General features: G+C 71.5%; 57 protein-coding genes and 1 pseudogene (1 of these 58 only partly in view). 25 read left to right on the forward strand and 33 right to left on the reverse strand.

Annotated features, from left to right (window positions below):
* The 3 genes from I4J89_RS08490 to I4J89_RS08500 form a co-directional block, all read left to right on the forward strand.
* Positions 1–162: the end of a discoidin domain-containing protein gene (locus I4J89_RS08490; RefSeq protein WP_196413284.1), read on the forward strand. It extends 1,575 nt beyond the left edge of the window; the window shows 162 of its 1,737 coding nt (coding positions 1,576–1,737); its start codon lies off the left edge, out of view; its stop codon occupies positions 160–162.
* Positions 159–1,421: a DUF1996 domain-containing protein gene (locus I4J89_RS51430; RefSeq protein ID WP_196413285.1), complete on the forward strand. Its 1,263-nt coding sequence runs from the start codon at positions 159–161 to the stop codon at positions 1,419–1,421. The genes I4J89_RS08490 and I4J89_RS51430 overlap by 4 nt, the downstream gene beginning before the upstream one ends.
* Positions 1,422–1,559: 138 nt before the next feature.
* Positions 1,560–2,567, forward strand: a complete 1,008-nt coding sequence (locus I4J89_RS08500; protein WP_196413286.1) for a LacI family DNA-binding transcriptional regulator — start codon at positions 1,560–1,562, stop codon at positions 2,565–2,567.
* Positions 2,568–2,719: 152 nt separating this feature from the next.
* Here the strand turns inward: I4J89_RS08500 and I4J89_RS08505 are convergent, their stop codons facing one another.
* The 4 genes from I4J89_RS08505 to I4J89_RS51925 form a co-directional block, all read right to left on the reverse strand.
* Positions 2,720–3,565 (reverse strand): formate/nitrite transporter family protein, encoded by an 846-nt coding sequence (locus I4J89_RS08505; RefSeq protein ID WP_196413287.1) that lies wholly within the window; start codon positions 3,563–3,565, stop codon positions 2,720–2,722.
* Between the two features lie 49 nt (positions 3,566–3,614).
* Positions 3,615–4,718: a PheS-related mystery ligase SrmL gene (srmL, locus tag I4J89_RS08510; protein ID WP_196413288.1), complete on the reverse strand. Its 1,104-nt coding sequence runs from the start codon at positions 4,716–4,718 to the stop codon at positions 3,615–3,617.
* Between the two features lie 364 nt (positions 4,719–5,082).
* On the reverse strand, positions 5,083–5,223 hold the full coding sequence (locus I4J89_RS49400; protein ID WP_230858505.1) for a hypothetical protein: 141 nt from the start codon (positions 5,221–5,223) through the stop codon (positions 5,083–5,085).
* Positions 5,192–5,440 carry a phosphotransferase gene (locus I4J89_RS51925; RefSeq protein ID WP_373688107.1) on the reverse strand — a complete coding sequence of 83 codons (249 nt, stop codon included), beginning with the start codon at positions 5,438–5,440 and terminating at the stop codon, positions 5,192–5,194. Before I4J89_RS51925 ends, I4J89_RS49400 begins: the two co-directional genes overlap by 32 nt.
* A 338-nt stretch (positions 5,441–5,778) precedes the next feature.
* On the opposite strand from I4J89_RS51925, the gene I4J89_RS08520 reads away from it, so the two are divergent.
* Together I4J89_RS08520 and I4J89_RS08525 are read left to right on the forward strand one after the other, a co-directional pair.
* Complete coding sequence (locus tag I4J89_RS08520) at positions 5,779–6,096, forward strand: LapA family protein (protein ID WP_196413289.1); 318 nt, start codon at positions 5,779–5,781, stop codon at positions 6,094–6,096.
* Positions 6,097–6,141: 45 nt separating this feature from the next.
* Complete coding sequence (locus I4J89_RS08525) at positions 6,142–6,630, forward strand: GNAT family N-acetyltransferase (RefSeq protein WP_196413290.1); 489 nt, start codon at positions 6,142–6,144, stop codon at positions 6,628–6,630.
* A gap of 12 nt (positions 6,631–6,642) precedes the next feature.
* On the opposite strand, the gene I4J89_RS08530 is transcribed toward I4J89_RS08525, so the two are convergent.
* From I4J89_RS08530 to I4J89_RS08555, 6 genes are all read right to left on the reverse strand, one after another.
* Entirely contained in the window at positions 6,643–7,890 is a 1,248-nt protein-coding gene (locus tag I4J89_RS08530) for a serine/threonine-protein kinase (RefSeq protein WP_196413291.1), read from the reverse strand.
* A gap of 27 nt (positions 7,891–7,917) precedes the next feature.
* Complete coding sequence (locus I4J89_RS08535) at positions 7,918–10,092, reverse strand: bifunctional polysaccharide deacetylase/glycosyltransferase family 2 protein (RefSeq protein ID WP_196413292.1); 2,175 nt, start codon at positions 10,090–10,092, stop codon at positions 7,918–7,920.
* On the reverse strand, positions 10,089–10,379 hold the full coding sequence (locus I4J89_RS08540; protein WP_196413293.1) for a hypothetical protein: 291 nt from the start codon (positions 10,377–10,379) through the stop codon (positions 10,089–10,091). Before I4J89_RS08540 ends, I4J89_RS08535 begins: the two co-directional genes overlap by 4 nt.
* Before the next feature lie 120 nt (positions 10,380–10,499).
* A complete protein-coding gene (locus I4J89_RS08545; RefSeq protein ID WP_196413294.1) occupies positions 10,500–11,252 on the reverse strand; it encodes an alpha/beta fold hydrolase in 753 nt (250 codons plus the stop codon).
* A gap of 525 nt (positions 11,253–11,777) precedes the next feature.
* The gene (locus tag I4J89_RS08550; RefSeq protein WP_196413295.1) at positions 11,778–12,176 is read right to left on the reverse strand and encodes a hypothetical protein; all 399 of its coding nucleotides are present in this window, start codon (positions 12,174–12,176) and stop codon (positions 11,778–11,780) included.
* A gap of 36 nt (positions 12,177–12,212) precedes the next feature.
* Entirely contained in the window at positions 12,213–13,334 is a 1,122-nt protein-coding gene (locus I4J89_RS08555; protein WP_196413296.1) for a hypothetical protein, read from the reverse strand.
* 109 nt (positions 13,335–13,443) lie between these two features.
* Here I4J89_RS08555 and I4J89_RS08560 point away from each other — a divergent pair, with 109 nt between their 5' ends.
* Entirely contained in the window at positions 13,444–14,049 is a 606-nt protein-coding gene (locus tag I4J89_RS08560) for a hypothetical protein (RefSeq protein WP_196413297.1), read from the forward strand.
* A 125-nt stretch (positions 14,050–14,174) separates the two neighbouring features.
* Here the strand turns inward: I4J89_RS08560 and I4J89_RS08565 are convergent, their stop codons facing one another.
* Positions 14,175–14,726, reverse strand: a complete 552-nt coding sequence (locus I4J89_RS08565) for an AMIN-like domain-containing (lipo)protein (RefSeq protein WP_196413298.1) — start codon at positions 14,724–14,726, stop codon at positions 14,175–14,177.
* Between the two features lie 196 nt (positions 14,727–14,922).
* Between I4J89_RS08565 and I4J89_RS08570 the strand changes: the two genes are divergently transcribed.
* Positions 14,923–15,807 (forward strand): MEDS and STAS domain-containing protein, encoded by an 885-nt coding sequence (locus I4J89_RS08570; RefSeq protein ID WP_196413299.1) that lies wholly within the window; start codon positions 14,923–14,925, stop codon positions 15,805–15,807.
* A gap of 4 nt (positions 15,808–15,811) precedes the next feature.
* On the opposite strand, the gene I4J89_RS08575 is transcribed toward I4J89_RS08570, so the two are convergent.
* Positions 15,812–16,360 carry a hypothetical protein gene (locus I4J89_RS08575; protein ID WP_309238233.1) on the reverse strand — a complete coding sequence of 183 codons (549 nt, stop codon included), beginning with the start codon at positions 16,358–16,360 and terminating at the stop codon, positions 15,812–15,814.
* 129 nt (positions 16,361–16,489) lie between these two features.
* On the reverse strand, positions 16,490–17,644 hold the full coding sequence (locus I4J89_RS08580; RefSeq protein WP_196413300.1) for an epoxide hydrolase family protein: 1,155 nt from the start codon (positions 17,642–17,644) through the stop codon (positions 16,490–16,492).
* A 62-nt stretch (positions 17,645–17,706) separates the two neighbouring features.
* Between I4J89_RS08580 and I4J89_RS08585 the strand changes: the two genes are divergently transcribed.
* The 3 genes from I4J89_RS08585 to I4J89_RS08595 are packed head-to-tail and all read left to right on the forward strand — an operon-like array spanning position 17,707 to position 19,606.
* Positions 17,707–18,660 (forward strand): helix-turn-helix transcriptional regulator, encoded by a 954-nt coding sequence (locus I4J89_RS08585; protein WP_196413301.1) that lies wholly within the window; start codon positions 17,707–17,709, stop codon positions 18,658–18,660.
* Positions 18,661–18,678: 18 nt separating this feature from the next.
* Positions 18,679–19,071 carry a DUF3224 domain-containing protein gene (locus I4J89_RS08590; RefSeq protein ID WP_196413302.1) on the forward strand — a complete coding sequence of 131 codons (393 nt, stop codon included), beginning with the start codon at positions 18,679–18,681 and terminating at the stop codon, positions 19,069–19,071.
* The gene (locus tag I4J89_RS08595; RefSeq protein WP_196413303.1) at positions 19,064–19,606 is read left to right on the forward strand and encodes a MarR family winged helix-turn-helix transcriptional regulator; all 543 of its coding nucleotides are present in this window, start codon (positions 19,064–19,066) and stop codon (positions 19,604–19,606) included. Before I4J89_RS08590 ends, I4J89_RS08595 begins: the two co-directional genes overlap by 8 nt.
* A 12-nt stretch (positions 19,607–19,618) precedes the next feature.
* Here the strand turns inward: I4J89_RS08595 and I4J89_RS08600 are convergent, their stop codons facing one another.
* Complete coding sequence (locus I4J89_RS08600) at positions 19,619–21,574, reverse strand: MFS transporter (protein ID WP_196413304.1); 1,956 nt, start codon at positions 21,572–21,574, stop codon at positions 19,619–19,621.
* Positions 21,575–21,754: 180 nt separating this feature from the next.
* On the opposite strand from I4J89_RS08600, the gene I4J89_RS08605 reads away from it, so the two are divergent.
* Positions 21,755–22,186, forward strand: coding sequence for a universal stress protein (locus I4J89_RS08605; protein ID WP_196413305.1), 432 nt, complete (start codon positions 21,755–21,757; stop codon positions 22,184–22,186).
* On the opposite strand, the gene I4J89_RS08610 is transcribed toward I4J89_RS08605, so the two are convergent.
* Complete coding sequence (locus tag I4J89_RS08610) at positions 22,170–23,177, reverse strand: hypothetical protein (RefSeq protein ID WP_196413306.1); 1,008 nt, start codon at positions 23,175–23,177, stop codon at positions 22,170–22,172. The genes I4J89_RS08605 and I4J89_RS08610 overlap by 17 nt on opposite strands.
* Before the next feature lie 52 nt (positions 23,178–23,229).
* On the opposite strand from I4J89_RS08610, the gene I4J89_RS08615 reads away from it, so the two are divergent.
* Positions 23,230–23,979, forward strand: coding sequence for an enoyl-CoA hydratase/isomerase family protein (locus I4J89_RS08615; RefSeq protein ID WP_196413307.1), 750 nt, complete (start codon positions 23,230–23,232; stop codon positions 23,977–23,979).
* On the opposite strand, the pseudogene I4J89_RS51930 reads toward I4J89_RS08615, so the two are convergent.
* Positions 23,977–24,121, reverse strand: a pseudogene (locus I4J89_RS51930) (dihydrofolate reductase family protein); the annotation flags it as partial. The gene I4J89_RS08615 and the pseudogene I4J89_RS51930 sit on opposite strands and share 3 nt — an antisense overlap.
* A gap of 141 nt (positions 24,122–24,262) precedes the next feature.
* Between I4J89_RS51930 and I4J89_RS08625 the strand changes: the two are divergent.
* On the forward strand, positions 24,263–24,562 hold the full coding sequence (locus tag I4J89_RS08625) for a hypothetical protein (protein WP_196413308.1): 300 nt from the start codon (positions 24,263–24,265) through the stop codon (positions 24,560–24,562).
* Between the two features lie 23 nt (positions 24,563–24,585).
* Here I4J89_RS08625 and I4J89_RS49405 read toward each other — a convergent pair whose 3' ends face one another.
* From I4J89_RS49405 to I4J89_RS08655, 6 genes are read right to left on the reverse strand one after another with little or no spacing between them, the layout of a single operon-like run.
* The gene (locus I4J89_RS49405; RefSeq protein ID WP_230858507.1) at positions 24,586–24,786 is read right to left on the reverse strand and encodes a hypothetical protein; all 201 of its coding nucleotides are present in this window, start codon (positions 24,784–24,786) and stop codon (positions 24,586–24,588) included.
* Positions 24,783–25,067: a hypothetical protein gene (locus tag I4J89_RS08635; protein ID WP_196413309.1), complete on the reverse strand. Its 285-nt coding sequence runs from the start codon at positions 25,065–25,067 to the stop codon at positions 24,783–24,785. The genes I4J89_RS49405 and I4J89_RS08635 overlap by 4 nt, the downstream gene beginning before the upstream one ends.
* Positions 25,068–25,076: 9 nt before the next feature.
* Positions 25,077–25,844 carry a DUF899 domain-containing protein gene (locus I4J89_RS08640; protein WP_196413310.1) on the reverse strand — a complete coding sequence of 256 codons (768 nt, stop codon included), beginning with the start codon at positions 25,842–25,844 and terminating at the stop codon, positions 25,077–25,079.
* Entirely contained in the window at positions 25,841–26,170 is a 330-nt protein-coding gene (locus I4J89_RS08645) for an ArsR/SmtB family transcription factor (RefSeq protein ID WP_196413311.1), read from the reverse strand. The genes I4J89_RS08640 and I4J89_RS08645 overlap by 4 nt, the downstream gene beginning before the upstream one ends.
* A complete protein-coding gene (locus I4J89_RS08650) occupies positions 26,157–26,591 on the reverse strand; it encodes an SRPBCC domain-containing protein (RefSeq protein ID WP_196413312.1) in 435 nt (144 codons plus the stop codon). Before I4J89_RS08650 ends, I4J89_RS08645 begins: the two co-directional genes overlap by 14 nt.
* 49 nt (positions 26,592–26,640) lie before the next feature.
* Positions 26,641–27,696 (reverse strand): nucleoside hydrolase, encoded by a 1,056-nt coding sequence (locus I4J89_RS08655; protein WP_196413313.1) that lies wholly within the window; start codon positions 27,694–27,696, stop codon positions 26,641–26,643.
* A gap of 70 nt (positions 27,697–27,766) precedes the next feature.
* Here I4J89_RS08655 and I4J89_RS08660 point away from each other — a divergent pair, with 70 nt between their 5' ends.
* The 6 genes from I4J89_RS08660 to I4J89_RS08685 all read left to right on the forward strand — a co-directional run bounded on the left by I4J89_RS08660 (position 27,767) and on the right by I4J89_RS08685 (position 35,755).
* Positions 27,767–28,696: a UbiA prenyltransferase family protein gene (locus I4J89_RS08660; protein ID WP_196413314.1), complete on the forward strand. Its 930-nt coding sequence runs from the start codon at positions 27,767–27,769 to the stop codon at positions 28,694–28,696.
* Positions 28,697–28,781: 85 nt separating this feature from the next.
* Positions 28,782–30,071, forward strand: coding sequence for a glycosyltransferase (locus tag I4J89_RS08665; RefSeq protein WP_196413315.1), 1,290 nt, complete (start codon positions 28,782–28,784; stop codon positions 30,069–30,071).
* Positions 30,026–31,750 carry a TlrC/CarA/OleB/SrmB family ABC-F type ribosomal protection protein gene (locus I4J89_RS08670; RefSeq protein WP_196413316.1) on the forward strand — a complete coding sequence of 575 codons (1,725 nt, stop codon included), beginning with the start codon at positions 30,026–30,028 and terminating at the stop codon, positions 31,748–31,750. The genes I4J89_RS08665 and I4J89_RS08670 overlap by 46 nt, the downstream gene beginning before the upstream one ends.
* 63 nt (positions 31,751–31,813) lie before the next feature.
* Positions 31,814–33,247, forward strand: coding sequence for a type III PLP-dependent enzyme domain-containing protein (locus tag I4J89_RS08675; RefSeq protein ID WP_196413317.1), 1,434 nt, complete (start codon positions 31,814–31,816; stop codon positions 33,245–33,247).
* Positions 33,244–34,563: a pyridoxal-phosphate dependent enzyme gene (locus tag I4J89_RS08680; RefSeq protein ID WP_196413318.1), complete on the forward strand. Its 1,320-nt coding sequence runs from the start codon at positions 33,244–33,246 to the stop codon at positions 34,561–34,563. Before I4J89_RS08675 ends, I4J89_RS08680 begins: the two co-directional genes overlap by 4 nt.
* The gene (locus tag I4J89_RS08685) at positions 34,550–35,755 is read left to right on the forward strand and encodes an aminotransferase class V-fold PLP-dependent enzyme (protein ID WP_196413319.1); all 1,206 of its coding nucleotides are present in this window, start codon (positions 34,550–34,552) and stop codon (positions 35,753–35,755) included. Before I4J89_RS08680 ends, I4J89_RS08685 begins: the two co-directional genes overlap by 14 nt.
* Before the next feature lie 23 nt (positions 35,756–35,778).
* Here the strand turns inward: I4J89_RS08685 and I4J89_RS08690 are convergent, their stop codons facing one another.
* Genes I4J89_RS08690 through I4J89_RS08720 form a run of 7 tightly spaced genes read right to left on the reverse strand, consistent with a single transcriptional unit; the run spans position 35,779 to position 43,837 of the window.
* Positions 35,779–36,555 (reverse strand): class I SAM-dependent methyltransferase, encoded by a 777-nt coding sequence (locus I4J89_RS08690; protein WP_196413320.1) that lies wholly within the window; start codon positions 36,553–36,555, stop codon positions 35,779–35,781.
* Positions 36,545–37,219: an alpha/beta fold hydrolase gene (locus I4J89_RS08695; protein WP_196413321.1), complete on the reverse strand. Its 675-nt coding sequence runs from the start codon at positions 37,217–37,219 to the stop codon at positions 36,545–36,547. Before I4J89_RS08695 ends, I4J89_RS08690 begins: the two co-directional genes overlap by 11 nt.
* A 55-nt stretch (positions 37,220–37,274) precedes the next feature.
* On the reverse strand, positions 37,275–38,708 hold the full coding sequence (locus tag I4J89_RS08700) for an SMI1/KNR4 family protein (RefSeq protein ID WP_196413322.1): 1,434 nt from the start codon (positions 38,706–38,708) through the stop codon (positions 37,275–37,277).
* A gap of 21 nt (positions 38,709–38,729) precedes the next feature.
* Positions 38,730–39,206, reverse strand: a complete 477-nt coding sequence (locus tag I4J89_RS51435) for a (2Fe-2S)-binding protein (protein WP_196413323.1) — start codon at positions 39,204–39,206, stop codon at positions 38,730–38,732.
* Positions 39,199–41,439: a molybdopterin cofactor-binding domain-containing protein gene (locus I4J89_RS08710; protein WP_196413324.1), complete on the reverse strand. Its 2,241-nt coding sequence runs from the start codon at positions 41,437–41,439 to the stop codon at positions 39,199–39,201. The genes I4J89_RS51435 and I4J89_RS08710 overlap by 8 nt, the downstream gene beginning before the upstream one ends.
* Positions 41,436–42,593: an oxygenase MpaB family protein gene (locus I4J89_RS08715; protein WP_230858508.1), complete on the reverse strand. Its 1,158-nt coding sequence runs from the start codon at positions 42,591–42,593 to the stop codon at positions 41,436–41,438. The genes I4J89_RS08710 and I4J89_RS08715 overlap by 4 nt, the downstream gene beginning before the upstream one ends.
* A gap of 23 nt (positions 42,594–42,616) precedes the next feature.
* Positions 42,617–43,837 carry an oxygenase MpaB family protein gene (locus I4J89_RS08720; RefSeq protein ID WP_196413326.1) on the reverse strand — a complete coding sequence of 407 codons (1,221 nt, stop codon included), beginning with the start codon at positions 43,835–43,837 and terminating at the stop codon, positions 42,617–42,619.
* Between the two features lie 183 nt (positions 43,838–44,020).
* Between I4J89_RS08720 and I4J89_RS08725 the strand changes: the two genes are divergently transcribed.
* Together I4J89_RS08725 and I4J89_RS08730 are read left to right on the forward strand one after the other, a co-directional pair.
* On the forward strand, positions 44,021–44,695 hold the full coding sequence (locus I4J89_RS08725; protein WP_196413327.1) for a TetR/AcrR family transcriptional regulator: 675 nt from the start codon (positions 44,021–44,023) through the stop codon (positions 44,693–44,695).
* A gap of 73 nt (positions 44,696–44,768) precedes the next feature.
* On the forward strand, positions 44,769–45,953 hold the full coding sequence (locus tag I4J89_RS08730; protein ID WP_196413328.1) for an erythromycin esterase family protein: 1,185 nt from the start codon (positions 44,769–44,771) through the stop codon (positions 45,951–45,953).
* Between the two features lie 93 nt (positions 45,954–46,046).
* Here the strand turns inward: I4J89_RS08730 and I4J89_RS08735 are convergent, their stop codons facing one another.
* From I4J89_RS08735 to I4J89_RS08750, 4 genes are all read right to left on the reverse strand, one after another.
* Positions 46,047–47,000 (reverse strand): threo-3-hydroxy-L-aspartate ammonia-lyase, encoded by a 954-nt coding sequence (locus tag I4J89_RS08735; RefSeq protein ID WP_309238234.1) that lies wholly within the window; start codon positions 46,998–47,000, stop codon positions 46,047–46,049.
* A gap of 54 nt (positions 47,001–47,054) precedes the next feature.
* Positions 47,055–47,714 (reverse strand): response regulator, encoded by a 660-nt coding sequence (locus I4J89_RS08740; RefSeq protein ID WP_309238235.1) that lies wholly within the window; start codon positions 47,712–47,714, stop codon positions 47,055–47,057.
* Positions 47,699–48,949, reverse strand: a complete 1,251-nt coding sequence (locus I4J89_RS08745; protein WP_196413330.1) for a sensor histidine kinase — start codon at positions 48,947–48,949, stop codon at positions 47,699–47,701. Before I4J89_RS08745 ends, I4J89_RS08740 begins: the two co-directional genes overlap by 16 nt.
* 192 nt (positions 48,950–49,141) lie before the next feature.
* Positions 49,142–49,681 carry a CGNR zinc finger domain-containing protein gene (locus I4J89_RS08750; RefSeq protein ID WP_196413331.1) on the reverse strand — a complete coding sequence of 180 codons (540 nt, stop codon included), beginning with the start codon at positions 49,679–49,681 and terminating at the stop codon, positions 49,142–49,144.
* Positions 49,682–49,763: 82 nt separating this feature from the next.
* Between I4J89_RS08750 and I4J89_RS08755 the strand changes: the two genes are divergently transcribed.
* The 4 genes from I4J89_RS08755 (at position 49,764) to I4J89_RS08770 (ending at position 52,905) form a co-directional block, all read left to right on the forward strand.
* Positions 49,764–50,981: an MFS transporter gene (locus I4J89_RS08755; RefSeq protein WP_196413332.1), complete on the forward strand. Its 1,218-nt coding sequence runs from the start codon at positions 49,764–49,766 to the stop codon at positions 50,979–50,981.
* Positions 50,982–51,045: 64 nt separating this feature from the next.
* On the forward strand, positions 51,046–51,462 hold the full coding sequence (locus tag I4J89_RS08760; protein ID WP_196413333.1) for a PRC-barrel domain-containing protein: 417 nt from the start codon (positions 51,046–51,048) through the stop codon (positions 51,460–51,462).
* A gap of 58 nt (positions 51,463–51,520) precedes the next feature.
* Positions 51,521–51,841 carry an STAS domain-containing protein gene (locus tag I4J89_RS08765; RefSeq protein WP_196413334.1) on the forward strand — a complete coding sequence of 107 codons (321 nt, stop codon included), beginning with the start codon at positions 51,521–51,523 and terminating at the stop codon, positions 51,839–51,841.
* Positions 51,842–51,924: 83 nt separating this feature from the next.
* Positions 51,925–52,905: a Gfo/Idh/MocA family protein gene (locus tag I4J89_RS08770; RefSeq protein WP_196413335.1), complete on the forward strand. Its 981-nt coding sequence runs from the start codon at positions 51,925–51,927 to the stop codon at positions 52,903–52,905.
* Positions 52,906–53,734 lie beyond the last annotated feature (829 nt).

The raw sequence follows: 53,734 nt of genomic DNA on the forward strand, positions 1-53,734 counted from the left end.
AACAAGGAGACCGTGGAGAACACCCGCGGCCCGTGGATCTTCGACCACAAGTTCTATCTGATCCTGAACCTGGCCGTCGGCGGCGACTTCCCCGGCCCGATCGACGCCACCACCCCGTTCCCGAGCCGGATGCTCGTCGACTACGTGAGGGTGTACCAATGAGGCGCCTGTTCGCCGGCGCAGCGGCCGCCGTCCTCGCCGCCTACCTGCTGGTGAACGCCTCGGGCGCGAGTGCCGCCGACACCCTGCTGTCACAGGGCCGGACGGCCACCGCCTCGTCGGTGGAGAACGCCGCCTTCCCGGCGTCCAACGCCGTGGACGGCAACACCGGCACCCGCTGGTCCAGCGCGTTCAGCGACCCGCAATGGCTGCAGGTCGACCTCGGCGCGAGCGCCACGATCACCTCGGTCGTGCTGGACTGGGAGTCCGCGTACGCCCGCTCCTTCAGCCTGCGGACCTCGGCCAACGGGCAAAGCTGGACCACGATCCACAACACCACGACGGGTACGGGCGGACGGCAGACGATCAATGTCAGCGGCACCGGCCGTTACGTGCGACTGGAAACCACCGTCCGCGCCACGCAGTGGGGTGTGTCGCTCAAGGAGTTCCAGGTGTTCGGCAGCGGGGGAGGCGGCGGCGGTACGCCGACCATCCCGCCGGGCGCGGTACGGGTGGCCGAGTTCCTCGCCGACTGCCCGTTCAGCCACCGGCTCCCGGACGACCCGATCATCTTCCCGAACCTGCCGGGCGCCTCGCACATGCACAGCTTCTTCGGCGCCACCAACACCAACGCCTACAGCACGGTCGACACGCTGCTCAACGCGAACAGCAACTGCAACCCGTCGATCGACAAGTCCTCGTACTGGATCCCCACCATGTACCAGGACAACGTGCCGGTCGAGCCGGTCACCGGCATCTTCTACTACCTCGGTGAGGGTGTCCGGGACGACCTGATCGCACAGACCCAGCCGCTGCCGCTGGGCCTGCGCATCGTCGCCGGCAACGCGAAGGCGACCGGTCCGGCCGACAACACCATCTCGCGCTGGTCGTGCCTGCACGCCGGGCACGTCGGCTCCTCGTCCGACTTCGTCAACTGCCCGGCCGGCACGATGCTGGAGTCGTACCTGGACTTCCCGCACTGCTGGAACGGCCGTGACCTGGACTCGGCCGACCACAAGAGCCACATGGCGTACCCGGTGGGCAACGCCTGCCCGGCCAGCCACCCGGTGGTCGTGCCGAAACTGCGGCAGGTCATGCGGTACCCGGTCAACGGGAACCCGGCCCGGCTGCGGCTGGCCTCCGGCGGCGGGTACACGATGCACGGCGACTTCTTCAACGCCTGGCCGGTGGAGGAGATGGCGCGCCGGGTGAACGACTGCATCCGCCCGATCATCAAGTGCGGTGTCGACGGACGGCCCTGATACAACAGTGGGCGTGATCTCGAAACCGGGCCGCGGGGGGCGCCCCCCCCCCCCGGGGAAGGTGGGCGCCCCCGCCGGGGGGGGCCCGGGCCCCCAGGGGTTATCTCTAAACCGGGCCGCGGCGCCCACCATCCGACCATGGATCTGGTGGCCGCCGCGGCGGGCGTCTCCCGGGCCACCGTGTCCCGCGTGATCAACGGCGCGGCCAACGTGGCACCCGAGATCCGCGACGCGGTCCAGCGTGCGATCACCAGGACGGGGTACGTGCCGAACGTCGCCGCCCGCAGCCTGGTGACCCGGCGCTCCAACTCGGTGGCCCTGGTGATCAGCGAGCCGGACCGGCCGGACGACCACTCATTCCTGAACCGGATCTTCACCGACCCGTACTTCGGCCGGGTCACCGCGGGCGCGACCGGCGCGCTGCGCCCGCACGACGTGCACCTGGTGGTGGTGCCCACCGACTCGGCCGACCACCACCAGGTGGTCCGCTACCTGCGGCAGGGCCACGTCGACGGGGTGCTGCTGATCAGCAGCCACGGCGACGACCCGCTGCCCGGCCAGGTCCTGGCGCTCGGCATCCCGGCGGTGCTGTCGGCCCGGCCGCCGGGCCCGCTGTCGGTCAGCTACGTCGACGTGGACCAGCGGCTTGGCGCCCAGCTCGCCGCCCAGCACCTGCTCGATCGCGGCTGCCGCCGGCTGGCCACGATCAGCGGCCCGCTCGACATCCCGGCGGGCGCCGAACGCCTCGACGGCTTCCGCTCCTACCTGGCCGGCCACGGCCTGCCCGAGGTGCCGGCCGTCGTCGGCGACTTCACCCGGGCCGGCGGCGAGGCGGCCGCCCACCGGCTACTCGCCGAGCACCCCGACCTGGACGGCCTCTTCGTGGCAAGCGACCTGATGGCCGAGGGCGCGCTGCGCGCCGTGCAGGACCTGGGCCGGCGGGTGCCGGATCAGGTGGCGGTGGTCGGCTTCGACGACAGCAGCGCCGCCCTCGAATGCCGGCCGCCACTCACCACGGTCCGCCAGCCGGTCGAGGAGATGGCCGCGGAGATGGCCGAGCTGCTCATCGCCCACATCGACGAGCCCGGCCGCCTGCCCCGCTCAGTGATCTTCCAGCCGACCGTGGTGGTCCGCGAATCCGCCTGACCAGCTCAGGCAAGCTCCGTGCTGTTTCCCGGCGGCCGCGCTGGGGCCGTGTGCGGCTGCTTGCCGGCGCTGGGAGAGCGGGGACGGGACGGCTTCGGCGGGACGGGCGGTTACCGTACCCCGAAGAAGCGAGACCGGGAAGCGGACCTCCGTCAGTCATGGTCCTTTGAAGGTGTCGCCTGGTTCGGCTGGTCGTCGCGCAGATACATGTACCAGTACGTGGTCGCTACGAACACGACCGCGCCGACGAGGTTTCCGGCGAAGGCGAAGACCCAGTTGCGGACCGTGTCGTCCCAGTCGAGGTCCGGGACGCCGGCGAAGATCGCGGCCGGCAGGAAGAACATGTTGGCGATCAGGTGGTCGAAGCCCATCGCCACGAAGGCCATGATCGGGAAGAAGATGCCGAGGATCTTTCCGGAGACCTGGTCCGAGGCCAGCGAGATCCATACCGCGAGGCACACCAGCCAGTTGCAGCCGAGCGCGCGCAGGAAGATCTGCCAGTTGCTCTCGTGCACGGCCTTCGCCTCGGCGATCACGGCCAGCCGCTCGTAGGCCAGCGCGCCCGGGCTGCCGGCCTCGCTGCCGATGTCACCGATCACGCCGGTCTGCACGGCGAGGAAGTAGGCGACGAACACCGCACCGGCGAGGTTGCCGATCAGCACCAGGGAGAAGTTTCTCAGCACGTCGGCCCAGGACAGCCGGCCCTGCATGGCGCTGAGCGGAACCAGCAGCATGTTGCCGGTGAGCAGGTGCGAACCGGCGATCAGGACGAGTACCAGACCCAGCGTGAACGCCGCGCCGGTGAACAGCGTCGGCAGGCTGCCCCAGAGTTCGGGGTCGAGCCCGGCCGACACGGTGATGGCGACCAGCCCGCCGAACGCGATGTAGGTCCCGGCGAGGAAGGAACCCACGAGCGTCTTGTCCCACCGCAGTTCGGCCTTCTTCACGCCGACCGTCACGGCGGCGCGGGCGACTTCCTGCGGTTCCTTGGCAGCCATCGCGAGTCTCCTGTCCGTTCTCCTACGCCGATACCCGCCGACGAGGCGCTTACTCTCCGGACGGGTGGTGCAGCGCGGCGTGGATCCGGTCGCGCAGCCGGTTCGCCAGGGGCACCGGGATCGACCGCGCGGGCGCGCGCAGCACCACGCGTACCAGAAGATTCACCTGGCCAGGCCCGATGCGCAGCCGGTCCGCCGCGGCCGGCGGCAGCAGTGCCGCCGGTGTGGCCGACAGGATCCGGACCTGTTCCACCAGGTCCGCGTCCGCGCCGAGCGCGTCCCGGACCCGGTCCCCGGCGAGTTCGTCGTCGAGCACCTCGTCGCAGGCCACCGAGACGTCGCGCCGGGCCGCCGGTTGCGCCGACACCGGCCGGTACGGGTCCAGACCCAGCATCTGCCCGGCGATGCGCGGATCAGCAGCGCGCAGCAGCCGGATGTCGTCGATCCCCTTGCGCAGCATGAGAAGCCGGTCCAGGCCCAGCCCCATCGCCAGCCCCGACGCCCCGGCCAGGCCCGCACCGGCGAGGACACCGGGATGCGCCAGCCCGCACTCGCCGACCTCGACCCATTGCCCGTCCGCTGCGGCCACCTCGATCTCGCCGCCCGCCGTGGTGTACGGGTGCACCGCCGGAATCGTCCGCCACGCCCGCCCTGGCAGTACCGCGGCCAGCACCCCGGCGACCATCTCGTCCAGGTCACCCACGGTCAGCGCGGCGCCGGAGGTGCGGATCCGCCACAGGTCGGCCTGGTGCGGCATGCCGGTGTGCAACCGATCGATGACGTCCCGCCGGTACACCATTCCCGCCGCGACGACGAGCACGTCGGCGACCGGTCGCCGCGCGAGACGGCGCAGCACCGGCGGGATCAGCGCGGACGTCTGAGTGCGCAGCAGCCGGTCCGGAGCCACGTACCGCGTGTACCGGCGGTCGCGGGCCGCGGCACCGGCCGGATAGCCGAGCCGGTCGTAGTTGTCGGCGACGGACACGATCCGCTCGCCGCGTTCCCACAGCGTGCCGATGTCCCATCGCGCGGCCAGGTGCCTGCCTGCGGCGACGACCAGGGTTTGCAGAGCGTGCGGTCCGCCGGCGGGATCGGTCAGGTCCCGCACGGCCAGGTCGGCGGCGAGCGCGGCGGGGGAGAGGTGGGTGTGCATCGGAGTGCTCCGTTCCGGGGGTGGGGCGCCCACCGGCCGGAGATCCGCGAAACGGAAACGGCCGCCCGGTGGGCGGCCGTTGAAGGGTGACGTGGGTACGCGTCAGCGGGCCGCCGAGTGGCGACCGAAGAAGCGCGGCGCGTACTGCATGGCTCCATCATGCGCGCGTGGGGGCGGGCGGTAAATCGCATTACCGCGCGCTGTTCCCGGCGGTGAGGCAAGGTCCTGAAGCGCCAAACCCGCACGGTGGCCGGCTGATCGCCTTGTCGGCGCTCCCCGTCATCGGCGCATTCTGGGCTGTTGCGGCCTACGCCACCACCGCCTGAGCGCAAAACCCGACATCGTCCTCTGTAGCGCTCAGCGACTAGCCGAACGTTCCAAGAGCGGTGAATCGAGCGTCCAGATCATCGACCCATTGCGCCGGCGTGCGACGGTCCGGCGACGCGACCCCGGCCTCGGCCTGCCACAACGCATCACCCAGAACGGTGCGCAGGTGCCAAGCCATGATCCGGTCCTCGTCCAATGACAAGACGCAGCCGCAGCGACTCGCGATCCCAGAGGTGATTGTCGCCGTGGAAGTCGCCGTGCACCAGAACGGTCCGGCCGGGCGCCGCGAGTACCTGGTCGGCCCAATCGCACCAGATCAGCACCCGGTCCCGTTGATCGGATCGGATCAGCGCCCCGAATCGGGCACGAAGCGTGTTCGCCGAGGCATCCGCCATCGGCCCGCCGTGCGGGTGGCTCAGCCCAGGCGAACTTCACGACGAATCGGCCATCGACTACGGCACTGGCCGCGCACCATTGCGGATCATCACTCGGCTCCGGCCCTCGAGGCACGATCGTGCCGTCGGCCAGCTCCGGCGCCACCATGCGCAGCGCCACACGCAACGCGTCCACAGTCGGCTCTAGCCACGTCAATGCCATTCGTTCACCATGAACGATTACGTCGAGTGCGCGCACAGCCGTGTATTGGCACAAGAGTACGATGGGAATATTCCGAAATTGACGACATCCCCGTCTTGAGGGTGCCGCCTCGGCTTACCCCGTGAAGGGGGACGTCATGTCCGACGATCTCCGGCAAACTCCGATCACCCCCGCGGACGAGGACCCGAAGTCACCCACCGGCAGGGTGCCGCGTACCCGTACGGGCGCTGCCTGGTTCGGCCTGTGCGTCGCGACGCTGTTCAGCGTGGTGTTGATCGTCTTCATGTTGCAGAACACCGGCAGCGTCGAGGTCACCTTCCTGGGGCTGCACGGCAACCTGCCGCTGGCCATGGCCCTGCTGATCGCCGCCGTGGGCGCGGCGCTCGTGACCATGGCGGTCGGTGCGGCCCGGATCGGCCAGCTGCGCCGGCTGTCCCGGCGCCAGACCGACTGACCATCACCGCTCGACGCACCGGCTCGGCACCGCGATGATGACGAGATGCGGAGCCTGTCCGGATCGGTACGACTACGCGCGATCGACGACGACAACCGGGACGTGGTTTCGGCGCTACGTGTCCGGCCTGACCAGGAACAATTCGTCGACGGCGTGACATCGTCGCTGAGTGAGGCGTCGGCCAACCCGCGAGCGCGACCCTGGTTGCGCGCCATCTACTCGGACGACGTGCCGGTCGGGTTCCTCATGCTGGCCGATGCCGCTGAGCCGGACAACGGCGTCATCCCGTGGCCTTACTACCTGTGGCGGATGCTGATCGACGGCCGGCATCAAGGTCACGGTTACGGCCGAGCGGCTCTCGACCTGCTCGTCGAGTATCTGCGCGAGCGGCCCGCCGCGGACGTCCTGATCACCAGCATTGTGCCCGGCCCCGGCTCACCGTACGGCTTCTACCTGCGATACGGGTTCCGGCCCACCGGCGAATGGTTCGATCACGAGCAGGTTCTGGCTCTGCCGGTGGAGAGGCGGCGGTAGAGCCGGCGCTCGTCAGCTGCCGGACGCGGGTGGGGGATCGCTGGGTTCCTCCCGGGTGGGCTCGGTGGTGGTGGGTGGCCGCGCCGATGTCGTCGTCGGTGTGCCGCTCGTGGGATTCGTCGTGGAGTTCTCCGGACTCGGGGTGCGGCTGGTCGTCCGGGGCGGGGATGTCGGCTTTCGCGTGGACCCGCCGGTGCCGTTGCCGCCGTCGGGCCGAGGTGAACGTGCCGGGGACGGAGTGCCTGATGGAGCGGCCGGCTCCGACGTGGCGGGCTGCGGCGTGCCGGGGAACCAGCCGAACGGGTCGGCGATGGCCAGGGCCGTGCCCGCGGCGAGCAGTACCGACAACGCGGCCACCACGGCCAGGACCTGCGTTCGGTGGCCGGCGCCCGTACGCATCGGGGTGAACGCGAGCGTGACAGCCTCCGCACCCGCCGGCGTCGCGCTGGCGGCGGCATCGGCGGCCGCCGCCATCGCTGCGGCGGACGGGTAGCGGGCTGCCGGATCCTTGGCGAGCGCGGTGGCCACCAAGCCACGGACCCGCGGTGGTACGTCGTCAGGCAGCGGCGGGGGTTCCTCGATGACGTGCTGCATGGCGACCGCGACCGGGTTGTCGCCGAAGAACGGCGGGTGCCCGGACAGGCAGTGGTAGGCCACGGCGCCGAGTGCGTACACATCGGCGGCAGGGCCGACGGGCTTCTTGGACACCTGCTCCGGAGCGATGTAGTTCGCGGTGCCGATCACGTCCCGCGCGCCCGTGAGGGCGGCGGAACTGCTGGACCGGGCGACGCCGAAGTCGACCAGGACGACCGTCCCGTCCGGTCGAATGATCATGTTGGCGGGTTTGACGTCGCGGTGCACGATGCCGGCGTCGTGGACGGCCTGCAGGGCGCGGCCGACCTGGGCCACGACGGCCAGGGTGTCGGCCAGGGTGAGCCGGCCCTGCTCGGCGATGCGCTGGCTCAGCGGCTGCCCGTCCACGTGTGCCATGACCAGGTACGCGTCTTCGCCGGTTTCCCGCCCGAAGTCGTACACGTCGACGATTCCGGGGTGGTGCAGTGCGGCCATGGCGCGGGCCTCGTGCTCGAACCGGGTCTGGAACTGCGGGTCGACGGCCCGGTCAGCGCGCAGTGTCTTGACCGCGACCCGGCGGCCCAGCACGGTGTCGGTGGCCAGCCACACGTCGCCCATACCGCCGGAGGCGATCCGGTCGTCGAGCCGGTACCGGCCGGCGAGCAGCTCTCCAGGTTCGTGCGGCATCGCGGTTCCCTTCCTCGTCGCTGTCGGTCACGCGGGCCGGGCCGGGACGGTGACCTCGCCGGTGCGGCGCATCTTCTGCCAGCGCAGCCGGCGGCCGGCCACGGCGGTGCCGGCGGAGTGCAGGAGCACCAGATACATGAGCTGGCGGTAGGCGATCTGCTGCAACGGCAGGCTCCACAGCGGGCGTAGCGACTCGCGGTCCAGGCGGAAGGCGAGGACCGCCGTCACGGCTTGCACGGCCATCATCACCAGCCACCCGATCGCGAACTCCCGGCGATCGAGGAAGACGAAGCCGTACACGGCCATGATGTCGAGCAGCGGTGCCAGCAGCGGCAAGAGCACGGTGAACAGCGTAATCACCAGAAGACCGCGGCGCCCGAATCGGCCGGACGGGCCGCTGTCGCGTACGGCCCGGCGGTGCTTCCACAACGCCTGCATCGTGCCGAAGCTCCACCGGTACCGCTGCTGCCACAGCTGCCGTACGCCGGTCGGGGCCTCCGTCCAGGCGCGTGCCGACTCCTCGAAGACCACGCGCCACCCGGCACGCTGGATGGCGATGGTGAGGTCGGTGTCCTCGGCGAGAGTGTCGATCTTCAGGCCGCCCGCGTCGAGCAGGGCCTGGCGGCGGAACGCGCCGAGCGCTCCCGGGATGGTGGAGATGCAACCGAGGGTGTCGTAGAGGCGGCGGTCCAGGTTGAAACCGACCACGTATTCGATGTGCTGCCACTTGCCGAGCAGTCCGCGCCGGTTGCCGACCTTGACGTTGCCGGAGACCGCGCCGACGCCCGGGTCGGCGAACGGCTGCACGATCCGGTGGACCGAGTCGGTCTCCACCACCGTGTCCGCGTCCACCATCACGATCAGGTCGTGGCGGGCGAAGGCGATGCCGGTGTTGAGCCCGGCCGCCTTTCCGCCGGGTGGGGTACGGATCACCCGTACGTTCCCCAGGTGCAGGTCCCGTACCGCTTGTCCGGTGTCGTCGGTCGAGGCGTCGTCGAGCACGATCACCTCGACGCCGGGGTGCGCCGACAGCGCCAGCGAGCGCACGGCCGGGCCGATCGTGGTCGCCTCGTTGAACGCCGGCACGATGATCGTCACCGGGTCGGTCACCGCCGGGCCCCAGGACCACGACGCGGAGCGGCGCCGGCGGGCGTGCCCGACCGCCAGGAGCAGGAGCAGGAGCGTACGGGCGAGGATCAGCGCCCCGGCGCACAACAGCAGGACCCAGAGCAGCCGCAGCGTCAGGTCGGCGACCCGGATCATCGTCACCAGCGCCCAGCCGCGCGCCTTCTCCGCGAAGCCGGCGGGTGGGTTGGGCGGCGGGATCCGGCCGGCGAGCGCTTCGGAAACGGTGGTGAACCGGTAGCCGCGCTCCTTCAGTCGGGGGATCAGCCGGTCCAGGGCGGCGACGGTCTGCGACCGGTCCCCACCGGCGTCGTGCATCAGGACGATCGCCCCGGAGCCGCCGCGGGGTGTCGCGTGCCGCAGGATCGCCTCGGCGCCCGGACGCCGCCAGTCCTGGCTGTCCAGGTCGTTCAGGACGGTCAGGTCGCCCTGGCGGGCGGCCTCCCGCAGCGTCGGCATGTCGCTGTTGGCGAGGGCGTCGACCATGGAGGAGTACGGCGGCCGGTACAGCGTGGTCGAACGGCCGGTGGTGTACGCGATGGCCGCCTGAGTCGTGGAGTGCTCCAGACGGCGAAGCCAGGCGGGCAGCGCCGACACCCGCGGATGGGTGAAGGTGTGCACACCGATCTCGTGGCCCTCAGCGGCGATCCGTGCGGACAGGCCGGTGTTGCGGACCACCTGAGAGCCGAGCACGAAGAACGTGCCATGTGCCTGATGCCGGCGCAGCACCTCGAGGATCCGCGGCGTCCACCGCGCGTCCGGCCCGTCGTCGAAGGTCAGCGTGATCGTCCGGGCCGGCACCCGGTAGGTGCGGGGCTTGTCGCCGGAGAGGTCGACGACGGGGCCGCCGGAGCGCACCGCCGCCGGCACCGCGTCGACCGGCCGCGCCTGCTGCGGCGCGCTGTCCGGGGCGAACTCGGAACGCAGGTACGCCTCCACCAGCAGCATGTTGCCCAGCAGCGCGAGCAGGGCGAGGACGACCAGGATGCGCAGCACCAGCCGCCGGCGCCGCAGCGCCGGGATCTGGCCGGTGGTCAGACCCGGGTCGGCCGGAGGTTTGCCGTGGTAGACGGTCATCGCTGGCCGGACGGCATACCGCCGATGATCTGGCTCAGCCAGAAGGCCACCAGCAGTGCCACGGCCAGGAGCACGACGGCGTACGAGAGCCGGCGCAGGCGCCGGCGGCGGACCCGGCTGTCGTCGGCGAAGACCGGCGGGGGTATCTCGTCGAAGTGGGCCACATCGGTCTGGGCCTGCTCGTTCGGCGGCACCCGGCCGACCACCCGGCCGACGCGGACTCGCCCCACGACCCGGCCGACCGCGCGTGGCGTCGCGTCGCGCCGAGCTCGCCGTCGCCGGTTCATGAATCGACGCTAGGCGATATCAGGCGTGGGTGCGCCGCGGAGGTTCCGATTGGGCGGCAGCGAGGCGAAGCGACAAGTGTTCACCGGCGGGCGGTCAGAATGGCCTTGAGCAAGGTCGACCTAGCCGGCCGCATCCCCGCCAGTCAGCAGCGTCAGGCACCGCTCCGGGCTCTCCACGTGCGCGTTGTGACCCAGCCCGGCCAGGGTGACGACCGGTACGCCCAGCCGCCCTAGCTGCTCATCGGTGTTCATGAAATCGTGCTCACCCCGAGCCAGGCGGACCGGCGCCGACGACCGGGCCACCAGACCGGCCATGTCCGGCGCACCCACCCCGAAGGCGCGAGGGTCCACGGCGAGGCGCCACCGCCCGTCCTGTTCCCGCACGCCGTCCCGCACCGCGGGGTCGTCCTCGGCGAGCAGACCCGCCAGCCCGGACACTCGCAGATGCCGGGCCACGGCCTCCTCCCGCGACCCGAACCAGGCCACCGGGCGCCGGGCCAGCGCCTGCGCGCGCTCCAGCTCCTCGTCGGTCCAGGCCACCTTGATGCCCAGCCCGACGACCGCGGCCACCGAGACCCGGGCGGCCAGCGCCAGCGCGACCACGCCACCGAGCGAATGCCCCAGCACGACGGTGCGCCCACCCGGCTCCACCAGCGGGCTCACCGCCTCGGCGAGGGCCTCGAACGTGTACTCCGGCAACGCCGCCGACCCACCGTGACCAGGCAGATCGGGCGCCAGCCACCGGCACGGCCAGTCGCGTGCCAGCACCGATTCCCACCCCGACCACACGTCACCGGTCGCGCCCAGCCCATGAAGCAACAGCAGCAGCGGCTCACCCTCGCCGCCGCCACGCACCCGAAGATCCTCACCCATCCCCGGAGTCTGCCGTATCGCACGTACTTGGCCCACGCTCAATGCTGTCTCAACGGCGGCCAGACAACACCCACGTTGGGCCGGACAAGACCCTGAGCACGAAGGCTCTCTAGGTCTTACTTCTTCGGGGTACGCGCAACCGGCTGTCCCGCCGAAGCCGGCCCTGTCGCCGCTCTCCCAGCGCGAGCCCGGCTTCCCCTCACCGCCCAAGCGCGACCACCGGGAAACAGCATCACCTGCCGGTCACGGCGACGAACGCGGGCAATCGCGGCCGGCTGCCCGGGGCCTGCTGCCTCGGCCCGCCTGGGCCCGCGCGGCGAGCAACCGCGCCCGGTCCTCCCGCAGCGCGACGGGCTGGTGTTTCCCGGCGGCCGCGCTGGGGCGGTGGCGGAAAGCCCGGCCCGCGCCGGGAGAGCGGGCACGCGTCGGCTTCGGCAAGAAGCCGGTCACGCGTACCCCGAAGGAGCGGGACCGGCAAGCAAACCTCGACCACGAGAGTCGGTCTGGCCTCGAGGCTGGGCAGCGTCAGCGCTCGCCGGCGAGCGCGGCGAAGGCGGCCAGCAGGCCGCCGGTGAAGGCGTTCACCGAGATGACGAATCCGCGCTCCCATCCGTCCGGCGCAAGCGCGACACCGACCGCCACCGTCGCCACCGCGGCGAACGCCATGCCGATGCGGGCCGCGCGCTGGTCCGGGGTACCGCGGCGGCGGCGCAGCACCGACAGCATGATGATCAGCGCGCCGGCTGAGCCCGCCGCGCCGGCGATCAGCATCGGTACGCCAAGCGCCCGCGCGCCGGCGATCGACAGGTCGACGCCGCTCCACAGCATCAGGCCGAAGATCACTACTGCCAGGCCGTGCAGGGCGGCGCTGCGGTGCAGCCGGCGCCGGGCGGCGCCGGCCGGTACGTCATGCGTGGTGGCCATGGCGCTCCTCCGTGACGGGTTCCGTACATCGTCGCATCAGCCGCCGTCGTGACGCTCGATCAGTGGGGTGCCCCAGGCGAACCCGGCCGGCGTCTGTGTCGCGAGGGCGGCCACCGACCAGGTCGCGTTCGTACCCGGGATGTGGGCGGTCGCGGTGCCGGCGATGAACACACCTGACAGCGGTGCACCACTGACCTCGGTCCACGTCGTCCCGTCGAATCGGGCGTACCGGGTGCTGGCCGGGTTGGGGCCGATGATGGATCCCACCCACTGCGGCCGACCGTCACCGTCCGGCGTGATCGTGACGTTCTGTTCGATCGTGGCGGCCGGTGTTCGTAGCGAGGTGTCCCACCCGGTGCCGTTCCAGTGGCCGATCCACGGCTGGGTCAGCGACAGGCCACCCGGGCCGCTCACCGCGACGGATCCGACCGTCCACACGCCGCCGGCCACCGCCAGGACGTCGTTGATCGCCGAGATCGGGGCGCCGTCCGCGCGTACCCCGAGGGTGTTGATTTTGGTCCAGCCGGCGCCGTTCCAGCGCGCCGTCGCGCCCACTCGCTCGCCGCCCACGTGTTCCTGGCCGGTCACCCACACGCCGCCCCGGGTCGCGCGGACCCCGGCCAGCCGCCCGGTCTCCATCGGCGGCGGCACCGGCCGCCACGCCCCGCCGTCCCACCGCAGGACCACCGGCCGGTCGCCGTCCTGGCCCACCAGCCATGCCGAACCCAGCGGGCCGGCGGCGACCGCGCGCAGGTCCAGCGGCGCGGTCGTGCCGCCCGGGACGGGTACCTCCCGCCACAGCCGCCCGTTCCAGCGCAGCATGTGGGACAGCCCGGCCGTGTCCCGGCCGACCGCCCAGGCCGCCGATCGGGAAGAGGCGGCGATCGATCTGAGCGAACCGCTCCAGGACAGCGTGGGAAGCGGCACCTTGGCCCACGCGGTGCCGTCCCAGCGCAGGATGAGTGGTGTTCCCGCGTCCCGGCCGGTCATCGCCTCGCCGCCGGCCGCCCAGGCGTTGGCCCGGTCGGTGGCGGTCACCGACAGCAGCATCGCCGGCGCGACTACCGAGTTCGGCAGCGGAATCCGTTCCCAGGCCGCACCCACGGGCACCACGGTCGCGGCAGCGAGAAGAGTCGCGACGGCGAGATGGACAGTCATAACCGTCGATGCTCGCATAGTCACGGCTCGCGTTCCATCGATGCTCTTGACTGGCGGCGACTCGTTCCGTTAACTCTGAACAACACTTACTAATTCGAGGAGTACGTCCATGCGGAAGACGACGGTAGCGGTGGCACTCTCGCTCGGCATGCTCGCCGTGTCGGCCCCGGTGGCGCCCGCCGCGGCCGCCCCCGGTCATCCCCGCGAGTGCGCCACGCCGTCGATCGATCGCCTCCAGCAGTGGCTGGCGAGCGGTGAGGGCACCACCGTGCCGGCCACCGGCAGCCTGCTCGTGCCGGTGCGCGGAGGTGCCCGGTACACCGCCAAGGTCACGTTCCTGAACGACGAGTGGCATGTGGTGGTGGTCTGGCTGGGCAACGAGTTCGAGGCCGAGGCCGACCTGTCGGAGTCGGCCGGCTTCCGGCTCACCTACAGCGCCACCGACGACCTGTACGTGCAGCTGCGTCCGGCGTCGCACTGGAGCGGCGGCGCCCAATGGGTCACCCGGATCCCGTCCACCCACGGGCGGATGGTCACCCGGTTCTTCAGCTTCCGGCCGCAGGCCTGGACGGCACTGCCGGAGCTCGGTACGCCGGCGCACTCGTTCGAATCGGCGATCAGCGAGGCGCGTGGCCTGGTCTTCGTCGGTAAGACCGCCAACGAGCTGGAATTCCGGGGCCTGCGCGTGAATCGCTACACGCCGCCCTGCCGATGACCGTCGACCGGCCGAGGCCCGCCTCGCGGGCCCGCACGATCGCCTCGGCACGGTCGGCCCTGGGCGGCCGGCGTCAACCTGGCCGCCTACCTCGGTGCCATGCTCGCCCTCGGGCCCGTTGGCGCTCACCAGCTGTGCGCGACGTCCAGCACGATCCGGCTGTGCGTTCCCGGACCGGGTAGCACGGTGACCTGGAACGGCAGGCGTGCGCGTACCCCGACGGCGAAGGTCGTGTAACCCTCGAACGAGCCGCCGAACACGACGTCGCGCAGCGTGTCGTAGCGCAGCACGTTGACCATCCGATCACCGGTGCGTCCCTCGATCGTGGCTTTGTGCTCGTCGTCGTAGGCCGGGGCCCGCAATGTCACCCACAAGTGGGCCCCACCCGCCGTGTACGGCACCAGGTCGACCCCCTCGCCGTCGGTGAGCACCTGGCCGCCGTAGCGGACCGCGTAGCCGCTCGCCGAGCCGTCGAACTCGAACACCACCCGGTCCCAGCACTGATGCCGCCCGGCCCGGACGCTCACCAGCGGCGCCGGGCTGAGCGGGCCACCGGCCTTTTCCAGGCTGCCCCAGGTGATGCCGCAGGCCGCAGCGGGTGCGGCCGCCGGCAGGAAGACCACTCCTGCCACACCGAGAACCACTACCGCAATCAACTTTCCGACCAACCGTCGCATGGGCACCTCCTGGGCCTTCTCTACGACGCTAGGCCTGGCACACAAGGCGTTCGCGCAGGGTGCCCATTCGGGTGCATCGCGACGGAACGGCACGTCGGAGCGGGTCTGATGAAGTCGTCCCGGCACGGACGGGCAGTAGCATCGGCACACACAGGCCCGCCCGTAAGCACCGGAGGACGACGAGCCGAGGGGACACATGATCGAGATCGGCGCGATCGAACGCCTGAGCCTCGGCGATCATGCGTGTGTGGTGTTCGAGGACGACGAGACCCGGACTCGGACGCTTGCCGCGTACATCCAGGCGGGTCTGCGCCGGCGACACCGGATCCTCTACTTCGGCGGCGAGCCGGGCGAGGTCGAGGCCGCCCTCGCCGGGCAGGGCACCGACCCGCGATCCGCGCTGGCGGCCGGGCAGCTACGGATGGCGACCGTGGAGTCGACCTACCTGGCCGCCGGCCACTTCGATCCGCTGGCCAGCATCGAGGGCTGGCGTGCCGCGTCGGCCGAGGCCCTGGCCGCCGGCTACCGCGGCCTGCGTGCCGTCGGGGACATGTCCTGGGGCGCCACCGCGGTGCCCGGCGCCGACCAGCTGCCCTGGTACGAGGCGAACGTGAACCGGGTCTTCGCCGACGGGTACGCGATGGGCCTGTGCCTCTACGACCGCCGGCTGTTCAGCGACGCCGACCTGCGGCGGGTGTGCTGGGCACACCCCGTCACGGTCGACGACGACACCGATCCGCAGGCCGTCCCGCTGCTGCGCGCGGTCCGCACCACCCGGCCGGCCGGCATCCGCTTCGAGGGCGAGGCCGACCTGTCGAACCGGCAGGCGATGCGCGCCATCCTCGACCACCTGGTCGAGGACATGCCCGGCACCGGCGAGCCCCTGGTGGTGGACATCTCCGGGCTGCGGTTCGTCGACGGCGCCACGATCCGCATGCTGATCGACGCGGCGGCCCGCGCGGCCGACCGGCTGCGCGTGGTGGGCTGCTCGCCGCACATGCAGCGGCTGCTCGCCTTCAACGGCGCCGACGCGACGACCGGCCTGATCGTGGAGCCAGCGTGCCCGCACACGCGGCCGTGAGCTCTCAGCAGTACCCGGACGGGCACTCGCCGCTGGCCAGCAGCTGGTACTGCCGGCAGACCGGGCAGATCGCCGGCTCCGGCCGCGGGACCGGGCGGGCCTTCGGCGGCGCCTTGGCCGCGCTGCGGGTGGTGGTGGCGCGGGCCTTGACCGCCTTCGCCGCCTTCGGCGCCTTGGCCGGCGGGTCCACCGCGCGCAGCTCGACCGCCTGCACGGCGCCGGCCAGCAGGGCGTCATAGTTCTGGTCGATCAGGTACGCGTCGACCGTGATGAAGCAGTTCGGGTCGTCCGGATCCTTGATGTACGCGCCCGGGATCGCCAGAGCGGCCTCGTTCGCCCGATCCGGTTCCACGGCCAGGTCCACGCCACCCGGGTGGATGTACACCGCGACGGCGTTGACGCCCTGCGGCCGGACCTGCACCGTCTTCCCCGCGCTCCGCACGTCGATGGTCACCTGTGCGCGCAGCTCCAGGAGCAGCCTCGCCACCGAAGGAGCCGCGCCGACCCCGTCGCCGTCCGTCTCGTGCGCATCCATCAGATCTTTCGCCTCCACGACTCTGGGGTCCCCTCGGCGTATCGGCACCGTCGCGCCGTACGTGAGAGGCAGGTACGCCCCGAAGAAGCCTAGGCGTCGCCGAATCGGCACGGTTCGGCGGGCGGGAGTTCGACGCCGGCGCGCTCGTCAGCGCAGCGCGCGGAAGAACTTCCGGACGTCGTCGACGAGCAGGTCCGGGGCCTCCATCGCGGCGAAGTGTCCGCCGCGATCGAACTCGGACCAGTGCACTACGTTGTGCTCGAGCTCGACGGTGCGCCGGATCGACCCGTCCAGCGGGAACACCGCGACGCCGGTCGGCACCGGGGAACGCTCGCTCGCGCCCCAGGCGCCGGCGTGTGCCGTCTCGTAGTAGCTGTTGGCCGAGGATCCCGCGGTGCCGGTCAGCCAGTACACCGTCACGTTGGTGAGCAGCAGATCCCGGTCCACCGCGTCCTCCGGCAGTTCGGCGGCCGGATCGGTCCACTCCTTGAACTTCTCCACGATCCAGGCCAGTTGCCCGGCGGGGGAGTCGTGCAGTCCGTGCGCCAGGGTCTGCGGCCGGCTGATCTGGATCATCGCGTACCCGGACTGCTCGGTCTTGAAATACTCCAGCTGCTCCAGCCGCGCCCGCTCGGCGTCGGTCAGCCCGGCCACCTCGTCCGGATCCACCGGGGTGAACGCGGCGAGCCCGTTCGCGTGTACGCCGACGACCTTGTCCGGGTTGAGCCGGCCCAGCCCGGGCGAGACGACCGCGCCGGTGTCGCCGCCCTGCGCGCCGTAGCGGTGGTAGCCGAGCCGGTTCATCAACTCGGCGAACGCCCTGGTCACCCGATTGGTGTCCCAGCCGGTCCCGGTGGTCGGCCCGGAGAACCCGCTGCCCGGGATCGACGGGATCACCAGGTGGAACGCGTCGGCCGGCTCGCCGCCGTGCGCCCGGGGGTCGGTCAGCGGGCCGATGACGTCCAGGAACTCGACGATCGACCCGGGCCAGCCGTGGGTCAGGATCAGCGGCAGTGCGTCCGGCTCGGCGGAGCGGACGTGCAGGAAGTGGATGTTCTGCCCGTCGATCTCGGTGGTGAACTGCGGGTACTGGTTCAGCCGGCGTTCGTGGACGCGCCAGTCGTAGCCGTCGCGCCAGTACTCGGCGAGCCCCTTGAGATAGCTCACCGGCACACCGCGGCTCCAGCCGGCCCCGGGCAGGTCGGTGGTCCAGCGGGTCCTGGCGAGCCGGTCCCGCAGGTCGTCCAGGTCGGTCTGCGGAATGTCGATGGTGTAGGGCCGGATCTCGCTGTTGTTCTCCATGCCGTCAACGCTAGGCGCCGATTAGGACAGCTTCGGTCCTAGCGGTCGGGCAGACTTTCCTCATGTGGGAAACCTCGGCACGGCTGCTGCGGCTGCTCTCGCTCCTGCAGGCCCGGCGCGACTGGTCCGGCACCGAACTGGCGGAACGGCTGGAGGTCACGCCACGGACGGTGCGCCGCGACATCGACCGGCTGCGCGCCCTCGGCTATCCCGTGCTGGCCACCGCGGGCGTCGCCGGCTACCGGTTGGGCGCCGGCGCGGACGTACCGCCTCTGCTGCTCGACGACGACGAGGCCGTCGCCGTCGCGATGGGCCTGCGCACGGCCGCCGGCGGCTCGATCACCGGCATCGAGGAGACGTCCGTGCGAGCCCTGGCCAAGCTGGAACAGCTGCTGCCGTCCCGCTTGCGCCACCGGATCAACGCCTTGCAGTCGATGACGGTGCCGATGGCCGGCGCCGGCCCGACCGCCGACCCGAGCACGCTCACCGCGATCGCGGCGGCCTGCCGCGATTCGCTGCGGCTGCGCTTCGACTACCGCACCCACGACGGAACAACCAGCATCCGTACGACCGAACCGCACCGCCTGGTCCACTCGGGCCGCCGCTGGTACCTCGTCGGCTGGGACGTCGACCGCCAGGACTGGCGTACCTACCGGGTGGACCGTCTGAAGCCGCGCGTTCCCACCGGGCCCCGGTTCACCCCGCGCACCCCGCCGGACCCCGACCTCGGCGGTTACACCTCGCGCGGGATCTCCACCTCGGCCTACCGCTACCAGGCCCGGTTCACGCTGCACGTCAGCGCGGAGACCGCGGCGGAGCGGATCACCCCCACCACGGGGACGCTGGAGCCGATCGACGAGCACAGCTGCACCCTGCTCGCCGGGTCGAACTCGCTGGACGAACTGGCCATCTATGTGGCCGGCAAGGGGTTCGCCTTCCAGGTGCACGAGCCGCCGGAGCTGGTCGAGCACATCAGGACGCTGGCCGTACGGCTCGCGGCTGCGATATATGACTGAGTCATATATCGTGGGGCCATGCCGACTTTGGAAACCAAGCTCGAGATCAAGTCATGGGACGAGAAGCCGTACCGGGAGTCGCCGGACGGCACCAAGTGGACCCGGGCCGAGGTGGTGCTCGCCGGGGCGGGGCCGCTCACCGAGGGCACCTTCGAGTCGCTGATGTACTACCACGCGGGCGGGACCAGCACCTACGTCACGCTGATGTCGCTCACCGGCACGCTCGACGGCCGGCAGGGCACCGTGATCCTCGCCGGCGAGGGCACCTTCGACGGCACGACGGCCCGGGGCGAGTCCCGGGTGATCGACGCAACCGGGGGACTCGCCGGGCTCACCGGCACGGCCACCAGCGCCTCCACCCACGCGGACTACCCGTACATGCCGATCGCTCTGACGTACGAAATTGGCTGAACCGCTCAGCTCGGAGGCCAACCTGCTCGGCGCGCTCGCCCTGGTGCTCACCGACCGGATGGCCGAGGCGGCGGCCGCCGAGGCCGGTGAAGCCGGCGCGGCGGCCGCCGCGCTCTCCTCGCTGTACCACTTCCTGGACCGGCCCACCCTGGACACCCTGCGCCGGGTGCTGGGCCTGACCCACTCCGGCGCGGTGCGGCTGGTGAATCGCCTGGAGGCGCAGGGCCTGGTGACCCGGGGGCCGGGCGAGGACGGCCGGTCGCGCGCGGTGACGCTGACGCCGGCCGGCCGGCAGGCCGCGGCCCGGGTGGACGCGGCCCGCTCGGCCGTACTGGAACGGGCCCTGGACCGCCTGCCGCCGGACCAGCGGGCTGTCCTGCACGGGTTGCTGGGGCAGGTGATGACCGCGGTGGTCCGGGACAAGGACGGTGGCGCCTGGATCTGCCGGCTGTGCGACCTCGGCGCTTGCGGCCGGGACCAGGGACGGTGCCCGACCGCCAACGCCGCGGCCGCCAAGTACGGCCCGCCGGCCTGAGGCTCCGGCCGCTTACGATTCCGGGCCGGTGCCGGGCCGCTGCCGGGGCGGTCCGGCCGGCGGGCCGGCGTCCGGCTCGGCGGTCGCCGGCCGGTCGCCGGCTGTTTCGTCGGCGAGCACACGCTCCTCGTCCAGCGCTGACGTCTGCACCACCAGGACGTCGCACACGGCGTTCTTCACCACGCCGGCGGGCACCGAACCCAGCAGCTGTCCCTGGCTGGCGCCCAGCCCCCGGTTGCCGACGACGATCAGGTTCGCCGGGTTGGCGCCGACCGCGTCGAGCAGTGCCTGCGCCGGGTCGCCGACCACCAGCCGCTGGTCGATGTAGCGTGCCCGTTCCCGGGTGAGCCCGGTGACCGACTTCTCCAGGGCCTCGCGTGCGGCGTCGACGCCGTGCAGGTCACGGTGCACGCCGGCGGCCGAGGCCGGCGACGCGCTCTCGTCGCCCTCGCGGTAGGCGGTGACCACGACCAGCCGCGCCTGCGCGGCCTGCGCCACCTCGGCGGCCCGGTCCACGGCGTACAGGCTGGTGGGTGTGCCGTCCGAGCCGACCACGACCCGGTCGTAGACGGTGATGCTGCGCCGGTGGCCGAGCGGCACGATCGGCGACTCGTCGGCCTCGTCGGGCGGGTTGACCCACAGCATCGCGATGGCGCCGATGCCCAGCAGGACCCCGGCCAGCATGATCGCGTTGCTGCCCTTGCCGTCGAGCAGGTGCTCGAAGATCCAGCCGAACGTGACCGTCTGGATCAGCATCGGCACCACGATCATCATGTTCAGGATGCCCATGTAGACGCCGGTGCGCTTGGCCGGGACCATGCTGGCCACCATCAGGTACGGGATGCCGACCGCACTGGCCCAGAAGATGCCCAGGCCGATCATCGGGAGCAGCGCGACGTACTGGTTCGTGATGGTGGACAGCCACATCAGCGAGACCGCGGCCAGGCCGAGCGCGACCGCGTGCACCCGCTTCGCGCCGATGCGCAGCGCGAAACCGACCAGGAACAGCGCGGACACCATGGTGACGAAGTTGTAGGTGGCGTTCGCCAGACCGCTCCAGCCGATCGCCTCCGCCCAGGCCGGGCCGCCCTCCTCCGGCGTGGTGCCGAACACCGTCTCACCGAGACTGACCGCCACGAACTGCCAGTAGATGAACATGGCGTACCACTGGAACATGAACACCACGCCGATCTTGTGCATGGCGACCGGCATGACCCGTACGGCGTCGGCGATCTCGCGTACCGCGTGGTGCAGGCCCTTCGGCGCGGCCCGCATCTCCGCGATCTCCTCGTCGGAGGGGGTCAGTTCCTTCGTACGCGCCATCGCGGTCAGCACCGTCAGCAGGATGCAGAAGGTGCCGATCATGAAGCAGACGTACATCCAGTAGGGCACCCCGTTGCCGGCGGTCTCCTGTAGCGGCTCGACCCGCTCCAGGATGAACAGCGACAGGTTGGCCAGCACCGCGCCGGCGCCGGTGAACATGCTCTGGGTCAGGAAGCCGCGGGCCAGCTGGGATTTGGGCAACCGGTCCGAGATGAACGCCCGGTACGGCTCCATCGAGGTGTTGTTGCCCGCGTCGAGCAGCCAGAAGCAGATCACGGCCAGCCACAGCACGCCGACGAACGGGAACAGGAACAGGATCACCGCGCACAGCAGCGCGCCGGCGGTGATGAACGGCCGTCGCCGGCCCCAGCGCGGATGCCAGGTCCGGTCGCTGATCGCCCCGATCAGCGGCTGAATGATCAGCCCGGTGACCGGGCCGGCCAGGTTGAGGATCGGAAGCTGATCGGGTGTCGCCCCGATCAGCAGGAAGAGCGGGTTCACCGCGGACTGGGTCAGGCCGAAGCTGAACTGCACCCCGAAGAAGCCGAGGTTCATCATCAGCAGGGCGGAGCCGGTCATCAGCGGCTTGCGCTCGATCTGCCCAGCGTCCGGCGTGACGGATCCGGCAGTCGTGGTGGTGGTCATGGGAGACCCCCTTCAGCCGACGCGATGAGAGTCGAACATCGATGCGAAGCTAAGCCCGCTGTAATCACCCCGCAACTCGGAGCGACGGCAAGCGCTGATCCGCGCGAAACCGGAGGGATGGCGGCCGAACAAGATCTCGACCAGTCTGAGAGGCACGGCTTTCACGGAGAGGGGACGACGGTGAGTGATTGGCGGACCATCGTGGTCGGCGTCGACGGGTCGGCCGGCAGCCGCAGGGCGCTGGCCTGGGCCGCCGCCGAGGCCGCGCACCACGGCACCGACCTCGTCGTGGTGAACGTGTGGGAGCACACCTTGCTGCCGCCGGCCGGCAGTGTCAGCGTCTCCGAGCGGTTCGTGCCGGACCCGAGCCAGCGCACCGCCGACGACCTGCTTCAGGTGATCAAAGAGGAGCTCGGCGACCAGCCGCCGGTGCTGGTGCAGCCGGTGGTCAAGCAGGGCCGGCCGGCGAAGGTGCTGATCGAGGAGTCGCAGGGCGCCGATCTGCTGGTGGTCGGGCAACGCGGGCACGGCGGCTTCGCCGGGCTGGTGCTCGGCTCGGTCAGCCAGCATGTTGCCGCGTACGCGAAGTGCTCGGTCACCGTGGTCCGCTGACCTCGCTGAGGCGCAGAAGCACGGCACCCGGGTCGGGGCCGTACTTCGCGGTGTAGAGCGCGGTGATCCGCTCCCGGGTGTCCGGGCTCGCCTCGGCCAGGACGTAGCTTTCGTCGCGGACACGCGCCCGATGGTCGGGGTGGAAAGCCGGCTGCAGGGCCGCCGGGTGGACGTTCACCCAGTGCTCGCCGTCGTGCGCGACGTACTTCAGATCGTGCTCGACCGTCGTGCCGTTGACCGTGAAGCGCAGCCTCATCCGGTAGTGGTCGCCGAGGGCGCGCAGGCCGGAGCCGTTCCACCGGGTCTCGAACGCCTCCAGGGCCAGCTCGCCCAGGTCGCCGTGGACCCGCACCTCCCGCTGCGAGCTCTCGCTCACCCTCCGATCACGAAACAGACCGTACGAGAGCCAGTCGTCCACCCGGTAGAAGGCGTGCGCCGGGCCGACCGAGCTGATCCGCACCTCGAACTGGGCGCGATGCCGGGCCGGCAGGGTGCCCACGATGGCGTCCAGCCGTTCGATGTTCTGCCGCATCAGCGCGATCGCGTCGGTCGGCGCCACCTGGCGGGCCCGCTCGGCCGCGTCCGGGCATGACGGGTCGGTCAGCGTGATCCGGAACCGGACCCCACGGTCGAGGGCGGTACGGACGGCGGCCACGAACTCGGTCTCGTACTGGTTCTCCAGCAGACCGGTCCAGTGCTTCCAGACGTCCACCCGGTCGCCGGCCCGCCCGATCTTCGCGACCAGATCCCGGTAGTCGAGGCGATTGCGCCACCGGACCGCGTTGCGGCTGAAGAAGACGATCAGCGGTTGCAGGATCAGCGCGGCCAGGACGATGTCGATCAGGTTCGCGCCGATGTTGATCCGCAGGTCGGTGGCGAAACCCTCGGTGTGCCGGACCGGATAGAGCAGCAGGAAGGCGGTCACCAGCAAGAGGGCGCCGATTCCGGCGTAGAGCCAATAGAGCCACTTGCGGCGCCCGCGTTCCCCCATGATGGTCATCGTTGCAGCACTACATCGATCAAGCCAGATACGAGGAGCCGTGATGATCGAACGGGACGAGATCGACGGTGTCGCCGTGGTACGGCTGGCGCACGGCAAGGTCAACGCGCTCGACGTGGAGCTGCTGCACGAGATCGCGGACGTCTTCACCTCGCTGGCCGGCACGCTCCATCCGGCCGTGGTGCTGACCGGCGCCGGGCGCAGCTTCTCGGCCGGCGTGGACCTGTGGCGCGTCATCGACGGCGGCGCCGGGTACGTGGACGCGTTCCTGCCGGCGCTCAGCGACGCGCTGCTGGCCGTCTTCACCCTCGGCAAGCCGGTGGTGGCGGCGATCAACGGCCACGCCATCGCCGGGGGAGCGATCCTCGCCTGCGCGGCCGACCACCGCCTCATGGCGGACACCGGCGGCCGGATCGGGGTGAGCGAGGTGCTGGTCGGCGTGCCGTTCCCGCCGGTGCCGCTGGAGATCGCCCGGTTCGCGCTGGGCGAGACCCGGGCCCGCGCGGCGGTCATCTCGGGCCGCGCGTTCGAGCCGGCCGAAGCGGTCGAGGCCGGGTTCGCCGACGAGATCGTGCCCGCGAGCACGCTGCTGCCGGCGGCGGTCGCCGCCGCGCGGCGGCTCGCCACCGACATTCCGGCCGACACGTTCAAGCTGACCAAGCACCAGCTCCGGCTGCCAGTTCACGATCGCCTGGCCCGGGACCGGCCGGTCTATGACGTACGCGTCCGCGACCTGTGGGTCCGCGGCGTGGAGGACGGGCGCCTGCGCCGCTTCATGCAGTCCCTCAAGTGACCGAGGCTCCGAACGGACCGGTTCCAGCGGGTGCCGGCGTCGAGGAGCACCCGCGATCGAGAAACTCGTCGACCAGGCCGGCGTCCAGGTATCGCAGGATCGTCTCGCTTCCGCCGGCGATGCGGACGTCGCGGTCGCCGGCCGCTCACCCGCCCGCCGCAGCACCAGGATGTCCCGGCGCTGCGGCTCGGCGGAGAATAACCGCTTCGTGGTGTGTTTCGCGGTCAGCAGGACCGCGCCGCCCACGCCCGCCGCCCGGGGGCCGAAGCGGTACCGTCGTCGCATGCGAATTCCCACCGCGGCTGTCACCGCGGGCTCTCGGACCGGTGGCTGGCAGATCGCCCGCCGCACCGGTAACCGGCAGCTCGGCGGCGCGGTTCTCGCCGCCGGTGGGGTTCTGGCCGGGCGGGAGTGGGCCCGGAAGACCAGCCCCGCCCTGACCGGCGCGCTGGTGGTCACCTACCTCGGTGCCTTCGGCCTGTCGCACCCGCTCGCCAAGCGGATCGGCTCCTGGCCGTCCGTGCTGGTCGTCTCCGCGGTGACCGCCGCGATCTCCTACGCTGCGGCGGACCGCAAACCCTGACGGTCGAGGTCGGTCCGAAGTGATCAGTTCGGCGAGGATCCGGGCCGGGAACGGACGGTCTCCATGAGCCAGCGCGGCTTGGCGCGGACCCCCGGCATGGGTTGTCCCAGAGCTCCGTCGCGGAACTGGAACGACGACGACGGATAGCCGTGCGCGAGAAGCAGGACCGGCGCGTCGGCCGGTCCTGCTTCGGGGTAGATGGTTCGGCGGTAGGCGACCGTCACTCGAAGTCTGACATCGCCATCGACGCGACGTTCATCGCGATGAGGGCGGCACCGATCAGCACCGGCCACAGCACCACACCGGTAAAGGCGCCGACCGCGGTGTCGCGCCGCGCGTGCCGCTGATGCCACTTGCCGAGCAGGATGCTCGACAGCAGGCCGGCGCCGATGGCCGCCCAGGGGAAGAGCGTCGCGACGAACGTCATCGCCACCCAGACGGCCAGGGTCTGTGCCAGGCCGTGGGCGACGCGGCCGTCCCGGGACGGGACAGTGGTCACTCCCATCGGGCCAGCCTAGCCGTCGTACTCGTCGGGCAATCGCATGCCGGGACCGCCGACCTGCCGGCCGAGCGGTTCCGCGTGTCCCTTCGGTTCCTCCCACTCCTCCTGGCGGCCGAGCGCGGTGAGATCCAGGTACGGATAGCCGTTGTGGAACTCCTCGATGCCCCGCCCGAACGTCGAGTAGGTGTGGAACACCTCGTCACCGTCCCGCAGGAACGCGCTGATCCCCGGCATCTCGGTGCCGCGCATGCTCGCCGCCCACCCGCCGCCGGTCCACGGTGTGCCCTTCTCGGCGAGCTCGGCCTCGGTGCGGAAGTGCAGCAGCACCGGCGCCACCCGGTCGTCGAGGGTGGCGTGGAAGTCGAAATTGAAGTCGGTGCCGTAGGACGAGTACCAGGGGAAGGTCCAGCCCATCCGCTCCCGGAAGGCGGCGATCTTCGGGTACGGCGCGCGGGACACCGCGACCAGCGTGGTGTTGCGGGCGTGCAGCTGGCGCAGCCCGGCGATCCCGTCCGCCGCCGACGAGCAGCTCGGGCAGGCCGTGTCCCACTCCGGATCGAACATGAAGTGGTGCATCACCAGTTGCTTGCGGCCCTCGAACAGGTCGAGCAGGCCGACCGTGCCGTCCGGGCCGTCGAACGTGTACGGCTTGTCGACGCGAACCATCGGCAGCCGCCGGCGCTCGGCGTTGACCCGGTCTCGTGCCCGGGTCAGCTCCTTCTCCTCGGCCAGCAGCTCCTTGCGGGCGGCGAGCCATTCCTCGCGGGTGACAACTCTCATCTCAAATGCTCCTCCAGAGCGGCGAGCGGGCCGTCCCAGTCGCGGGCGAGCACCGCGAGGAACTGCTGCGCCACCTTCATCGGGGCGGAGTCCAGCCGGTACCGGACCCGCCGGCGCTCACCCTGCTCGGCGACGACCAGGCCGGCGTCGGCGAGCAGGGTGAGGTGTTTGGCGATCGCCTGCCGGCTGATCGGCAGCCGGCCGGCCAGGTCGGTCGCGGTGGCCGGACCGCCGGCCGCGAGCGCGGCGAGGATCTCTCGCCGGCTCGGATCGGCCAGGGCGGTGAAGACCTCCTGCGCGACCGCCTCCAGGTCAGGCTTGCCCATCGAGGTACGCGACCAGCTCGCCCAGCTCGTTCTTCCAGCCCTCGGTGTTGCCGTCGAAGGCCTTCTTGTGCGCGCTGTCGGAAACCTGGGCAAAGCCGCTCTCGACCACGGTCAGGGTGGTGCCGGCACCGGCGGGCTCGAGAGTGAACTCCACGTAGGTGCGGCGCGGGTCGTCCTCACCGAGGCCGTAGACCGGCCAGGTGTAGGCGAACACGCGCGGCTCGTCGAGCCGCTCGATGGTGAGCCGGGCGGTGTCGCCGCTGTCCCAGGTCAGCTGCACCTGGCCGCCGACCCGCAGGTCCACCTCGGCGCGGTGCCCGAACCAGGTGCCAAGTCCCTCGGCGGTGGTGAGCGCCGCCCACACCTTCTGCGGCGGGTGGGCCAGTCGCAGGGTGCGTTCGATCCGGTCGGGGAATGCCATGCTGGACCTCCTATAGCAACTCGTTGGTTGCTATCCAACGTATCGCAACTCATTGGTTGCGACAAGCCCGTCCGTTCAACGTGTCCAGGAAGCAGCGTTCGAAGGTGCCGGTGTCGGCCGCGAAGGCGGCCTCGACGCGATGGCCGGACCGGGTGAGCACGGTCCGGCCGGACTGCACGCCGTCCTGGACGACGCCGACGCGCTCGCCGCGGAACGTCGCGATCGTGCCGTGTACCGCGGAGACCGCCGCCAGGGCGTCCCACCAGTACATGATCCCCAGGTCGATCAGCGCGGCGAGGTCCGGCTGGGAGACGATCCGGTAGGTGAGGCGGGCACCGGGTGCCTCCTGGTCGGCGGCGAGCCGGGCGACGAAGTCCGGCGTGATCGGGACGGCGGCGGTGGCGTCCAGCGGCACCAGCCGTACCGTGCCGGGGCGGGCCGTCCGCAGCACCGCGCGGGCCGACACCGGGTCCATCCAGAAGTTGAACTCCTGCGAGTTGTCGAAACCGGGCAGCGCCGACCCGTACAGATTGCCCGGCACCCGCAGCGCGCCGCCCATGATCTGGATGCGGCCGATCCGCTTCGCGGTCGCCCGCGATCGCAGCGCGGACGCGATGTTGGTCAGCGGCCCGGTCGCGATCACCGTGACCGCCTTCCGGGATCGCTGCGCGGTGCGGGCGATCAATTCCGTCGCGCTCCATCGGGATTGGTACGCCGGAAGCGCGCCGTCCCCGAGTGCCCCGCTGAGCACCGTCTCGATGGTCGACACCAGTTCCGCCGGCGCGGGGTGTACGCCCTCGCCGGTCGCACCCGACGCGACCGGCACCCGGGGCAGCCCGCACTGCTCCAAAATGCTGCGCGCGTGGCGCAGAGTGCGCTCCGGCGCGCCGAATCCGTTGTTCGCCACGGTCACCGCCCGCAGGTCGATCCGACCGAGTTTGTGCTCCTCGCAGAGGTAGGCGAGGGTCGACGCGTCGTCGAAGTCCAGATCGCTGTCGTAGATCACCGGCGGTGGGCCGGAGTCCGCCCGCGCCGCCACGGCCGGGAGCCCGGCGATGATCGTGGCGAGCACCGCGGCGGCAGCGGTCCACAGTGACGAGCGCATGGGTCCCTCCTTCGGCGGGCATCAACGGCTGTCGATTCTGGCCGAGTCCGGAACGGCGCGCATACGTCCGGTGACGTACTTTCTCAGGCTGCGCACAGCGCTCGACGACGATGATCACGGCATGACGGCGGTACGGGAACGTCCGGCAGCAGTGCTCGTCGCGGTGTCCAGGCCCTGGTTCTGGCCGGTGTCGTGGGTGCCCGCGTACCTCGGCACGGTTCTGGCCGGACACTCCTGGCTGCCGGCGCGCGCCGACGCGCCGCGCGCCCTGGTGGCGCTGCTGGTGCTCGGCCCGCTCGTCTGGGGTGCGGTGCTCGCACAGAACGACCTGTACGACCTGCCCAGCGACCGGGCGAACCCGCGCAAGGCCACCGCGCCGCTGGTCACCGGCGCGATCACGGCGCGGCGTCTGCGGAACTGGTACGCCGGGCTGGCCGCCGCCGCGCTGGGATGCGCCCTGTATGTGGGGCCTCTGTTCGTGCTCGGCGTCGGGGGAGTGCTGCTGCTCGGCTGGGCGTACAGCGTGCCGCCGCTGCGGTTGAAGACCCGGCCCGGGTGGGACGTGGCGGTCAACGCGTTCGTGGTCGGGGCGGTGTCGCCGGCCGCCGGCTGGGCGATCACCCGGGCGCCGTGGGAGTTCCCGTGGCAGTTCGGGTTGATCGGTGTGCTGTTCGCCGCGGCCCTGTACGTGCCGACCACGGTGACCGATCTGGCCGCGGACACCGGGGCGGGCGACACCACCTTCGCCGTGCGGTTCGGCGCGCGGACCGCGTACCGGATCGGGGTCGGATTGTGGGCCGGCGCCCTGGCGCTGTGCCTGGGATGTGCCTGGCTGGACGTGCTGGTGCCGCGCTCGACGCTGGTGCCGCAGCTGATCACCGTGCCGGTCCTGCTGGTCGCGTACGCGCTGCTCACCCGGCGGCCCACGATCGCCCGGATGGCGGTGCTGTCGGTCTTCTTCGCCGTGCCCACGGTCGGGTTCGCGATGGCCTACATTTGAGGATCGTCGTTCGTCAATGCGACTTTCATGATCCGGATCTGTGGTGGCCACTCCGACGTCGCGCCGGCTCCCGACCGTTCCCGGCATGCGCTCGCTGCACTTCACCGACACCTACCTGCCCCGGCGCGACGGCATCGTCACCTCGGTGCGCACCCTCACGGCGACCCTGCGCGCGCACGGGCACCACGCCATCACGGTGGCGCCGGCCCACCGCGCTCAGCCCGCCGAGGGGGACGTGCTGCCGCTGTCCGCGGTGCCCGCGTACGGGCTCGCCGGCCTGCGCCTGTCCTCCTGGCTGCTGCGCGGGCAGTGGGCGGCCGGTGCGCTGGCCCGGATCGCGGCGGCCCGGCCCGATCTGATCCACGTGCACACGCCGGGCCCGACCGGGCTGCTCGGCGTGTTCGCCGCCCGGGAGTTGCGGGTGCCGGTGGTGCACACGTACCACACCGACCTGCATGCTTACGCCGAGGCGTACCGCGTGCCGGCCGCCGCGCTCACCACCGGCCTGCGCCTGTACGCGCGCCGGCTCGGCGTGCCGCCGGTCCGGGCCGGCGCCGGGCGCCGGGCCGCCGTGGACGCGGTGAACGAGTTCATGCTTCGCGGCGCGGCCGCGGTCATCCTGCCGACCCGCGCCGTGTCGGCGCGGCTCTCGCTGCCGGTGCCGGCCGAGCGCCTCGCGGTGATACCGACCGGCATCTCGCCGGTGCCGCTCGACGCCGCCGCCCGCGGGCGTTTCCGCGCCTCGCACCGGATCGGACCGGCCGCACCGCTGGTCCTCTACGTCGGCCGGGTCAACCGGGAGAAGGGCGTGGATCGGCTGATCGCCGCTTTCGCCCGGGTCGCCGCGGGTCGCCCGGACGCGCGGCTGGTCCTGATCGGAGCGATGTACGAGCGTCGATGGCTGACCCGGCTGCTGCGCGAGTCCGGTGTCGCGGACCGGATCGTCCTCACCGGCCAGCAACCACCCGCGGTCGTCGCCGCCGCCTACCGGGCCGCCGACGTCTTCGCGTTCCCGTCGACCACCGACACCCAGGCGCTGGTCCTGCTGGAGGCCGCGCACAACCGGCTGCCGGTCGTGATGGCCGACCCGTTGCTGCACGCGCACGGACTGCTCGGTGACGCCGCGCTGCTGACCGGTCCGGCGCCGGACGAACTCGCGGCCGGCATCGGCGCCCTGCTCGACGATCCGGCGGCCGCCCGGGCGCTCGCCGGACGTGCCGCCCGCCGCGCCGCGAACCACACCGCGGACGGCTACGCCCGGTCGGTGTGCGCCCTCTACCGATCGCTTCCTTTTCGAGACGAGACGTTCCGTCTTGACAAGCGGGCCACATGCCGTCATGCTCGCTATTCAAGACGAGACGGTCCGTCTCGTTAGGGACTCGAGGAGGAAGCGCTCTGCGTACCCCAGCGCAACTGGCACTCGCCGAGGTCACCAAGCACTACGGCACCCACGTCGTCCTGGACCGGATCTCGCTCACCGTCAAGCCGGGCGAGCGGCTCGGCGTGATCGGCGACAACGGTTCGGGCAAGTCCACCCTGCTCAAGCTCATGGCGAACGTCGAACGGCCGGACAACGGCGAGCTCGTGGCAGTCGCGCCCGGTGGCGTCGGTTACCTGCCGCAGTCGCTCGGCCTGCCGCCGGAGGCCACCGTCGCCGACGCCGTCGATCTGGCCCTGACCGATCTGCGTGAGCTGGAAGGCCGGATGCGAACGGCCGAACGCTCGCTCTGCGCGACGGGCGCGGAGCTGGCCGCCTACGCCGAGCTCGTCGCGGAGTACGAGGCACGCGGCGGATATGAGGCCGATACCCGGGTGGAGGTCGCGCTGCACGGGCTCGGGCTGCCCGGGCTCGACCGGAGCCGCCGGCTCGGCACACTGTCCGGCGGCGAGCGCTCCCGGCTCGCCCTGGCCGCCACGCTGGCCTCCGATCCGGAGCTGCTGCTGCTCGACGAGCCCACCAACGACCTGGACGACCAGGCCACCGCCTGGCTCGAGCAGCGCCTGCGCGCCCACCACGGCACCGTGGTGGCGATCACGCACGACCGGATGTTCCTGGAGCGGGTGACCACCGCGATCGTCGAAGTGGCCGACGGCCGGGTGCGCCGCTACGGCGACGGCTACGGCGGATACCTCGTCGCCAAGGCGGCTGAACGTGCCGGTCAGGCGCAGGCGCACGAGGAGTGGCGAGCGGAGCTGGAGCGCCACGCCACGCTGGTCGCGGCCAACGCGGGCCGGCTGGCCGCGATTCCCCGCAAGACGGCCAAGGCGGGCATGGGCACCGGCGCCTGGCGGGCGCGTTCGCGTACGCACGGGGCCGCCGGTCGTCTCCGGCAGTCGCAGCAGCGGCTGCGATGGCTCACCGGCCATCCGGCGCCGCCGCCGCCCGAGCCGCTGCGCTTCACCGCCGCCGTGGCCACCGCGGACGCCGGGGATCGCGACGAGGTGGCCACTCTCGACGGTGTGGTGGTGGCGGGACGGCTCCGCCTGGACGCCTTGACCCTGCGTGCTGGTGAGCGGCTGCTGGTCACCGGCCCGAACGGAGCGGGCAAGACCACCCTGATGCGGGTGCTCGCCGGAGAGCTGCGGCCGGACGCGGGCGAGGTGCGGCGGCCCGGCCGGGTCGGGTTCTTCCGGCAGGACGGGCCGTGCGGCGCGGCGGACCACTCGGTGCTGGACGCCTACGCGTACGGGCGTCCGGGCAGCCCGGACGAGCATGCGGAGGCGTTGCTCGCCCTGGGCTTGTTCCGCCCGGCCGATCTGGCGTTGCGGGTCACCGAGCTGTCGTACGGGCAGCGGCGCCGGATCGAGCTGGCCCGGCTGGTGAGCGATCCCGTGGACCTGCTCCTGCTCGACGAGCCGACCAACCACCTGTCACCGATGCTCGTCGAGCAGCTGGAGGAAGCGCTGGCCGGCTACCGGGGCGCGCTGGTCGTGGTCACCCACGACCGGCGTCTTCGGGCCGCGTTCACCGGCGCGCACCTCCACATGGACGCCGGAACTGAGCATATGCGCAACATCGCATGGAGTAGTCGTCCGGTCACTTTGGGGTCATGATCCTCTTGGAGTCGGCGGGCTCATCGATTAGGTTGAGGGAGTCGTGGTGGACCCGGGAGTGTGATGGCGCCCAAACTGCAACCGCGCGTCGACGGTGATCTGGGGTCCCTCCTGGACAGCGCTGCTTTCCTGCACCAGATCGTCGACGCCCTCGGCTCTCCGCTCAACGTGGTGCTGCCCGATCAGCTGGCCCGCAACGTCCAGGGCTTCCGCGACGTGTACCAGGCACGGCACCTCGGCGGCGGCATCTTCTTCGCCCACAAGGCGAACCGGTCCCGGGCCCTGATCCGCGCCCTGGCCGCCACCGAGGCGGGCATCGACGTGGCCTCGCTGGCGGAGTTGCAGCACGCCCTCGGCGCGGGGTTCGGGCTCGATCGCATCATGGCCACCGGGCCCAAGAGCCGGGAGTTCCTGTGGCTGGCCGCCCGAGCCGGGGTGATCGTCAACGCCGACTCCACGACGGAGCTCACCGAGCTCGCCGGCATCGTGGCGGCGTACCGACTGCCGCGCGTGCGGCTGATGGCGCGGCTGTCCGGGTTCGCCTCGACCGGGACCAACGTGATGACGCGGGCCAGCCGGTTCGGCGTTCCGGCGGCGCGGCTGGCCACGCTCTGGGAGACGCTGGAGAAACACCAGGACCAGGTCGAGTTCCTCGGGGTGGCGTACCACCTGGACACGGTGGGCCTGCCGGAGAAGGCCGTGGCACTGGAGGGGTGCCTGCATGCGATGGACGAGGCACAGCAGCGTGGGCTGCGCCCCCGGGCCATCGACATCGGCGGCGGCTTCGGGGTGAGCTATCTGGACGACGGCCGCCAGTGGGAGGCGTGGACCAGCGAGCTGACCGGCGCCGTGCTCGGCAAGCGGCCGCCGATCACCTGGAACGGCCACGGGTACGGGCTGCGCAACGAGGGCGGCACGGTACGCGGCACGCTGTCCGTCTACCCGGCACACCGGACGACGTCCGGGCCGGCCTACCTGGACCGGTTGCTGGGCACCGAGTCGGCGGCGCAGCGCCGGGCGCTCGGCACGTTGCTGCTGGACAGCCTCTACGACCTGCACGTCGAGCCGGGGCGGGCGCTGCTCGACCAGTGCGGCGCGGTGCTCATGCGGGTCGAGGACGTGCGCGACGACCTGGTACGGGTGGCCGGCAACAGCGCGGACGTCGCCCTGGAGCAGCACGGCGTACTGATGGATCCGGTCCTCGTGCCGCGTGGCGCGCCCGCCGGGAGCGAGCCGGCCGGCGTCTATCTGGCGGGCAATCTCTGCCTGGAGGCCGACCTGCTCACCCGGCGCCAGGTGTACCTGCCCGCCCGGCCGCGCCCCGGCGACCTGCTGGTCTTCGTGAACACCGCCGGTTATCTCATGGACTTCAGCGCCGGCAACGCGCTGATGCAGCCCACCGCGCGCACGGTCGCGGCCCGCCGCGACCGCGGCGGCTGGCGGTGGTGCCTGGACGACCAGTACTGGCCTGTCACGGGCCGGGAGGAGACCGGGTGAGGTACGACAGCGTCACCGACGTCATCGGCGGCACGCCACTGGTACGCATCGACGCGGCCGTGCACGGCCTTCGCAACATCGACCTGTTCGCCAAGATGGAGCTGTTCAACCCGTTCGGATCGGTCAAGGACCGGGCCGCCTGGAACATGGTCCGCCACCGGCTGGCCGGCGCCGCCGAGCGTGCGGAGACCGTGGTCGAGCTCTCCAGCGGCAACACCGCCAAGGCTCTCGCCGTGATCGCCGGCATGCACGGCCTGCCGTTCCGCAGCGTGACCAACCGCATGCGGGTGCCCGAGATCAAGGACCTGTTGCTGCTGCTCGGCGCCCAGATCGACGAACTGCCCGGTCAGTCCGAGTGCCTGGATCCCACCGACACCGACGACCCGCTGACCCGGATGTATCACACGGTGTCCGCGGCCGGCGGCGGCTACCTGCACACCGACCAGTACTTCAACGACCTCAACGTCGAGGCGCACGTACGCGGCACCGGCCCGGAGATCATCGCTGACCTGGACGGGCGGGCGCCGGACTACTTCATCGCCTGCGTGGGCACCGCCGGCTCGTCCACCGGCGTGGCCCGGGTGCTGCGCGAGCACGACCCGGAGGTGACCGTGGTCGGCCTGGTGGCCGAGAAGGCCGACTTCATCCCCGGCATCCGCGACATCGACGAGGTGCACGAGGTCGGCCTGTTCGATCCGGACGTCTACGACACGATCGAGGCGGTCAGCTCGGACGAGGCCATCGACGGGCTGCTCACCCTGGTACGCCGCTGCGGAACCCTCGCCGGCCCGACCGGTGGCGGCGCCTACCAGGGCGCCGTGCGCTATCTGCGCCGCCTCGACGCCGGGCTGACCGGACGGCGTACGGCCGTGTTCATCGTCTGCGACCGGGTCGAGAGCTACATGAGCTACCTGCGGGAGCGGCGGCCGGCGTTGTTCCAGCAGCCGGACCGTACGCACTCGGTGCGCACGCTGACCGCCGAGGACCTGGCCGCTACCAGGACGATCGGCGTGTCCGACGCCCAGGAGTGGATCGCCAAGGAGAACCCGCTGGTAGTGGACCTGCGCAGCCCGTTCGCCTACCGCGCGCTCCACATCGACCGGTCGATCAACATCGTCGACGACCTGTTCGCCGAGATGCTGCACGGCGGGCTGCCGTTCGGCCGGCGCCAGCCGGTTCTGCTGGTCTGCCCGGTGGGGGAGAAGTCGGCGAGTTACGCCGCCCTGCTCACCCGGATGGGGCACCCGGACGTCCGGTCGCTGGCCGGTGGTGTCATCGCCTGGCGTGACGCCGGAGCCGAGCTTGTCCGGGACTGAGGTGGCCGTCGCCTTTCCGGACGATCTGCGGTCCTGGCAGAGCGGGCTGCGCGCGCAGTTCCCGATCATCGCCGGGCACCCGGATCTCGCGTACCTGGACAGCGCCGCCACCGCCCAGAAACCGCAGGCGGTCCTGGACGCCGTCACCGAATATCTGACCACCGGCAACGCGAACGCGGGACGCGGCACCTATCCGTGGGCCAACCGGACCACCGCGCGGATCCAGGACGCCGAGCAGCGGGTCCGCCGGTTCCTCGGCGACCCGGAACCGGATCGGTCCGGCGTCCACTTCGTCAGCGGCACCACGGAAGGGCTGCGGCTGATCGCCCGGGACTGGCTGGCCGGGCACCTGCGCGACGGCGACGAGATCATCGTCCCGTACGCCGATCACTCCGCGAACACGCTGCCCTGGCAGGAGGTCGTGGACCTGCTGGGCCGGCAGGGGATCCGGGTGGGGGTGCGCGCGATGCCGTACGACCCGGCGCGAGACTACGACCACCGCGCTCTCGCCGGGATGGTCGGTCAGCGGACGCGGTTCATCGCCACCACGCACGTGCACCACGTCTACGGCGGCGACATGAACATCGGCCGGATCCGGGCGGCGGCCGGCCCCGGCGCCGTCATCTGCCTGGACGCGGCGCAGGGCGTCGGACACCTGCCGCTGTCGGTGGCCGGGCTGGACGTCGACTTCGTGGTCTTCTCCGGGCACAAGGTGATGGCGCTGCCGGGAACCGGCGCGATCTGGTCGGCGAACCGGCGCGGGCCGGTGTTCGCACCCGGTGGCTGGAGCGGGACGCCGAACACCAGCGGCATCGTGAGCCTGGTCGCGGCGCTGGACTGGCTGGAGGCGGCCGGGCTGGAGCGGATCGCCCGGTGGACGGTCGCGCTGGGTGCCCGGCTGACCGACGGGTTGCGCCGGCTGCCGGCGTACCAGGTGCTGGGCTGCCAGCGCAGCCTCGCGGCCGGCTCGCCGGTGCAGCAGCGGCACGGCATCGTGACCTTCCGCCACCGCGGCATCGGCTCCAACGACCTGGGGTTCATCCTGGCGTCGGAGGGCTTCATGGTCCGGGCCGACGGCCACTGTCAGGCCGAAGGCGGTGAGGAGACCACATCGGTACGGGTGAGCGTCCACGTCTACAACACGGTGGACGAGATCGACCGGCTCCTCGAACTGCTGACCTCGTTGAATTGACCCGGGCGAGAACGCGATCCACCCTATCCGCGGCGACGAGCGGTGATGATCCAGGCGCGGGAGCCGAACCACACGCCGTCGTCACTCAGGTGTGCGGCGATCGTCTCGCGTAGACGCCCGACCGCGTTCGCCGCGGCGGCGCTGTCCAGCCGGTCCAGCGCCTCGCCGGTGGATCGGAAACCGCGCACCCAGTCGAGGGCGCCGGCCACATCCGGACCGAAGTAGACCGGCTCGTCGACGTCGGTGAAAGCCACATCGGCGAACCCGGCGGCAGCGAGGGTCTCCGTCACTCGCGGCGGGTCGGCGAGCGAGAACGGATCCGGTCCCCCGGACGCCACCGGCTCGCCGAGAGCCCGGCGGATGGCGACGTCCCACTCGTTGCGGTCGCCGGCCTGCCAGACCATCATCACCAGGCGCCCGGACGGGCGCAGCGCCCGCCCGATGTTGGTGAACGCGGCGACCGGGTCGTCGAAGAACATCGTGCCGAACCTGCTGACCGCGAGGTCGAAGCGCTCCGGCGGGAAACGGTGGACCTGTACGTCGGCGTGCTCGAAGGCGATGTTGCCGAGCGCTTCGGCCCGGGCGAGCTCACGGGCCCGCTCGACCGCGGCAGCGGAGACGTCGACGCCGAGCGCGCTGCCCGCCTGGGCCGTGCGCGCGGCCTCGCGGGTGGTCTGCCCGGTCCCGCAACCGATGTCCAGGATGTGATCCTGGAGCCGCACACCCCAGTGCCGGCGCAGCACCCGGTGGTGCCGCCGCAGCTCGGCGTCGTATCCGGCCGGATCGAGGTCAGTGGTCACCGCGCAGTCCCTGCTCAGCGGCGTACGCCACGAGGCGGTCCGCCAGCTCACGCGGGCGGCTCAACGCCGGGGTGTGTCCACCGTCGATCTCGTCGGGGTCGATCCCGAGGCGCTCCCCGGCGACCCGGCGAAGATAGCTCGGAGGGAACAGACGGTCGTCGCGACAGATCAGAACCCGCGTGGGAACGTCGGGCCAGGCTCTGAGCGGCGACGGCTCCCCAGCCCGCGCCTCGGATTGGGCGGGCGCCCGCTTCAGCGCCTCAGCCGCCAGCTCCGGCGGGACATCCGGGTAGAACAGGGCGATCTCGTCCGCATACTCCTCCGTCGCCTCCTGGCCGAATCCGGTGTTGACCCAGTAGTCGGCGGGAGCCTCCGCCGGTGCGGGGATCATGGGCGCGACCAGCACCATCAGTTTCACCGCCACCCGGTCGCAGACGAGCGGGGCGGTGAAGCCGCCGAACGACTGCGCGACGACGACCAGGTCGGTCCGGTCACCGATCGCCGCGGCGACGGCGTCCGCATACTCCGGCAGGCCGGCCGAGTCGTCGGCGCAGGGAAGATCGGGTGCGACGGTGTCGTGGCCGCGCGCACGCAGCTCGGCCTCCACCAGATGCCAATACCAGCCGACATCGCCGGCGCCGTGGATCAGAACGAATGTGGCCACCGTGCCTCCTTCCACTTGCGGTGAGAGTAGGCGACCCCTATGACATTTCCGGGCGTCAGATGATCTCCCAGTCCAGCGCGCCGTCGCCGTCCACCCGCGGCCGGTACCGGCCCGCCCACGGCTGGCCGGTCTCCAGCGAGGCGGCGGTCAGCTCCAGCAGTTCGGCGACCGACCCGGGCCACCGCTCGAAGGTGGTGCCGTCTTCCGCGTAGAACTCGCCCACCTGTCCACGACCGTCCGGGCGCTGGTCGGTCACCAGGCTGCCGCCGTCGGCGGATCCGGCGAACGGCACGAACGACCGGTGCCACCAGGGGTTCGTCCCGGCCATGCCCTCGCGGGTCAGGATGCCGCAGTTGACCTTCCAATCTCCGAGGATGCCGTCGAGCGACTCGGGCGTGAAGAACGGCGGCAGGGTGAAACCGGAGGCACCGTCGTGCCTGCGTAACGAGGCGACCAGGTCGGCCGGGAACGCCACCGACATACGCCGCTGCAGGTCGTCGATCCGCGCGGCACGGGCCGGCGGCCGTAGCGAGCGGGCGCTCGCCGGCGCGTGCTTGGCCAGCCACTTCTCGATCCGCCGCCAGGCCGCGTTCACCCGGGCGGTGGTCGTGGCGTCCGGCTTGCCGACCGCGACCGGGCCGCTGCTCTGCGGGCAGGCGTCGGCCGCCGCCGGGCGAGGGCTGGACGTTCGCAGCGGGGGCACCGGCAGGATGGTCACGTACCCGGTGGGCTCGGGCGAGGTGAATTCACTGACCTGGAATTCCGCGCCCAGGTCGGTGGGGGAGCGGCTCCACCACGCCAGGTTGCAGACCACCAGCACCATGACGACGAATACCGCCAGCAGGCTCAAGACCACTTTCCGGCCGCTGACCGGTGGGCGGCGTTCCGGAACCGCGGCCTCCGGTGCCGTGCTCGTACCGCCTGTCGCCCGCAGCGCCGGATCGAGCCACTCGGCGGCCTGGTCGAAGCCGGCCGTCGTGTCGGCCGGGATGCGGCCGGCCACCCGGACCGGAAGCGCCGCCTCGTCCAGCTCCACGTCGCCGATCGTCACGACGCAGGCGGCGACACCGTGCCCGGCCAGAGCATCGAGGGCGAGCGTCGCGTGGTTCACCGCGTCCGGCCCCGGCCCGGCCACCACCACGGCCGGCGCGCCGACCGCGGCCGCCAGGTCGGTGAGCGTCCAGCCGTCCCGGCCCACCGGCACGGCCGGGCCGGCCGAGCCGGCGACCAGCACCAGCGTGTACGCCCGGGTCACCGCCCGGATCAGGTCGCGTGCCTGGTCCAGGGTCAGCTGGTCGGCGCCGGGCAGTTCGACGCGCCCGGCCAGGTGCGGCCGCGCCGGATCGTCGCCGGCGGTCTCGCCCACGACGACCACCGCCACCGGGACCTCGGCGGCCGCCGCGAGCGCGGCCACCGCTGTCCGCCAGTCGACGCCGGCCGAGGTCGCCGTCACCATCCACGCCCCGTGGCCAGGCCATCCTTGATTCACGCGGACACTTTAAAGGGTCCCTCACATGTTCTTCGCCGCGGCTTTGATCGCCGCACGGATCCGGGCGTACGTGCCGCAGCGGCAGATGTTACGCAGCCCGTCGAGGTCGGCTTCGGTGATCTCCCGGCCCTCGGCGGCCACCCGGTGGACCAGCGCCACGGCGGCCATGATCTGACCCGGCTGGCAGTAACCGCACTGCACGACGTCGTGGTCCAGCCAGGCCTGCTGCATCGGGTGCAGCTCCGCACCGGCCGTGGCGGCCAGACCCTCGATGGTGACGACCTCGTCGGCCGGCTCCAGGTCCGAGACCGGGATCGAGCACGGGCTGACCGCGCGGCCGTTGAGATGGCTGGTGCACGCCTTGCAGACGTTGATGCCGCAGCCGTACTTCGGCCCGGTGATGCCGAGGATGTCGCGCAACACCCACAGCAGGCGTACGTCGTCCGCGACGTCCACGGTGACCTGCTTACCGTTGACCCGGAAGGTGTGCTCAGGCACGTGTTCCTCCGTCCGTGGGCGAGGCGGGAATCGGCGGGATCGTCGGCTTCGGCGTGAACGAGAGCGTGCCGTGGTTGATCGGGAAGGTGGTCGGCATCGTCCCGGTCGCGCGCCCGTACGCACACGCGACCGCCGCCATCGCCGCGGCGACCCCGAGTTCCCCGGCGCCGCCCGGCCGTTCCGAGCTGCTGGGCATGATGATGATCCGCAGGTCGGGCGGGGTGTTCCACTGCCGGGTGTAGAAGTAGTTGTCCCAGCTGGCCTCCAGGAAGTACCCGTCGCGCAGGTGCAGGCTGGAGGTCAGCGCGAGCGCGATGCCGTCCATGACGCAGCCCATCATCTGCGCTTCCAGACCGCGCGGGTTGACCACAAGGCCGACGTCCACGGCGAAGACCGCCCGGGTGACGCGGGGGCCGCCGACACCGTCGCGGATCGGGCGGTTGACCGTCTCCGGCCGGCAGTCGATCTCCATGAGGGCGGCGCTGACGCCCTTGTACTCGGAGTGGAACGCGATGCCCTGCGCCACGCCCGCCGGCAGTGCCCGGCCCCAGCCGCCGGCCTCGGCGGCCTGCCGCAGCACCGCCCGGGCACGCTCGTCGCGCAGGAAGTCGAGCCGGAACCGGTACGGGTCCTTGCCCATCCGATCGGCGAGCCGGTCGACGATGAGCTCCCGCGCGCACGTGGTGTCGGGAGAGTAGACGTTGCGCATGCTGCCCGTGTTGAAGCCCTTGCCGGTCTCGCTGAGCAGCCGGCTGTGTACGCCGAACCGGTACGGCGAGGTGTGGCTGAACTGGAAGAACGTCTGGGCGAAGGCGGCGTCGCCGATCGGCAGTTTCGCGGCCATGGCGGTGAACAGCTCGCCGAGGCCGTGGCCCAGGTCCGTGGTGACGCTGGTGTGCCGTTGCTCGTACCCCAGCACCACGTCGCCGGCGTAGGCGACGCGTACCCGGGAGGTGGCCATCGGATGCGTGCGCCCCTGGCGCGCGTCGTCGGCGCGATGCCACATCAGCTTCACCGGCTTGCCGATCTTCTGCGACACCTCGGCGGCTTCCAGGGCAGCGTCGAAGAACAGTTTGCGGCCGAACGAACCACCCCCTTCCGTGACGTGCACGGTGACATTGCCCAGCGGCAGCCCGAGCCGGGCGGCGATGGCCTGCTTGGCGACGATCGGTGACTTCAGCCCCGACCAGATCTCGGCGCGCCCGCCGCGTACGTCGGCGATCGCGCAGTTGGGCTCCAGCGCGCTGTTGCTGCGGAAGTGGAAGGTGAACCTGCCTTCCACGACCGGGGTCGGCGGTCGCGGCCCGAGTGGCAGCTCAGCGGCGGCCAGCTCCGCCAGCACGGTGGCGTCCGACTTGCCGTCGACCGTGCCGCGTCTCCAGGACACCCGCAGCGCACGGACCGCGTCGATGCACTGGCCGAAGGTCTCGGCGCGTACCGCCACACCGGTGGAGACCGTCACCACGTCGGTGACGCCGGGCATGGCGAGAACCTCGCCGAGGTTGGCCACCGCACCGACCTTGCCGTTGATGGTCGGCGGGCGGCACAGCATCGCCGGTTTCGCGCCGGCGACGTCGAGGTCCATCGCGAACTTCTTGCGCCCGGTCACGGCGTCCCGGGCGTCGATGCGGCTGTGCGGTTTCCCGATGACGGTGAAGCTCTCCCTCGGAGCGAGCTCCACCGGCACGGACAGGGTCTTCGGGCTGGCCGCCGTCGCGGCGAGCTCGCCGATGCCGACTCGGCGGCCGGCCCGGTCGGTGATGACACCGTCCTCGAGCCGCAGGCCGGTGACGGGCGCACCGAACAGGGCCGCCGCCGCTTCGAGGAGCCGGTGGCGGGCCACGGCGGCGGCGACCCGGATCGGCGTGTAGGTGGCGATGGTCGTGTTCGACGCGCCGGTCAGCTGGTTGAACAGCAGCTCCGGCCGGGCGTCGGCCAGGGTGACGCGGACCCGGTGCAGCGGTAGGGAAAGCTCCTCGGCGATCAGCATGGCCGTCGAGGTGGTGATGCCCTGTCCCACCTCGGCCCGGGGCAGAGCGAACGACGCCGTCCCGTCCGGGTTGATCTCCACCGAGATCAACCCGGACGTCGGCAGCGCGGCCGCCGTCATGATGTCGTTGAGGTCGAGCAGCTCCGTCAGGTCCGCCGCCGCGGGTTCTCCGTGGTGCAGGTCGGCCGCGGTGACCAGGACCGGGGCCGCCAGGACGTACCCGACGAAGCGCCGCCTGTTCATTCGGGCCGGTTGATCGTAGGGATCTCGATTTTGGTCGCTTTGCCCTTGGTCAGATAGAAGAGGATGTACTGCCGGGCGGCCTCGTCGATCACCCAGGCGGCCTCGGGCACCAGCGGCAGCGGGATCAGGCCCTCCCGGAACCGCACCAGCGCCGGCCAGGCGGTGGCGATCAGCGGGCCCCAGATCGGTTCACGCTTGATGCCGTCCCAGTCCGCTACCTGGTCGCCGACCAGATAGCGGGCGAGCGCGTTGCAGAGCGGCCGGCTGACGCTGCCCGGGCTGGTCTGTTCGGCGAGCTGGCCGAGCAGGATGTCGGTGAGCTCGACGCCCTCGCGGGTCGGGCCCATGTTCGGCGGCAGCACCTGATCGGACTGGGCGTTGGCCGCCGCCCAGGTGGCCGGGATGTACTCGTCGCGGATCCCGAGCATGTGCGCGGTCACCTGCCAGACGTGCAGGTAGGCCTGGGAGTCGGCGGCGCTGATCGGCACCTTCCACTCGCGCATCTTGCGCATCGCGTACGTCGGCAGCGTGTGCCAGGTGACCAGCATGTCCTCCTGGCTGATCGGGATACCCCACTTCCAGTGCGGCGACTGCTGGAGCAGATGCCGGATCGCGGCGTGGACGAGGCGGGTCTTCACCGCCTGGACGATGCAGTCGCCGTCCGGCCGGTACGCGTTCAGCGCCCCGACCGCGAAGCCGAGCAGGCTGGTCTTGGCGACCCGGTCCTCCATGTCCGCGCCGCCCTTGGAGTAGTAGACCGCCCACGCCTCTTTCGGGATGGCGGTGCTCAGCATGCCGCCGCCCACGCCGTTGAGCAGGTTCAGATAGATGCCCCGGGATTTGTTGAACCGCGCCGCGGTCTCGAGCTTGGCGCGGTCCGCCCATTCCGGCAGCCGGCGCGCCTTCTCGATGAAGTCGTGCAGGTACCCGGGCAGCCCGGCGGGCAGCGGCTGGTCGTTGCGGGTCCAGTCCCACAGCAGCCGGTTGACCTCGGGCACGACTCCGCTGTCGAGCAGCTGGGCGGAGACCGGGTCGGCCTCGGTGTCGTACACGCTCCGGGGACCTTCATCGGTGCCCCATGCCGGGGTGGCGAGGCCGAGCGCACCGGCCGCACCCAGCGCCCCTCCGGACAGCAGTACCTTGCGCCTGCTCATCTCCGACATTTACGCAAAACCTTTCACGGGCGGTTGGTGACCGGGATTTCGATGCTGATCGGGCGCGCCTCGGACAGGAACAGCAGCGCCGCCTTGCGCAGGAACTCGTCGAACAGCCAGTACGCCTTCGGCGCGAGCGGGAACGGCAGCAGCCCTTCGCGTACGGCGATGAAGGGCCCCCAGGCCGCCCGCAGCAGCGGGTCCCAGACCGGTTCCCTGGGGATCTTGAGCCATCCGGCGATCTGGTCGCCGAGCATGAACCGGGTGAACGCACCGAGGATGGGCTTGCTGAGCAGGCCCGCGTCGATCGGGGTGCCGAGCTTGAGCAGGATGTCGGCCAGTTTGACGCCCTCGGGCGTCGCCGCCAGGATCGGGTCGAGCACCTGCTCGGCCTGCGAGTTCGCCTCGCTCCACGAGGCCGGGATGTACTCGTCCCGGATCCCGAGCAGATGGGCGCCGACCTGCCAGGAGTGCAGGAAGGCCGCGGACTCGTCGTCCGGGATCGGCACCTCCCAGTCGGTCAGCTTGCGCATGACGGTGGTGGGCAGGCTGTGCCAGGTGACCATCATGTCCCGCTGGCTGATCGGGATGTCCTCGTCGGCGACGTCCGCCCAGTAGGGCGACTGCGGCAGCAGGTGACGGACCGCGGCGTGGACCAGCCGGGTCTTGACGGCGGTCACGATCATCTCGCCGGTGGGCAGGTACGCGTTGACCGAGCCGATGTCGTACCCGAGTTTGGCGGTCTTGGAAATGCGGTCCTTCATGTCCGCGCCGCCCTGCGAGTAGTAGACGGCCCGGGCCTCCTTCGGGATGACCGTGCTCATCATGCCGCTGGCCAGCCCGTACAGGACGCCGAGGTAGAGCCCTCGCTTCTCGTTGAAGTCGACCGCGAGGGCGAGCTTGCGCTGGTCGGCCCAGGCCGGCAGCTGCCGGGCCCGCTCCATGAAGTCGCGCAGGTCCGCCGGCAGACCGGCCGGCAGCGGCTGTCCGTTCTTGGTCCAGGTCCGCAGCAGCTGGTTGACCATGGGGACGTCGCCGCGCTCGATCAGCGAGGCGACCAGCGGATCGGCCTCGGAGTCCCACACCCACCGCGGATCGGCGCCCGCTCCGGTGCCCGCCACCGATCCCTTGGCGGACCACGTCCACATCGATTGCGCGTGTGCCGGCGCGGCCACGCTCAGGGCGCCGAGCGCGCCGAGGGCTCCGCCGGCTCTCAACATGTTGCGTCTGGTGACTGGTTCCACGGTCCGCTCCTTGGCTGATACGGTGAAACAAGTTCTGCCGGTATGTATCAGCGATGAGAGCACAGCGTGCCGGCGAATCACAAGACATAGAATGACGGCCGTCGATTGACGAACGCGGTCTGAGCAGGCCTGTTGATACCGTGATACAAATAGCGTAAAAGTATCTCCCCGGGGAGGGACGCCATGCTGCCGCCGGCCTCGGAATCACTGCTGGGGCGCGCGCTCGCCGAGGCGTTCGAGCTGGCCGACCTCGACGAGGAACCGGCCGGCGACAACGACGAGGTCACCACCCGCCTGCTCGACGCGGCCTACGACCAGTTCTGCCGGATCGGGATCCGGCGATCCACGATGGGCGACGTCGCCCGGCGGGCCGGCGTCTCCCGGATCACCGCCTACCGCCGGTTCGCCACCAAGGACGCGCTCGTGGAGCAGGTGGTCCGGCGCGAGTTCCGCCGCTACTTCGACCGGTTCCTCGTCGACATCCAGCAGGCCCGGACCGCCGCGGACCGGGTGGTGCTGGGCTTCGTCAGCTCCCTGCAGGCCATCCGGAGCAACCCGCTGATCGGCGGCCTGATGGACATCGAGCCGGACCTGCTCGTGCCCTCCCTGATCGGCAACGGCGGGCGCACGCTCGCCACCGTGCAACAGTTCGTCGCCGGCCAGCTTCGCAAGGAGCAACAGGCCGGCAACATCTCCGCTTCTGTGGACGTGGAAGTCGCCGCCGAACTGATGACCCGGCTGTCCTGCTCCTTCCTGGTCACCCCCAGTCACGTCGTCGACCTCGACGACGCCGAACAGCTCAGCGCCGTGGCCCGCCGTTTCCTCGCACCCATGCTGTCGGCCGATCCGAACGTTTGAGGGTTGTCCTCGAGTCAGCTGTGTACTTATCCGTCGAACCTTCACTCGAAGGTTCAGCGATACGGTCGAAGGAATGACAGACGCCCAGCCTTTCACCGGCGCCGCGCTCACCGCGATGCTGCCCCCAGCCGTCCGCCTGCTCGCCCTCGGCGAACCCACCCACGGTGTCGAGGCCTTCCCGGAACTGCGCAACGAGCTCTTCCAGCACCTCGTCGAACACCAGGGCTACCGCTCGATCGCCCTGGAGAGCGGCTGCCTGGCCGGCCTGACCGCCGACGCGTACGTCACGCACGGCACCGGCACCCTCGACGACGCGGTGAGCAGCGGACTCACCCACGACTTCGGCGCCTCACCCGCCAACCGCGAGCTGCTGCGCTGGATGCGCGAATACAACGAACAGCGTCCGGCGCACGAGCGGCTCCACTTCTACGGCTTCGACGGCGAGCTGGAGACCATGGGCGCGGCCAGCCCGCGCGCGGCGCTGACCGCACTGCACGACTACCTCGCCGCCTACCGTGACCTGCCGTGGAGCACGGCGACGCTGGACGGCCTGCTCGGCGCCGACGACCGCTGGAGCAATCCGGGCGCCATGCGGGATCCGGCGCAGTCCGTCGGCCGTACCCCGGAAGCCGACCGGCTCCGCGTGCTCACCGACGACATGCGGGCGCTGCTTCACGCGTACGCCCCCGGTCTGATCGCCGCCACCTCACCGGACACCTGGTGGCGTGCCGACCTCGACGCCCGCACCGCGGGCGCGCTGTTGCGCTACCACGCAGCCATGGCCGACACCGCGCCGGACCGCTTCAGCGGCCTGCTGGCACACCGTGCGGCGATCATGGCCGACAACCTCGACGCCATCCTGCGCCGCGAAGCCGATCGCGGACCCACCCTCGCCTTCGCCAACAACGGACACCTGCAGCGCGACGAGAGCAGCATGACGTTCGGCGGCGGGCGGCAGCGTTGGTGGAGCGCCGGCGCCATCCTCAGCAGCCACCTCGGCGACCGCTACGCGTTCGCCGCCGGCAACTTCGGCAGCCTCGGCGACGACGTCCCACCCGCCGGCACCCTGGAAGGCACGCTGTCGGCCTTGCCCTACGACCGCGCCGTCATTGACCCCGGCCGCCTCACGGCGGCCTACGACCGACGCACCCCGGCCGACTTCACCTACGCCTCCATCGACCCGGCCACCATCGACCGGATCAACGCGCTCATCTTCATCAAGCACGTGGTCCGGGCGGCATTTTTCCGGTACGGGTGAGCCGAGTCCCGCCCTGCCCGCGAGCCGGCAGCCACTCCGGACACCACCGCGACCGCCGGGCCCAGGCAGGTGGTCGCGGTGGGCGGGTACCGGTCAGGCGAGCAGTTCCGCCAGCCGCGCCGCACCCACGTTCCCACCCGAGATGATCACACCGATCCGGGCCGGCACCGGGTCGAGCCGTCCGGCCAGCAACGCGGCCGGCCCGGACGCGCCGCTGGGCTCCAGCACCAGCTTGAGCCGGTCCACGGCGAACCGCAGCGCGTCGCGCAGTTCGTCATCGCTGACCAGCACGATCTCGTCGACCAGCTCCTTGTTGATGGAGAAGGTGAGTTCGCCGGGGATAGGGGCGGCCTGACCGTCCGCGATGGTGCGCGGTATGTCGATGCGGACCCGCTCCCCGGCGGCCAGCGAGCGCTTGGTGTCGTCGCCGGCCCGCGGCTCGACGCCGACCACCCGGATGCCCGGCTGCACACCCTTGGCCGCGACCGCACTGCCGGCGATCAGTCCGCCACCGCCGACCGGCACCACGATCGCGTCCAGCTCCCCGGCGTCCTCCAGCAGCTCCAGCGCGGCCGTGCCCTGCCCGGCGATGACGTGCGGATGCTCGTACGGCGGGATCAGTGCGAACCCGCGCTCCGCAGCGAGCCGCCGGCCGATCTCCTCCCGGTCCCCGGTGTACCGGTCGTAGATGACGATCTCGGCGCCGTACCCACGCACCGCGTCGAGCTTGGCGGCCGGGGTGTCCTCCGGCATCACGATCACCGCGGTGCTGCCCAGCTCGCGCGCGGCCAGCGCGACCGCCTGCGCGTGATTGCCCGACGAATAGGTCGCGACGCCCCGCGCGAGCTGCTCGGCCGACAGCCGGGAGATCGCGTTGTAGGCGCCCCGGAACTTGAACGCCCCGACCCGCTGCAGGTTCTCCGCTTTCAGGAAGACCCGCGCACCGACCCGCTCGTCCAGCGTCCGGGAGCGGATTACCGGCGTGCGGTGCGCGACCCCGTCGATCCGCTCGGCCGCGTCCCGGACGTCCTGCAAGGTCACCGTCACCCCGCCCACGGTAACCGCTGCTGCCTTCCTTCGATGTCTTACGGCGCGGTGAAATCAGGCCTGGTCCCGCAGGTAGGTCAGGACGGCGAGCACCCGCCGGTTGGTGTTGTCGTCCGGCGGCAGGTCCAGTTTGGCCAGGATGTTGCCGACGTGCTTGCCGACGGCCGCCTCGGAAAGGGTGAGCGTCCGGGCGATGGCCGCGTTGGAGTGGCCCTCGGCGATCAGCTCGAGCACCTCCCGTTCGCGCGGGGACAGCCGCGCCACCGGGTCCTGGCGTCGGCCGAGCAGGCGGCGGACCACCTCGGGGTCGATGACGGTGCCACCGGCCACCACCCGGCGCAGCGCGGTGGCGAAGTCGTCGACGTCGACGACCCGGTCCTTCAGGAGGTAGCCGACCCGGCGGCCGTCGCCGGAGCCGAGCAGCTCCGCCGCGTACCCGTGCTGCACGTACTGGCTGAGGGCGACGACCGCCAGCGCGGGGTTGTCGCGGCGCAGCTGGACGGCGGCGCGCAAGCCCTCGTCGTGGAAGCCCGGCGGCATGCGGATGTCGGTGACGACCAGGTCGGGTTGCCGGTCGGCGACCGCGCGCAGCAGCTCGCCGGCGTCGCCGACCGCGGCCACGACGTGGAACCCGAAGCGTTCCAGCAGGCCGGCCAGTCCGGCGCGGAGCAGCACCCCGTCCTCGGCCAGTACGACGTTCACGCGGTCGGACACGGCAGCTCCACGCGGATCAGGGTCGGGCCGCCGGGCGGGCTGGCCAGCAACATCCGGCCCTCGGCCACCGCGGCCCGGTCGGCCAGTCCGGTCAGGCCGGTACCGCGGGCCGGGTCCGCACCGCCGTGACCGTCGTCGCCGACCTCGACGACGAGCAGCCCGGCCTGCTCGCTGGCGGTCACGGTGCCGGACGTCGCGCCGCTGTGTTTGGCCATGTTGGCGAGGGACTCGGCGACGACGAAGTAGGCGGTCGCCTCGACGTGGTCCGGCAGGCGCCGGGGCAGGTCGGCTGTCACCCGTACCGGAATGGGGGTTTGTCCGGCAAGGTCGCGCAACGCGACCGCGAGGCCGAGGTCCGTGAGTAGCTGCGGCCGGATGCCGTGGATGAGTTCGCGCAGCTCGCCCATCAGTTCCTTGGCCTGCCGGTGCGCGGTGGTCACCGCGCCGGCGGCGGGAGAGGAGTCCGGCAGATCGAGGCGGGCGAGGCCGAGTTGCAGGGTGAGCCCGACGAGCTTCTGCTGTGCGCCGTCGTGCAGGTCCCGTTCGATGCGGCGGCGCTCCGCCTCGAACGCGTCCACGAGACGCGCACGTGACCGGGACACCTCGACGAGTTCGGCGCGCAGCGCCTCGGCGGAGGCGGTGTGCAGCACAGCGCGGGCGACCGCGGCGTGCGCCGCAGCGGTGAGAGCCAGCAGATAGGGCACGCCGGCCGCGGCGACGAGAGCACCGATCGCGTACGGGACCGCCTGTTCCGCCGTGACGATGGTGACCACGCCGAACGAGACCGGCCCGCCGTCGACCAGCACCGGGCTGAACAGGCAGACCCCGATCAGCAGGACGGTCACGAACAGCGCGCTGTAGACGACCGGAACCGCGGTGACCATCACGGCGGCATAGCCCAGCCGCCGCCACGGCGAGCCGGTGGCGACGAGAGGGCGATCGCCGACCAGCCGGAGCCGATGGCGCTCCAGGCGGGGGAGTGGCCGTGCCGCCAGCGGGCCCAGCCCGGCGAGCAGAACCGCGCCCGCCACGAACAGCAGCAGGGCGACGACCGGGTCGGCGGTGCCGGTGAGGAGCTTGCGCAGCAGCACCAGCCAGGGCGCGGCCAGCAGGCCGAACGGCACGGCGACGGCGGCAGCGACCGGCACTGTGCTGAGCACGAACGCCAGCGACCGCCAGGGCCACCAGGTGATCAGGAACCGGCGGGATCGGATGGCATTGTGGAGGGTCGGCACGCAGCCACGGTAACGACGTCGGACAGCTCGCCCCAGGAGTCCAGCCGTAGATCCGGGGTAGGGCTAGGCATACCCCGGAACGGTCACTGCACGTAGCGACCCGCGGCCGGCTCGGCCTGCCCGATTCCGCCCCGGGCTCCCGGCCCGCGACCTCCCGGGCGGCTCGGGTGCCGCGCTGAGCCACCGCGTCCGTCAGGCGCCCGAGCTCTTCCGGTCGGCCTCGCCGCCTCGCCGGCGGTTCCGGTACGCCTGAGCCTTGCGCCGGTTGCCGCAGACCGCCATCGAGCACCAGCGGCCCGCCCCCGAGCGGGACGAGTCGTAGTACGCCCACCGGCACGTGTCGTTGTCACACACCTTCAACCGTTGCCAGCTGCCGTCGGCCATCGCCCGCGCGATGATCGCGAGCAGCCTTCCGAGGGCACGGTCGGCCGGTGTGCCGTCGGCCGTGAAGTCGAGGCCGTCCGGGGTGAAACGGGGCCGTAGCCGCACCCGCTCGGCGGCTTCGTCGAGAACCGCCGCCGATCCGCTGATCAACAGCTCCCGGATGCCTTCGCGCAGCGTACGGGCGTGGAGCAGGTCGGTATCGCCGGCCGTGGACGACTCGTCGAGCAGTCCCGCGTACCGCAGCCAGGCGGTCAGATCGCCGGCGTCCGGCAGCGCCTCGACGTCTTTCTCCACGTCATAGGTGTTGACGAACTCCCGGACGACCCGGAGCGGCCCTTCGACCGGCATGGCGCATCACCTCTGAACCCAGTTTACTGGTTACCGATCCGGGTAACCGGCTAACGAGTTCACCGGTTACGAGGAGGGCATCGTGGGCCGAGACTTCCGCCGGCTCTTCACCGGCACCGCCGTCTCCGCGCTCGGCAGTGAGATCAGCGAGCTGGCCCTGCCCCTGCTCGCGATCCTCACCTTCCACGCCACCGCCGAGCAGGTGGGCGTCCTGCGCGCCGCCCAGTTCCTGCCGTTCCTGCTCTGCACCCTCTACGCCGGCGTCCTCGTCGACCGGATGCGCCGCCGCCCGCTCATGGTCGCCGCGGACCTCGGCCGGTTCGTCGTGCTCGGCGCCGTTCCGCTGCTCGGCTGGGCCGGCCTGCACCGGATGGAGCCGCTCTACGTGCTGGTCTTCCTGGCCGGCGTCGGCACCGTGGTGCACCAGCTCGCCGACCAGGCGTACCTGCCGACCCTGGTGGACCGGGACCGGCTGCTGACCGCCAACGGCCGGATCGCCGCCGCCCAGTCCGGCGCCGAACTCTCCGGCCAGGGCATCGGCGGCCTGCTCGTGGCCTGGCTGACCGCACCCGTCGCGGTCGCCGTCGACGCGCTGTCGTACCTGGTCTCCGCCTTCGCGGTGGCCGGCATCCGCACCCCCGAGCCCAAGCCGGTCCGCCACCACGCCACCCCTCTGCGCCGCGAACTGTTCGAGGGCCTGCGACACCTGGCCGGCAGCCGCCTGCTGCGCCCGCTGGTCGGCGAGGCCGCCACCTACAACGTCGCCTACCAGGTGTTCTCCCTCGGGCTGCTGCTCTGGCTCGCCCGCGACCTGCGCCTGTCCCCGGTGGTGATCGGCGTCGTACTCGGCCTGGCCGCCGCCGGCGCCCTGGCCGGCGCGCTCACCGGCGCCCGGCTCTCCGCCCGCTACGGCTTCGGCCGCACCATGCTCGTCACCATGGCCATCGGCAACAGCGCCCCGCTGCTGCTCTTCGCCGCACCCGGCGGCGGCACGGGAGTCGCCGTACTCGTCGGTGCCGTCTTCATCGTGGCCGGGTTCGGCACCGCCCTGGCCAACGTGCACAACCGGAGCCTGCGGCAGAGCGCGGTGCCCGACGAGATCCGCGGCCGCGTGACCGCGGCGTACCGCCTGGTCTCCTGGGGCACCCTCCCGCTGGGCTCGCTCGCCGGCGGCTTTCTGGCCACCGAACTCGGCGCCTACGGCGCCTGCCTCGCCGGCGCCGCCGGCATCGCCGCGGCAACCCTCTGGGTCGCGCTTTCCCCGATCCCGCGCCTTCGCGAAACTCCCGCTTACGTCTGACCAAGGGGTACGCGTACCGCCGTTCCGGCTGGGTATGCGCCATATCGATAGGGAGGTGGCGGTGATGGAAGAGCCGATCGGCACACTGACACCACTGAGTGACACCGGCCAGGTGGTGGCCGACCCCGAGCAGGACCTGCGGGGTCGTACCGTGATCGACAGCGCCGGCGAGAAGGTCGGGACCGTGACGGACCTGCTGGTGGACACCGCCGCGAACGCCGTGCGGTTCCTTCGGGTCGAGCACGGCGGCGTGCTGGGCTTCGGTGCCACCGCGTCGTTCATCCCGGTCGACGCGATCAGCCGGGTGACCGACGACGAGGTGTACGTGGAGTCGGCCAAGGACCGGATCGCCGGGGCGCCGCGCTACGACCCGGACCTGGTCGATCAGCGCGACTACTACGAGAAGATCTACGGTCACTACGGGTATCCGCCGTTCTGGACGCCGGGATACTTCTATCCGGGTTTCCCCAACGGCCGCTGAGGGCTCGTCCGGCGTACCTGAGTTGCGCGGTGGCGTGCCCCGGGTAGGGTTGCCACCCATGTCCAGCAGCGCCACGGTTACGTATCGGACCAGCGACGACGGCACCACCCTGCACGCCACCCTGACCGGCGAACTCGACCTGGGCGACGCCGACGACATCCGCGACAGCCTCGTCGCCACCGCGCGGCAAACCGGCTGCCAGCGGCTCGAGGCCGACCTGGCCGAGGTCGGGTTCATCGACTCCTACGCGCTCGGTGCCCTGGTGAGCGCCCGCAACAGCGCCGCCGCCGACGGGATCACCATGACCCTGGTCAACCCGTCCCCGCCGGTGCGCAAAGCGCTCGAGGTGACCGGGCTGAGCGACGTGTTCTGGTTGTGAACCTCTTGTCGTGAGCCTCTTGAGTCGGCCCCTGGGGGAGGCGGCAGACTCGGCACTATGCCGGAGCTGAGCGGGATGACCCGATGACCGAGATCCAGATCGGCGTGCTCGGCGCCGCGCGGATTCTGCGGGGCGCCCTGCTCGCACCCGCCCAGCGGGTCGACGGGGTCACGGTCGCGGCGATAGCCGCGCGTGACCCCGCACGCGCCCGGACCTACGCGGCCAAGCACCGGATCCCCCGGGTGCACGACAGCTACGAGGCGCTGCTGGCCGATCCCGCCATCGACGCCGTCTACATCCCGTCCCCCGCCGCGCTGCACGCCCGGTGGACCATGGCCGCCCTCGACGCCGGCAAACACGTCCTGGTCGAGAAGCCGTTCACCGCCAACGCCGCCGAGGCCGAGCGGGTGGCGGCCGCCATCGCGACCTCGGACCGGGTGGTCATGGAGGCCTACCACACCGGTCACCATCCGCTGACGGCCCGGCTGCGCGAGATCCTCGCCTCCGGCGAGATCGGGACCGTGCGCGCGGCCCGAGCGATCTTCCTGGTGCCGGTCCCACCCGGCCGCAACATCCGCTGGAACCCGGCCTTGGGCGGCGGCGGCCTGCTCGACGTGGGCTACTACCCGGTGCGGCTGCTGCGCGACCTGTTCGGCGAGGCCACCGTCGAGCGCGCGCACGCTCTGCATCGCAACGGCATCGACCGCTACCTGGAGGCCGACCTGACGTTCCCCGGCGACGTCCGGGGCACGGTCGTCTCGTCGTTGTGGTCACGCCACCTGTTCGGCTCCAGCCTGCGCGTCGACGGCGATCGGGGCCGCCTGACCGTCTCCTGGCCCTACCTGCCGCAGTTCGGCTCGCGGATCACCGTGCGCGCGGGTGGGCGCGCCCACCGGGAACGCGCCGACCGGACGCCGACCTACGTCTACCAGTTGCGCGCCTTCCGGGACGCGGTGCTCGGCGACGGCCCGATCCTCACGGACGCGGCCGCTGCGGTGAGCCAGATGCGGGCGCTCGACGACATCTACGTCGCGTGCGGCCTGAGGCCACGCTGCCTGCCGTAGGCCGCGGACGCGTTCATCGAGGTCCAACGCCTCGACTGCGCCGGAATGAGCCCTCTACGCCGTGCTCCGACGCCGTGCAAGCGCTGCCTGCCGCCCCATCGGCACCTGCCTCACCTGCCGACCCCGCTTCCCGCAACGGAACCCCAGGCAGGACCGAAGATCATGGCAAACCACTACTAGGGCGTTCGTCCAGTTGGCCCTGATGTACCGGGATGGGGCCTCCACTCGGCGGCTGGACGCCAGCCGGGCGCCCGGCCGCATGCGAAGAGGGCAGGCGGAGTGGGGGCCCGGGCCGTCGCTTGCACGCGCTATCGGGTGCGGTGGGGTGCGTGGGCTACGGCAGACAGCGGCGGGCCGTCGCTGGCGCACGTTGTGGGGTGTGGTGGGGTGCGTGGGCTACGGCTGGCGGGGGCGGGCCGTCGCTGGCGCACCTTATGAGGTGCGGTGGGGTGCGTGGGCTACGGCTCGGCTCGCCACGGGCCGTCGGGGATGCCGCCGGGCGTCGGCTGGGGCCTGTGTCGGCTACGGCCCTGTCCGGCTGGTAGCGCAGCACGTATTGGAGGACCGGGTGGCGAGCGCTCTGCCCCCCGGACCCGGCGGGCTAGAAGGCTTCCGTAGTCAGGGTCCTCAAGCGGTGATCTTGCTTGGCCCACGCTCAATGCTGTTGGGCCGGACAAGAGAAGGCTCTCTAGCTGTGATGTTCGGGGACGTTGGTCGAGGAAGTGTGACCACTCGATCTGACGATCATCAGCTGGTTCTGTGAACGATGAAGGCCTCCAGCGATGCAGTGGAGTTGTCGAGAAACCACTGACCAGCACCGGAGGCCTTC

This window comes from Actinoplanes aureus (genome assembly GCF_015704865.1).
In the GTDB taxonomy this organism is placed as follows: Bacteria; Actinomycetota; Actinomycetes; order Mycobacteriales; family Micromonosporaceae; genus Actinoplanes; species Actinoplanes aureus.

Bases quoted from the DNA above. Each gene is read 5' to 3' on its own strand.
- I4J89_RS51430 (WP_196413285.1), top strand. From the start codon at position 159: ATGAGGCGCCTGTTCGCCGGCGCAGCGGCCGCCGTCCTCGCCGCCTAC.
- I4J89_RS08500 (WP_196413286.1), top strand. From the start codon at position 1,560: ATGGATCTGGTGGCCGCCGCGGCGGGCGTCTCCCGGGCCACCGTGTCC.
- I4J89_RS08505 (WP_196413287.1), bottom strand. From the start codon at position 3,565: ATGGCTGCCAAGGAACCGCAGGAAGTCGCCCGCGCCGCCGTGACGGTC.
- srmL (WP_196413288.1), bottom strand. From the start codon at position 4,718: ATGCACACCCACCTCTCCCCCGCCGCGCTCGCCGCCGACCTGGCCGTG.
- I4J89_RS49400 (WP_230858505.1), bottom strand. From the start codon at position 5,223: ATGGCTTGGCACCTGCGCACCGTTCTGGGTGATGCGTTGTGGCAGGCC.
- I4J89_RS51925 (WP_373688107.1), bottom strand. From the start codon at position 5,440: ATGGCGGATGCCTCGGCGAACACGCTTCGTGCCCGATTCGGGGCGCTG.
- I4J89_RS08520 (WP_196413289.1), top strand. From the start codon at position 5,779: ATGTCCGACGATCTCCGGCAAACTCCGATCACCCCCGCGGACGAGGAC.
- I4J89_RS08525 (WP_196413290.1), top strand. From the start codon at position 6,142: ATGCGGAGCCTGTCCGGATCGGTACGACTACGCGCGATCGACGACGAC.
- I4J89_RS08530 (WP_196413291.1), bottom strand. From the start codon at position 7,890: ATGCCGCACGAACCTGGAGAGCTGCTCGCCGGCCGGTACCGGCTCGAC.
- I4J89_RS08535 (WP_196413292.1), bottom strand. From the start codon at position 10,092: ATGACCGTCTACCACGGCAAACCTCCGGCCGACCCGGGTCTGACCACC.
- I4J89_RS08540 (WP_196413293.1), bottom strand. From the start codon at position 10,379: ATGAACCGGCGACGGCGAGCTCGGCGCGACGCGACGCCACGCGCGGTC.
- I4J89_RS08545 (WP_196413294.1), bottom strand. From the start codon at position 11,252: ATGGGTGAGGATCTTCGGGTGCGTGGCGGCGGCGAGGGTGAGCCGCTG.
- I4J89_RS08550 (WP_196413295.1), bottom strand. From the start codon at position 12,176: ATGGCCACCACGCATGACGTACCGGCCGGCGCCGCCCGGCGCCGGCTG.
- I4J89_RS08555 (WP_196413296.1), bottom strand. From the start codon at position 13,334: ATGACTGTCCATCTCGCCGTCGCGACTCTTCTCGCTGCCGCGACCGTG.
- I4J89_RS08560 (WP_196413297.1), top strand. From the start codon at position 13,444: ATGCGGAAGACGACGGTAGCGGTGGCACTCTCGCTCGGCATGCTCGCC.
- I4J89_RS08565 (WP_196413298.1), bottom strand. From the start codon at position 14,726: ATGCGACGGTTGGTCGGAAAGTTGATTGCGGTAGTGGTTCTCGGTGTG.
- I4J89_RS08570 (WP_196413299.1), top strand. From the start codon at position 14,923: ATGATCGAGATCGGCGCGATCGAACGCCTGAGCCTCGGCGATCATGCG.
- I4J89_RS08580 (WP_196413300.1), bottom strand. From the start codon at position 17,644: ATGGAGAACAACAGCGAGATCCGGCCCTACACCATCGACATTCCGCAG.
- I4J89_RS08585 (WP_196413301.1), top strand. From the start codon at position 17,707: ATGTGGGAAACCTCGGCACGGCTGCTGCGGCTGCTCTCGCTCCTGCAG.
- I4J89_RS08590 (WP_196413302.1), top strand. From the start codon at position 18,679: ATGCCGACTTTGGAAACCAAGCTCGAGATCAAGTCATGGGACGAGAAG.
- I4J89_RS08600 (WP_196413304.1), bottom strand. From the start codon at position 21,574: ATGACCACCACCACGACTGCCGGATCCGTCACGCCGGACGCTGGGCAG.
- I4J89_RS08610 (WP_196413306.1), bottom strand. From the start codon at position 23,177: ATGGGGGAACGCGGGCGCCGCAAGTGGCTCTATTGGCTCTACGCCGGA.
- I4J89_RS08615 (WP_196413307.1), top strand. From the start codon at position 23,230: ATGATCGAACGGGACGAGATCGACGGTGTCGCCGTGGTACGGCTGGCG.
- I4J89_RS08625 (WP_196413308.1), top strand. From the start codon at position 24,263: ATGCGAATTCCCACCGCGGCTGTCACCGCGGGCTCTCGGACCGGTGGC.
- I4J89_RS08635 (WP_196413309.1), bottom strand. From the start codon at position 25,067: ATGGGAGTGACCACTGTCCCGTCCCGGGACGGCCGCGTCGCCCACGGC.
- I4J89_RS08640 (WP_196413310.1), bottom strand. From the start codon at position 25,844: ATGAGAGTTGTCACCCGCGAGGAATGGCTCGCCGCCCGCAAGGAGCTG.
- I4J89_RS08645 (WP_196413311.1), bottom strand. From the start codon at position 26,170: ATGGGCAAGCCTGACCTGGAGGCGGTCGCGCAGGAGGTCTTCACCGCC.
- I4J89_RS08650 (WP_196413312.1), bottom strand. From the start codon at position 26,591: ATGGCATTCCCCGACCGGATCGAACGCACCCTGCGACTGGCCCACCCG.
- I4J89_RS08655 (WP_196413313.1), bottom strand. From the start codon at position 27,696: ATGCGCTCGTCACTGTGGACCGCTGCCGCCGCGGTGCTCGCCACGATC.
- I4J89_RS08665 (WP_196413315.1), top strand. From the start codon at position 28,782: ATGCGCTCGCTGCACTTCACCGACACCTACCTGCCCCGGCGCGACGGC.
- I4J89_RS08670 (WP_196413316.1), top strand. From the start codon at position 30,026: ATGCCGTCATGCTCGCTATTCAAGACGAGACGGTCCGTCTCGTTAGGG.
- I4J89_RS08675 (WP_196413317.1), top strand. From the start codon at position 31,814: ATGGCGCCCAAACTGCAACCGCGCGTCGACGGTGATCTGGGGTCCCTC.
- I4J89_RS08710 (WP_196413324.1), bottom strand. From the start codon at position 41,439: ATGAACAGGCGGCGCTTCGTCGGGTACGTCCTGGCGGCCCCGGTCCTG.
- I4J89_RS08715 (WP_230858508.1), bottom strand. From the start codon at position 42,593: ATGAGCAGGCGCAAGGTACTGCTGTCCGGAGGGGCGCTGGGTGCGGCC.
- I4J89_RS08725 (WP_196413327.1), top strand. From the start codon at position 44,021: ATGCTGCCGCCGGCCTCGGAATCACTGCTGGGGCGCGCGCTCGCCGAG.
- I4J89_RS08730 (WP_196413328.1), top strand. From the start codon at position 44,769: ATGACAGACGCCCAGCCTTTCACCGGCGCCGCGCTCACCGCGATGCTG.
- I4J89_RS08750 (WP_196413331.1), bottom strand. From the start codon at position 49,681: ATGCCGGTCGAAGGGCCGCTCCGGGTCGTCCGGGAGTTCGTCAACACC.
- I4J89_RS08760 (WP_196413333.1), top strand. From the start codon at position 51,046: ATGGAAGAGCCGATCGGCACACTGACACCACTGAGTGACACCGGCCAG.
- I4J89_RS08765 (WP_196413334.1), top strand. From the start codon at position 51,521: ATGTCCAGCAGCGCCACGGTTACGTATCGGACCAGCGACGACGGCACC.
- I4J89_RS08770 (WP_196413335.1), top strand. From the start codon at position 51,925: ATGACCGAGATCCAGATCGGCGTGCTCGGCGCCGCGCGGATTCTGCGG.